53 protein-coding genes (2 of these 53 cut by a window edge) are annotated in these 57,671 nt (G+C 38.1%); 40 read left to right on the plus strand and 13 right to left on the minus strand.

Translation table 11 applies throughout. The features are described 5' to 3' along the window. Positions 1-673: the 3' end of a thiopeptide-type bacteriocin biosynthesis protein gene (locus CRO54_RS18605; RefSeq protein ID WP_097133577.1), read on the plus strand. The gene continues 2,066 nt to the left of window position 1, outside the view; 673 of the gene's 2,739 nt are visible here — the last part of the coding sequence; its start codon lies beyond the left edge, outside the window; the stop codon is at positions 671-673. Here CRO54_RS18605 and CRO54_RS18610 read toward each other — a convergent pair. Continuing rightward, a complete protein-coding gene (locus tag CRO54_RS18610; protein WP_179747349.1) occupies positions 585-1,604 on the minus strand; it encodes a sensor histidine kinase in 1,020 nt (339 codons plus the stop codon). The two genes, CRO54_RS18605 and CRO54_RS18610, sit on opposite strands and share 89 nt — an antisense overlap. 185 nt (positions 1,605-1,789) lie before the next feature. Here CRO54_RS18610 and CRO54_RS21280 point away from each other — a divergent pair, with 185 nt between their 5' ends. Continuing rightward, positions 1,790-1,951, plus strand: coding sequence for a hypothetical protein (locus CRO54_RS21280; protein WP_179747350.1), 162 nt, complete (start codon positions 1,790-1,792; stop codon positions 1,949-1,951). 20 nt (positions 1,952-1,971) lie between these two features. Here CRO54_RS21280 and CRO54_RS18615 read toward each other — a convergent pair whose 3' ends face one another. After that, complete coding sequence (locus CRO54_RS18615; protein ID WP_097133579.1) at positions 1,972-2,709, minus strand: LytR/AlgR family response regulator transcription factor; 738 nt, start codon at positions 2,707-2,709, stop codon at positions 1,972-1,974. A 450-nt stretch (positions 2,710-3,159) separates the two neighbouring features. Here CRO54_RS18615 and CRO54_RS18620 point away from each other — a divergent pair, with 450 nt between their 5' ends. Genes CRO54_RS18620 through CRO54_RS18630 form a run of 3 tightly spaced genes read left to right on the plus strand, consistent with a single transcriptional unit; the run spans position 3,160 to position 11,208 of the window. After that, positions 3,160-5,949: a T9SS type A sorting domain-containing protein gene (locus CRO54_RS18620; protein ID WP_097133580.1), complete on the plus strand. Its 2,790-nt coding sequence runs from the start codon at positions 3,160-3,162 to the stop codon at positions 5,947-5,949. Positions 5,950-5,990: 41 nt separating this feature from the next. Then, entirely contained in the window at positions 5,991-9,719 is a 3,729-nt protein-coding gene (locus CRO54_RS18625; protein WP_097133581.1) for a pectinesterase family protein, read from the plus strand. A 1-nt stretch (position 9,720) separates the two neighbouring features. Further along, positions 9,721-11,208: a pectate lyase gene (locus CRO54_RS18630; protein ID WP_097133582.1), complete on the plus strand. Its 1,488-nt coding sequence runs from the start codon at positions 9,721-9,723 to the stop codon at positions 11,206-11,208. 230 nt (positions 11,209-11,438) lie between these two features. Here the strand turns inward: CRO54_RS18630 and CRO54_RS18635 are convergent, their stop codons facing one another. From CRO54_RS18635 to CRO54_RS18645, 3 genes are all read right to left on the minus strand, one after another. Next, on the minus strand, positions 11,439-12,230 hold the full coding sequence (locus CRO54_RS18635; protein ID WP_097133583.1) for a helix-turn-helix domain-containing protein: 792 nt from the start codon (positions 12,228-12,230) through the stop codon (positions 11,439-11,441). Beyond that, positions 12,230-13,357, minus strand: a complete 1,128-nt coding sequence (locus CRO54_RS18640; RefSeq protein WP_097133584.1) for an MBL fold metallo-hydrolase — start codon at positions 13,355-13,357, stop codon at positions 12,230-12,232. Before CRO54_RS18640 ends, CRO54_RS18635 begins: the two co-directional genes overlap by 1 nt. 133 nt (positions 13,358-13,490) lie before the next feature. Next, positions 13,491-13,904 carry a hypothetical protein gene (locus CRO54_RS18645; protein WP_097133585.1) on the minus strand — a complete coding sequence of 138 codons (414 nt, stop codon included), beginning with the start codon at positions 13,902-13,904 and terminating at the stop codon, positions 13,491-13,493. 127 nt (positions 13,905-14,031) lie between these two features. Here CRO54_RS18645 and CRO54_RS18650 point away from each other — a divergent pair, with 127 nt between their 5' ends. Beyond that, positions 14,032-15,378 carry a Gfo/Idh/MocA family protein gene (locus CRO54_RS18650; RefSeq protein ID WP_097133586.1) on the plus strand — a complete coding sequence of 449 codons (1,347 nt, stop codon included), beginning with the start codon at positions 14,032-14,034 and terminating at the stop codon, positions 15,376-15,378. A gap of 50 nt (positions 15,379-15,428) precedes the next feature. On the opposite strand, the gene CRO54_RS18655 is transcribed toward CRO54_RS18650, so the two are convergent. Together CRO54_RS18655 and CRO54_RS18660 are read right to left on the minus strand one after the other, a co-directional pair. After that, positions 15,429-16,445 (minus strand): LacI family DNA-binding transcriptional regulator, encoded by a 1,017-nt coding sequence (locus tag CRO54_RS18655; RefSeq protein ID WP_097133587.1) that lies wholly within the window; start codon positions 16,443-16,445, stop codon positions 15,429-15,431. A 95-nt stretch (positions 16,446-16,540) separates the two neighbouring features. Continuing rightward, complete coding sequence (locus CRO54_RS18660) at positions 16,541-16,888, minus strand: hypothetical protein (RefSeq protein ID WP_097133588.1); 348 nt, start codon at positions 16,886-16,888, stop codon at positions 16,541-16,543. Between the two features lie 181 nt (positions 16,889-17,069). Between CRO54_RS18660 and CRO54_RS18665 the strand changes: the two genes are divergently transcribed. Further along, positions 17,070-17,597: a superoxide dismutase family protein gene (locus CRO54_RS18665; protein WP_097133589.1), complete on the plus strand. Its 528-nt coding sequence runs from the start codon at positions 17,070-17,072 to the stop codon at positions 17,595-17,597. Between the two features lie 121 nt (positions 17,598-17,718). Next, positions 17,719-18,255 carry an ExbD/TolR family protein gene (locus CRO54_RS18670; RefSeq protein ID WP_097133590.1) on the plus strand — a complete coding sequence of 179 codons (537 nt, stop codon included), beginning with the start codon at positions 17,719-17,721 and terminating at the stop codon, positions 18,253-18,255. Between the two features lie 119 nt (positions 18,256-18,374). Here the strand turns inward: CRO54_RS18670 and metK are convergent, their stop codons facing one another. Next, positions 18,375-19,661: a methionine adenosyltransferase gene (gene metK, locus CRO54_RS18675; RefSeq protein ID WP_097133591.1), complete on the minus strand. Its 1,287-nt coding sequence runs from the start codon at positions 19,659-19,661 to the stop codon at positions 18,375-18,377. A gap of 225 nt (positions 19,662-19,886) precedes the next feature. On the opposite strand from metK, the gene CRO54_RS18680 reads away from it, so the two are divergent. The 30 genes from CRO54_RS18680 (at position 19,887) to CRO54_RS18830 (ending at position 48,251) form a co-directional block, all read left to right on the plus strand. After that, positions 19,887-20,771: a diacylglycerol/lipid kinase family protein gene (locus CRO54_RS18680; RefSeq protein ID WP_097133592.1), complete on the plus strand. Its 885-nt coding sequence runs from the start codon at positions 19,887-19,889 to the stop codon at positions 20,769-20,771. 28 nt (positions 20,772-20,799) lie between these two features. Then, a complete protein-coding gene (locus CRO54_RS18685) occupies positions 20,800-21,156 on the plus strand; it encodes a translation initiation factor (RefSeq protein WP_097133593.1) in 357 nt (118 codons plus the stop codon). Positions 21,157-21,291: 135 nt separating this feature from the next. Beyond that, positions 21,292-22,896: a phosphoenolpyruvate carboxykinase (ATP) gene (gene pckA, locus CRO54_RS18690; RefSeq protein WP_097133594.1), complete on the plus strand. Its 1,605-nt coding sequence runs from the start codon at positions 21,292-21,294 to the stop codon at positions 22,894-22,896. A 269-nt stretch (positions 22,897-23,165) separates the two neighbouring features. Continuing rightward, a complete protein-coding gene (locus CRO54_RS18695) occupies positions 23,166-24,050 on the plus strand; it encodes a MotA/TolQ/ExbB proton channel family protein (RefSeq protein ID WP_097133595.1) in 885 nt (294 codons plus the stop codon). 85 nt (positions 24,051-24,135) lie between these two features. Beyond that, on the plus strand, positions 24,136-24,741 hold the full coding sequence (locus tag CRO54_RS18700) for an ExbD/TolR family protein (protein WP_097133596.1): 606 nt from the start codon (positions 24,136-24,138) through the stop codon (positions 24,739-24,741). 25 nt (positions 24,742-24,766) lie between these two features. After that, positions 24,767-25,309, plus strand: a complete 543-nt coding sequence (locus CRO54_RS18705) for an ExbD/TolR family protein (RefSeq protein WP_097133597.1) — start codon at positions 24,767-24,769, stop codon at positions 25,307-25,309. A 29-nt stretch (positions 25,310-25,338) separates the two neighbouring features. Next, positions 25,339-26,154: an energy transducer TonB gene (locus tag CRO54_RS18710; protein WP_097133598.1), complete on the plus strand. Its 816-nt coding sequence runs from the start codon at positions 25,339-25,341 to the stop codon at positions 26,152-26,154. Positions 26,155-26,408: 254 nt separating this feature from the next. Next, a complete protein-coding gene (locus CRO54_RS18720; protein WP_097133600.1) occupies positions 26,409-27,320 on the plus strand; it encodes a PstS family phosphate ABC transporter substrate-binding protein in 912 nt (303 codons plus the stop codon). Between the two features lie 90 nt (positions 27,321-27,410). Further along, a complete protein-coding gene (locus CRO54_RS18725) occupies positions 27,411-29,111 on the plus strand; it encodes a tetratricopeptide repeat protein (RefSeq protein WP_097133601.1) in 1,701 nt (566 codons plus the stop codon). A gap of 83 nt (positions 29,112-29,194) precedes the next feature. Further along, positions 29,195-29,566: an NADH-quinone oxidoreductase subunit A gene (locus tag CRO54_RS18730; RefSeq protein ID WP_097133602.1), complete on the plus strand. Its 372-nt coding sequence runs from the start codon at positions 29,195-29,197 to the stop codon at positions 29,564-29,566. Between the two features lie 123 nt (positions 29,567-29,689). After that, positions 29,690-30,232, plus strand: coding sequence for an NADH-quinone oxidoreductase subunit B (locus CRO54_RS18735; RefSeq protein ID WP_097133603.1), 543 nt, complete (start codon positions 29,690-29,692; stop codon positions 30,230-30,232). Then, positions 30,232-30,732, plus strand: a complete 501-nt coding sequence (locus CRO54_RS18740) for an NADH-quinone oxidoreductase subunit C (RefSeq protein WP_097133604.1) — start codon at positions 30,232-30,234, stop codon at positions 30,730-30,732. The genes CRO54_RS18735 and CRO54_RS18740 overlap by 1 nt, the downstream gene beginning before the upstream one ends. A gap of 2 nt (positions 30,733-30,734) precedes the next feature. Continuing rightward, positions 30,735-31,949: an NADH-quinone oxidoreductase subunit D gene (locus tag CRO54_RS18745; protein WP_097133605.1), complete on the plus strand. Its 1,215-nt coding sequence runs from the start codon at positions 30,735-30,737 to the stop codon at positions 31,947-31,949. Continuing rightward, positions 31,942-32,454, plus strand: a complete 513-nt coding sequence (locus CRO54_RS18750) for an NADH-quinone oxidoreductase subunit NuoE family protein (RefSeq protein WP_097133606.1) — start codon at positions 31,942-31,944, stop codon at positions 32,452-32,454. Before CRO54_RS18745 ends, CRO54_RS18750 begins: the two co-directional genes overlap by 8 nt. After that, a complete protein-coding gene (gene nuoF, locus CRO54_RS18755) occupies positions 32,454-33,821 on the plus strand; it encodes an NADH-quinone oxidoreductase subunit NuoF (RefSeq protein ID WP_097133607.1) in 1,368 nt (455 codons plus the stop codon). The genes CRO54_RS18750 and nuoF overlap by 1 nt, the downstream gene beginning before the upstream one ends. 111 nt (positions 33,822-33,932) lie before the next feature. Next, positions 33,933-34,943 (plus strand): NADH-quinone oxidoreductase subunit G, encoded by a 1,011-nt coding sequence (locus CRO54_RS18760; RefSeq protein WP_097133608.1) that lies wholly within the window; start codon positions 33,933-33,935, stop codon positions 34,941-34,943. Beyond that, positions 34,943-35,977 (plus strand): NADH-quinone oxidoreductase subunit NuoH, encoded by a 1,035-nt coding sequence (gene nuoH / locus CRO54_RS18765; RefSeq protein WP_097133609.1) that lies wholly within the window; start codon positions 34,943-34,945, stop codon positions 35,975-35,977. Before CRO54_RS18760 ends, nuoH begins: the two co-directional genes overlap by 1 nt. 5 nt (positions 35,978-35,982) lie before the next feature. Beyond that, a complete protein-coding gene (locus CRO54_RS18770) occupies positions 35,983-36,483 on the plus strand; it encodes a NuoI/complex I 23 kDa subunit family protein (protein ID WP_097133610.1) in 501 nt (166 codons plus the stop codon). Positions 36,484-36,594: 111 nt separating this feature from the next. Then, positions 36,595-37,101 carry an NADH-quinone oxidoreductase subunit J family protein gene (locus tag CRO54_RS18775; RefSeq protein WP_097133611.1) on the plus strand — a complete coding sequence of 169 codons (507 nt, stop codon included), beginning with the start codon at positions 36,595-36,597 and terminating at the stop codon, positions 37,099-37,101. Next, entirely contained in the window at positions 37,094-37,423 is a 330-nt protein-coding gene (gene nuoK / locus CRO54_RS18780; protein ID WP_097133612.1) for an NADH-quinone oxidoreductase subunit NuoK, read from the plus strand. Before CRO54_RS18775 ends, nuoK begins: the two co-directional genes overlap by 8 nt. An 18-nt stretch (positions 37,424-37,441) precedes the next feature. Beyond that, positions 37,442-39,340, plus strand: coding sequence for an NADH-quinone oxidoreductase subunit L (gene nuoL, locus CRO54_RS18785; protein WP_097133803.1), 1,899 nt, complete (start codon positions 37,442-37,444; stop codon positions 39,338-39,340). A 20-nt stretch (positions 39,341-39,360) separates the two neighbouring features. Beyond that, positions 39,361-40,827, plus strand: coding sequence for a complex I subunit 4 family protein (locus CRO54_RS18790; RefSeq protein WP_097133613.1), 1,467 nt, complete (start codon positions 39,361-39,363; stop codon positions 40,825-40,827). A gap of 2 nt (positions 40,828-40,829) precedes the next feature. Next, positions 40,830-42,203 carry an NADH-quinone oxidoreductase subunit N gene (locus CRO54_RS18795; protein ID WP_097133614.1) on the plus strand — a complete coding sequence of 458 codons (1,374 nt, stop codon included), beginning with the start codon at positions 40,830-40,832 and terminating at the stop codon, positions 42,201-42,203. A 133-nt stretch (positions 42,204-42,336) separates the two neighbouring features. Beyond that, positions 42,337-43,488, plus strand: a complete 1,152-nt coding sequence (locus CRO54_RS18800; RefSeq protein WP_097133615.1) for an ATP-binding protein — start codon at positions 42,337-42,339, stop codon at positions 43,486-43,488. 79 nt (positions 43,489-43,567) lie between these two features. After that, entirely contained in the window at positions 43,568-44,227 is a 660-nt protein-coding gene (locus CRO54_RS18805) for a DedA family protein (RefSeq protein ID WP_097133616.1), read from the plus strand. An 8-nt stretch (positions 44,228-44,235) separates the two neighbouring features. Next, positions 44,236-44,778 carry an inorganic diphosphatase gene (locus tag CRO54_RS18810; RefSeq protein ID WP_097133617.1) on the plus strand — a complete coding sequence of 181 codons (543 nt, stop codon included), beginning with the start codon at positions 44,236-44,238 and terminating at the stop codon, positions 44,776-44,778. A 6-nt stretch (positions 44,779-44,784) separates the two neighbouring features. Then, positions 44,785-46,200: a hemolysin family protein gene (locus tag CRO54_RS18815; RefSeq protein WP_097133618.1), complete on the plus strand. Its 1,416-nt coding sequence runs from the start codon at positions 44,785-44,787 to the stop codon at positions 46,198-46,200. A gap of 117 nt (positions 46,201-46,317) precedes the next feature. Continuing rightward, entirely contained in the window at positions 46,318-47,025 is a 708-nt protein-coding gene (locus tag CRO54_RS18820; RefSeq protein WP_097133619.1) for a 16S rRNA (uracil(1498)-N(3))-methyltransferase, read from the plus strand. Continuing rightward, positions 47,025-47,747: a DUF4159 domain-containing protein gene (locus CRO54_RS18825; protein WP_097133620.1), complete on the plus strand. Its 723-nt coding sequence runs from the start codon at positions 47,025-47,027 to the stop codon at positions 47,745-47,747. Before CRO54_RS18820 ends, CRO54_RS18825 begins: the two co-directional genes overlap by 1 nt. A gap of 3 nt (positions 47,748-47,750) precedes the next feature. Continuing rightward, positions 47,751-48,251 carry a biotin/lipoyl-containing protein gene (locus CRO54_RS18830; protein WP_097133621.1) on the plus strand — a complete coding sequence of 167 codons (501 nt, stop codon included), beginning with the start codon at positions 47,751-47,753 and terminating at the stop codon, positions 48,249-48,251. A 125-nt stretch (positions 48,252-48,376) separates the two neighbouring features. On the opposite strand, the gene CRO54_RS18835 is transcribed toward CRO54_RS18830, so the two are convergent. From CRO54_RS18835 to CRO54_RS18850, 4 genes are all read right to left on the minus strand, one after another. Next, a complete protein-coding gene (locus tag CRO54_RS18835; RefSeq protein ID WP_097133622.1) occupies positions 48,377-49,444 on the minus strand; it encodes a branched-chain amino acid aminotransferase in 1,068 nt (355 codons plus the stop codon). 202 nt (positions 49,445-49,646) lie between these two features. Further along, complete coding sequence (locus CRO54_RS18840; RefSeq protein ID WP_097133623.1) at positions 49,647-50,612, minus strand: tryptophan 2,3-dioxygenase family protein; 966 nt, start codon at positions 50,610-50,612, stop codon at positions 49,647-49,649. A gap of 331 nt (positions 50,613-50,943) precedes the next feature. Continuing rightward, entirely contained in the window at positions 50,944-52,242 is a 1,299-nt protein-coding gene (locus CRO54_RS18845; protein WP_097133624.1) for an HAD-IB family phosphatase, read from the minus strand. A gap of 125 nt (positions 52,243-52,367) precedes the next feature. Further along, positions 52,368-53,330, minus strand: coding sequence for an NAD-dependent epimerase/dehydratase family protein (locus CRO54_RS18850; protein WP_097133625.1), 963 nt, complete (start codon positions 53,328-53,330; stop codon positions 52,368-52,370). Positions 53,331-53,423: 93 nt separating this feature from the next. Between CRO54_RS18850 and CRO54_RS18855 the strand changes: the two genes are divergently transcribed. Next, entirely contained in the window at positions 53,424-54,605 is a 1,182-nt protein-coding gene (locus CRO54_RS18855) for a formimidoylglutamase (RefSeq protein ID WP_097133626.1), read from the plus strand. A gap of 108 nt (positions 54,606-54,713) precedes the next feature. Beyond that, a complete protein-coding gene (locus tag CRO54_RS18860; RefSeq protein WP_097133627.1) occupies positions 54,714-55,859 on the plus strand; it encodes a TlpA disulfide reductase family protein in 1,146 nt (381 codons plus the stop codon). 410 nt (positions 55,860-56,269) lie between these two features. On the opposite strand, the gene CRO54_RS18865 is transcribed toward CRO54_RS18860, so the two are convergent. After that, on the minus strand, positions 56,270-57,671 hold the 3' portion of the coding sequence (locus CRO54_RS18865) for an SUMF1/EgtB/PvdO family nonheme iron enzyme (RefSeq protein ID WP_097133628.1). 173 nt of this gene lie beyond the right edge of the window; 1,402 of the gene's 1,575 nt are visible here — the last part of the coding sequence; its start codon lies off the right edge, out of view — the gene reads right to left on this strand; the stop codon is at positions 56,270-56,272.

The following is a 57,671-nucleotide window of genomic DNA, read 5'->3' on the forward strand; positions in this document are numbered from 1 at the left end:
AAACTGGTTCTATATTCTTTACAGTGATCCAGATAAGCATATCCGCTTGCGTATAAAATGGCATGCAGATGCCAGTGCTAAGATAAAATGGCAAGTACTGAATGAAATAGGTGGATGGCTTGGTAGCTACGGAATTAGAAATACGGTGATGAAGCCTTACGAGCCGGAGTGGCAGCGCTATGGTACAGCTACCATGATGGCAACCGAGCATTTCTTCGAATTGGACAGCGTACAGGCCACAGCAGTTATGGATATGGATGAAGAAGAGCGATTGAAGGTTTGCTATGGCTGGATTTGGGGGATGATAGGACATGTATTGAAGGATCATCTCAAACAAAAGTTATTCTTGGAAAAGATGGCCTCGATGTTTGCTCATGAAATGGGATGGAGTAAAGTGGAGTTTAAAATCCTCAATCAGTATTGGCGAAACATGGAGATTCCTGCTATTGATGCTTTTCCTAAAGCCAATATGTTGCAAGTATGGGAAGAAATTTGCCTCATTACGTCTGCTGAAGATCAGGAACAACGTTTAGCAGATTTTATCCATATGCATGTAAACAGGAGATTTCCAACCCACGCTAGAGTTAGGGAAGCGCAATTGTATCAGTATTTACTGCTGCATTTGAAACGGGTTTCAAAACGAGCTGAATTGGCACTCGTAGCTGTACGCTAAAACCTCCGTTGTCATCTGGGCCGTAAGCAAATGAGTGTGAATCTCCGTAGGCGTTATAAAGCCTTGTCGCCAAGTTTTGTAGGCCAGTTTTAGTAGATATGGCCGGTTTGTGATCGCTGATTTTGTTCCAAGTGGAAATCTGTAGCTGGTCATCTTCCAGCATTAACTGCATCTGGGCATCGGCTTGGCTGAGGTCGCCGTGTTTGAAACAATTTTCGGCCAAAGTGAGTAACACAAGGGGAACAAATTGTAAGTTGCACACTGCTAGTTCATAATCCAGTAGCAGTGTGCCCTCGTTTTTCTTTAGGGAGTATAGGTAGATGATATCTTCTACTTGCTCCAGCTCTTCGCCTAACTTTACCTTGTCATCCACGTGCTCAACATCAAAAGCAAACCTCATGACGTTAGCTAGCCTAGTTACGGCCTCACTAATCTGCGGTGCCGATTTCAATGATTGAAAATGGATATAGTTGAGAATGTTGAATAAAAAATGCGGGTTGATTTGTGCCTTTAAAAAGGCATTCTGCATCATGTCCAGCTCTCTTTGGGTTTGTTGTTGCTTGATGATAGCTTTTAACTGCTGTGTTTCGAGCTCTTGAGCATGCTTGCGCTGTGCAATGAAGCTATATAGGTAATAATATCCAGTAGAAAAACCCATGAAGAAAAGCCCTCTATAACCATTGCGTAGAAAGCTTGGCCAAGTCATGCCATATAGGGGTTTGATTGGTTTTTGGAGAAGATGCGTTAGGAAAATCTCTCCTAGCCAATGCGCAAGAATGTAGATGAGTAAGAAAATGATGCAGAACAACGGTATCCATAGCCACTGCAATTTCTTCTTTCCAATCCATGGTAATACTTTGTTAGATTGAAAGTAAAACAGAGCGATGGTGATGGCATAATGAACAACATAGTTGATAACTGGAGCACTCATCTCGTACAATATGTTGGTGATGATGGTTTCCCAACTGATGAACAGTGACCATACCAGGGCATGGAGCCTAAAACTTTTTTTAGCTATCATTTTTAACATTCCACATCGGTAAATAGGGATTTCAAATAACAGATTTTTCTTTGGATGCTACAAGAGCTAATTTCAAATAATAAGCCGTAAGCATTATGGAAAAAACAAGAGTAAAATTGGAAATTAAAAAAGTGGGTACTTTTAAGAAGGCCCACGTTAAAGTTGCTGCTCTCGACACAGGCGATCCCACGTCTACATTAACCTCTACAAAGACAACTATTGGTGACTTTAATTTTGGTCACCTTCGTCATCTTTAACAACATGGATGGGAAAGTTACTAACGTTTCTTTCCCATTTTTATGACTCTCTCGTCCAAGAATGACTGGAAGGTTGGTCGGTACATTTCGCCTACAGTAATCTTGGCTCCACTGGCCATTACCAAAGTATTACCTTCAACATATTCTATAAAGTGTTTATTGATGATAAAGCTTCTTTGCACTTGGATGAAATCTGGTTGCCCATTTAGTTTTTTAGCCAGCTCGCTCAAGGTCATGTAGGTAATCACTTGACGATCTAATGCCTGGAGCTCCACATAATTGTTCTTGCTTTCAATGACGACAAGCTCTTTTAGTTTTACTTTGATGAGCTTAGAGCCCTGTTTGGCCTTAACGAAAATAAAATCCTCTTCGCTTCCCATTTCCATCGCGTTTTTTTCTGTTTCTAGCTCTTCTGGAAAAAGGCGGTGTAATGTAGCCAACATTTTGGCAAGTGAAAATGGCTTTAACAAATAGGCATCAGCATGGCTTTCAAAAGCATCAAATGCATATTTGGTATGCGCAGTGGTAAACACCAATTTACCCACTTGGCCACGGATAGAATTAGCCAGCTCAATACCATTCACTTTTGGCATATCTACATCCAATAATAATAAATTAACCTTGTTTTTAAGCAGAAAAGCCATCGCATCTACAGGGTTAGTAAAGGTGGCTTTCACTTCCATACCAGGAAAACTTTCCATGTAAGATACAAGGCCTGCTACCGCATTGGGGTCATCATCTACAATTACACAAGTCATATTCACAAGAATTACATTTACGGTTTAAGCACTGTTGAAATTAGGTATTACGTCGGTTTCTAGCGTAGATGCTTGGTAAATATAAGCACAAATTGGGTTTTATGGTCTTTATTGATAATGAATGTATGATTTGTCCCCTTATACCAGCTTTAAATGAGTCCCTTTTTAAAAAAGCTCCTAATTTAATAGTGTAGATTTTAGCGCTGATAAAAAAAGAGGCTAATCATTTAAATAGTAAATTGTCGAGTTTGTGCAACCGATAGCATTAGGCGTTGATTAACGCAATCGTTCCCGTGAACGATTGCATAGATTTTTATGGCATGATGATACTCAAGGAAGGAGTAAAGCTATTAATATTGATTTAACCAAATATTATCAGACCCCTCATTCGGGATAGTTCATGTGAAAAGCAGAGCGGTCGAATAGTGTTTATTTTAAACCTCGACTTGTATGAACTTTTTGTACCGCATCAGCTTTGCGTTATTTTTCGCAGTATTTATTGTTTTTCCTTCTAATGCACAACAACTTGCATTTCCAACTGCACAAGGGTTTGGGAAATTTGCAACTGGTGGTAGAGGTGGAAAAGTATATACCGTTACTAATTTAAATGATGCTGGCGCAGGAAGTTTTAGAGAGGCTTTTAACGCTTATCCCGGTGAACCGTTAACCATTGTTTTCGCTGTAGGTGGAACAATAGAACTACAATCTCAAATCAAAGTAAACAGATCGAACTTTACCATCGCTGGTCAAACGGCTCCAGGTGATGGAATTTGTTTAAAGGGCCACTCTTTTATCATCAACGGGGCTAGAGCGGCCAATCTAGGCGGAAACCACGGTAATATCATTATAAGGTATTTACGTTCTAGACCGGGTAGTACACTTCCTACTGGCGTTTACGGATTTGATTTGGAGAACTGCCATAATGTAATTGTAGATCATTGTTCGTTTAGCTGGGCAAACGAAGAATGTGCCGCTATGTACGATATGGAGAACGTAACTGTGCAATACAGCATGGTTAGTGAAGGTCTATTTAATGCAGGGCATGCCAAAGGAAATAGAGGTTATGGTGGTGTTTGGGGCGGGCAATACGTTTCCTATCATCATAATTTATTTGCACACTTAAATGCTCGTTCGACTAGGTTTAACGGTGCAAGGGCTCATGACGTAAATGCATTGGTTGATTACCGTAACAACGTAATTTATAACGCTGGAACAAGAAATGCAGCTGCAGGTGGCGCAGTGAATATCGAAAACTCATTCTCTCGTATCAACTTGGTCAATAATTATTATAAACCAGGACCTGCAACGCCATCAGATTACCTTTTTATAGAAGCGGATTATGAAGCAGCTGAAGCAAAAGGGGTGGGCGAATTCCATGTGAGCGGTAATGTGATGCATGGAAATTCAGCCAAGACGAATGATAATTGGAGTGCAGTAAGTTTGACGAAAATTCCCGCTAATTTACAGGCAGATGCACAATCATCAGTGCCTTTTGTAGTGGCACAGTCCATTATGACGCAAAGTGCTGACGATGCCTATTTAGACGTACTGAAAAATGCTGGTGCAAACTTGCCTGTTAGAGATGCTGTAGATAGAAGGGTAGTTAGTGAGACATCTACCGGTACAGCTAGTACAGTAGGTATTACTTCTGGTAAAAGAGGCATTATAGATTTGCCTAATGAAGTGGGAGGATGGCCGGCCTATAATTCGGGAACTGCTTTAGTTGATACTGATGGCGACGGTATGCCAGATACTTGGGAGCAAAACAATGGTTTGAATGCTAATGACGCAGCAGATGGAAATACGGTAAATGATCAAGGATATACGATGTTAGAGGTTTACCTCAATGGCATTTCAGCCTCTGTTGCTAGTACTTATGAACTGATGGGTTTTGCTGCAACTTTAAACTCGGGCAGTACTACTACGGCAACTTTAAATTGGGTAATAAATAACGATGTTGACCTACAGAATTTCATCATAGAGCGTAGTGCAGATGGACAAAATTTCAATACAATTACTACTGTAAACAGTCAAAAAGGTGCTGGCTTAAACAATTATACTTATACAGATAATAATCCTTTGGCTTTTACTTCTTACTACAGGTTGAAATTAGTGGCAACAAATAACCAAGTTAACTATAGTGACAACAAAATAATTAGTAATCCAATTGCACAAGCCTATTGGATGGAACCATTTACGAATACAACGGTAACTAGTATTGCCAAACCTGCTACGATAGAAAACTCTATACAGGATAATGGCACTTGGATTTTATATGGGGCACAAAGAGAAGAAAAGAGCGTAAGTGATGTAGATGCGAATAATCAATGGACAAATGGGGTATCAAATCCTAGTTTAAAAATTTTGAATAGGAATGCAGGTACTACAACTGATTACACGTTAACAGAAGATCCTTATGTGATTACACCAATTTTTAACCAGGGGATATCGAAAATTACTTTTTACGAAAACCAGCGAGCTAGCATCAATGCCAATAGCATTAAAATTTATACGTCTACCAATGGTGGGCAAACTTGGAGTACCACTGCTATTTCCAGTGCGGCCAAATCTTTAAAGTTTGATTTAATTACAGTGCCAATTGAAGGTGCAAATATCAACAGGTTAAAGATTACCAAGCCTGCTGGTGTTACGATGAATATTGATAACCTCACTATTTATGCTCCAGTTGGTACCACGCTTCCGCTTGATTTTGTTTCTTTTAGCGCTACGCTCAAGAAATCCTTAAATCATAAAACTGTTTTACTTTGGAAGACTGCTAATGAGGTTAATACTGCCTATTTCGAGATATTACGAAGCATTAACGGTAAAGATTTTTCAAGAATAGGTGGTTTATCTGCAGTCAATCAACCAGGTACTCACATTTATGAGTTTGAAGATGAGAAATTATTGACTGGGGTAAGTTACTATCGTATAAAACAAGTTGATTTGGACGGAAAATATACTTACAGTGAGATCAGGTCTGTGAACAATCGTTTAGAAGGCCAGCTTAATTTTTATCCAAATCCAGTTACAAAAGAGCTTACTTTAAATCATCCAGCGGCAGGTGTTGGAACTTCCTTAAACCTTTATGATATTTCCGGACGCTTGGTTGCCACCAAAACTGTAGCAGCGGACTTAACCCAGTCAAAAGTGTCGCTACAACATCTTCCTCAAGGAATTTATCTTTTAAAGTACAAAACTACAACTGAAGTGATCTCCCTAAAGGTGATTAAGCAGTAAGAATAACCTAACCAAATCATCAACTAAAAACCACTAAGCGTATGAACAAAAACTTTACTCTATTTATTTGCGCCCTGCTGTTTTTTGTACAGCAAAGCTGGGCACAAGAGAAACTGCTTTACTCTACGGAGTTTAATGCGGCAAGCAGTAATGCACAAAGCAATTGGGCTGCGGTAGCAGCCACCTCATCAGAACAAACAGTAACTAAAACCACCGATTTTTCTGCTGAAAGTTTAACTTTTAAATTTTTTCAGATAGCTGTTAGTCCTACTGCTGTAGATGCGGCTAGGTTTAAATATGCACCTGCGGCTGCTGATGCAGGTGGTGTGCAGGTAACTGCTGGCTGGGCGCAGGCTCAGAAAAATTTGGGTTCTTATATAGAACTATCCGCCTTAAATTCAATTACCAAGGTTGTTTTTACCCATGGTGCAACGGGAGGTAGCAGGGGCTACAAACTTTGGAAAAAAGTTGGTAGTGGTGCATGGACAGAAGTTTCTACTTCATTTGCTGTTCCTAGTTCGGGGCAACAGGTTACGGTTAATATCAACGAAACCAACGTAGCACTAAAGTTTACTAACTTAAACGACCCGCAAAATGCTTATCTGTTTGATTTGAAAATTTATGGAAATTATACTTCTACAGTTACCCAATATCCTTTAACTACAACGTTAAGCAATGCCGCTGCTGGAACTATTGCTCGTTCGCCAAATGCTACAGATTATGATGCAGGTACCGATGTAAGCCTAACCGCCACCTCAAATTTCGGCTATCGTTTCGTGAAATGGGTGGATGCTGCCAACGGCGATGCTGATTTATCGACAGCAAACCCTTATACGGTAACCATGAATGCTTCAAAATCCGTTAAAGCAGTTTATGAAGCCAAAAATACCTACACTTTTACGGTAACTAAAGAAGGTTCTACTTGGGGCGAAGTGAAGTTGACACCAGAGCCGACCAATGGAAAATATGAAGAAGGCACTGAAGTTACCATGGATATCATCTCTAACCCTGTAACTACCTTTAGCAGATGGGAAGATAATACCACAGCTGCACAACGAACCATTTTAGTAAACGGAAACAAAGCCTTTACCGCAACTTTCGATGAAATTCCTTTTATTGTTGGATGGAACTTTAAGGACCAGAATATTAAGACTGCTAAAATTGGAGATTATTATGCTGAAAGTTCCAATACGGGTACCATTTCTGTTTTTGAACCAAGTGGTACAGCAGTGAACTGGCTGTCTAATGCAGGAACTTTTTCTCCAAGCTATCCTAACATCAGGTTTTGGACCGCAGGAGCAGATTTTGCGACTAAACGTCGTTATCTGCAAGCACAAATTTCTACTACAGGTTATAAAAATATCCAAGTCAGATCTTTAGTGAGCGCAAACTATCAGGCCTACAAAGTGATGACTTTGCAATACTCTACCGATGGAACAAGCTTCACAGAAGCGGGTCGAGTGGATATCACAGAGGTGTACAATAGTGCTTGGAAAGATTTTAGTGTTACGCTTCCAGTAGGAGCTGAAAACCAAACCCGTATTTACTTGCGTTGGGTAGCCGACGCAACGAGTGGCTTGCTAGGCACAAGTACTGATAACGATGGTAGTGCATTCACTAATATCTACGTTTATGCAGATAAGGAAGTGGTGAATGATACTGCTGCGCCTCTACTGGTTTCTACCACACCTGCAAATGCATCTAGTACCGCAACCATTAATGGCTCTGTAGTGCTTACCTTTAATGAACGTGTAAAACTTGGAACTGGTAGTATCACCTTAGGTTCAAAAACTTTAGCAGGTACTTTTGGTTCAAAAACGGTAACTTTTCCTTACGAGAAATTAAGTTATAACACTAGTTATACTGTTACTGTTCCGAATGGTGCATTAACAGATATGTCGGGCAATGCTTATGCGGGGACTAGTTTTACCTTCACCACCGCTAACAGAGCGGAACCAACTAAAAAACTTTACGATGCCATTGTGGCAAAAGATGGCTCTGGAAATTATACTTCGGTAATTGATGCCATTGCAGCAGCGCCTGCAAGCCGTACCATACCGTGGATAATTTTTGTGAAAAATGGAACTTACACAGGCCATCATGATATTCCTGCAAACAAACCGTTTATTCACTTAATTGGCCAAAATCGTAATGGAGTGATCATTACCGACAATCGCTTATCTGGTGATGATGAAAAAGGAACAATGGTTTATCATGTGAGTTTAGGAGCAACGATGGTGGTTAATTCGCCAAACGTGTATTTCGAGAACATCACTTTCGAAAATTCTATAGGATATAATGACTTAACTGGTCCGCAGGCATTGGCTTTATACACGATTGCTGATAAATTTGCCATGAATAACTGCTACCTGAGATCTTATCAAGATACTTATTTAACAAGCTATAACAGCCTATCAGCCAGACATTATGTTCGCAAGTCGAAAATTGAAGGAGCAGTTGATTTTGTTTATGGCGCTGGAGATGTTTTTTTTGAAAGTGATACACTTGCCATCAATAGATCTACTGGCGGATATATTGTAGCACCAAGCCATCAATCGGGTACGGCTTACGGTTATGTGTTTAGTAATAACGTAATTACCAGAGCGAACAAGGTATCAAATACAGGCACTAACCCTGCCACCAATGTAGATGGTAATAGCATCAATGTCACTACCTATCTTGGTCGCCCTTGGCAAAATGCAGCTAAAACGGTGTTCATTAATACAAAGCTTGCTGCAAACCTTAGTGTTTACCCAGAGGGATGGGCAGCATGGAATAATGCACCAGCCATATTTGCAGATTATGGAACGGTAAACAGTAACGGACAAGCAGTAGATATTTCACAGCGTAGGTCTTCATACCCTGTTGGAGGAAATAATATTGCAGCACAAAGTAGCCTAACCGATAATGAGGCTGCGAACTATACCTACGAAAATGTGATTTTGCGTAGTGGCGATTCTTGGGATCCGCGTTTGATTGCCGAAGCGCCAGAACAGCCTGGTAATCTAAGTGTAAATAGCAGTTTTAAATTAACTTGGGATGCGGTAAGTTACACTCGTTTGTATGTAATAACTCGTAACAACGCAGTTATTGGCTTTAGCTTAACTAACGAATATACCGATGCTACGGCAACTGCTGGCACTAATTACATTTACAAAGTGCAAGCGGCAAGCGAGTACGGTGCATTGAGTACAGCTGCTGAATTAAATCAGGTGTTGCCAATTACAGGTTTAACTTTTAATGCTAAAAAGGTTGGAAATACTGCGGCGTTAAATTGGAGCACCTTATCTGAAAAGAATACTTCACATTTTGATATTGAAAGAAGTAGCGATGGAAAAGCATTTGAGAGAATTGGAAAAAGAGATGCAGTTGGAGAAAGTAGTTCTTTAAAAAGCTATCAGTTTGCCGATGTTAATCCATTAAGTGGTTATAACTATTACCGCGTTAAAGCGGTAGATAAAGATGGACAATTTAGTGAAAGTACTGTTTTATCTTTAAAATTCGATTTACAAAGTACAGCATTCAACATCTATCCAAACCCAACAGCGAATCATGAGTTTAGCATCGATTTACTTTTAGCAAAAGCTGATGAGGTAACGGTAAAAATCATTTCGTTAGATGGACGTGTTTTACAAACCGAAACTGGAAACTGGTTGCAAGGTAAGTCTGCCAAAAAGATAACGCTTAACAGCAACATTCCATCTGGCATTTATCTAGTTAATATCAGCGGAAATGGCTTAAATGAAGTTTCAAAAATAGTGGTGAAATAAGATGGTAATTAGGTTTTGTAGAGTAATTGGACTTTGTTTACTTGCAGGCTTGCTGGTTTTTTGTAAAAAGAAATCGGTTAAAGAAGATGTAGGAATTGATCCAAAAGATAAACCAGTATTGCTGACTGAACAAGCTTTGGCTTTTCCTGGAGCCGAAGGTTTTGGCAAAGATGTTACGGGTGGAAGAGGAGGTAGGGTAATTAAAGTAACCAATTTAAACGATGCCGGTGCTGGAAGCTTAAGAGCCGCGGTTGAAGCTGCTGGAAAGCGAATTGTAATCTTTGAAATTAGCGGTACCATAGAGCTACAAAGTAAGCTGTCCATCATCAATAACGATATAACCATCGCTGGGCAAACTGCTCCTGGCGATGGTATTACACTAAAAAACCATCCGGTTGTTGTACAGGGCAGTAATGTCATTATCCGATTCATGCGTTTTAGGATGGGCGATGAAGGAGGAGTTGAGGCCGATGCCATTGGAGCTTTCGAAACTAGGGACATCATTGTAGATCATTGTTCTATGAGTTGGTCGGTGGATGAATGTGTGTCATTCTATAATAACGATAACTTTACTTTGCAGTGGAGCATCATTTCTGAAAGTTTGAGAAACTCAGCCCATGCTAAAGGTGCGCATGGTTACGGTGGTATTTGGGGCGGAAAAAATGCTTCCTTCCATCACAACTTAATTGCCAACCACGATAGTAGAAATCCGCGTTTTGGAGAAAGGGCAAACAGTGCGTATGCGCTTACTGATTTGGTAGATTACCGAAACAACGTGGTTTACAACTGGGGCGGAAATAGTTCGTATGGCGGTGAAGCAATGAATATCAACATCGTTAACAATTACTATAAGCCTGGGCCAGCCACTAAAAGCGGCGTAATGGATAGAATTTATTCACCCGATAAGAATAAGGAAGCCACTTCTGCAGTTTTTGATAAATGGGGTAAGTTTTTTATTAGTGGTAACGTAGTTGATGGGCGAACAAACCCAACTGCCGACAATTGGACTTATGGGGTATATAACCAAATCCATTCTCAATACGGAACTGTTTCGCAGCTGGATAAAGAAGCCATGCGTTTGAATACTGCTCATCCTATTAACAACAATGTGGTAACGCATACTGCTGAGGTAGCTTATGAAAAAGTATTGGCAATTGGCGGTGCTAGTTTTAAAAGGGATGCCGTTGACGAAAGAATCATTACCCACGTGAAGAATAAAACCTTTACGGCACATGGTTCAAGCGGAGATGCTTTGAGTAGGTTTGGGATTATTGACCGACCTGCTGATGTAGGTGGATGGCCAGTGTTAAATACACTGCCACCGCTAAAAGATACCGACGGAGATGGTATGCCCGATGAATGGGAAATCAGCAAGAAACTTGATCCAAATAAGGCCAATGCAAACGGCAGAGATTTAAGCACAGCTTATGATAATATCGAAGTTTACATCAACGAGCTAGTTAAAAGTATTGCAGATAAACAAAAATAGATAAGCGTTAAGATTAAACACCCCGAATTTTTTAGGTTCGGGGTGTTTTTGTTTTTCACGAACCTTACATCTTCCGTCATGCCCAACTCGATTGGGTATCGTAATGCGATAAACAGGTTTTCTTGTAAAGCAGACCCTAAAATAAATTTGCTTCGCAGCTACTGCGTGGTTAGCGTGCAGTGGTTTGTCTCCCGAAGTTAATTTGGGACTAGTTTTACCAGCCCAATTAACTACTCTACCAATCTTGTAGGTGCATAACCAAACAGCTTCTTGAAGGCAAAAGAAAAATGCGATAAATCTTCAAAACCTAAATCAAGATAGATTTCCTTTGGTCGTTGTTTTTTCTTCTCAATAAGAAAGTGAGCCTCTTTCAATCTTTTTTTTACCAACCACCGATTGGGCGTTTCCGAAAAAATCTTCATGAAATCTCTCTTGAAAGAAGAAAGACTGCGGCCTGTTAAATAGGCAAAACGTTCCATACCCACGTTAAATTTATAATTGTGGTTCATGAAAAATTCGAGGTCTATTTTTTCGGGTATGCCAAAATCAAAAAGTATGTTCACTAAATCTGGATTGGTTTGTAATAGAATTAGTAACAATTCTTCCTTTTTAACCTGTTCAAAAGCACCATCTATTTTATGTGCACCGTTGTAATAGGGCATCAGTGAACTTACAAAATTTGGCACCATTTCAGTTCTGGTTAGCTCGTAAAATGCACCTTTGGCAACATTTCCATCTCTTTTAATATCATGTTTTTGCTGAAACTTCTTTAAAAATTCTTCATCAAATACCACGACTACTTTTTCGAAAGCACCGTTGTCTTCTTGTTTGGTATATCTTGCCAAATGGTTCTTCCTCACCAAGCAATATTCACCACTTTTTAAGGTGTATTTCTTATCGCCATCATAGCCAGAAACATCGCCTTTGGCTAAAAACATGAAAATATGCTCTGGTATAAAATGCTCGGGAGAAATTTCTGGACCGATGTAGCACGAAGTGATTTCTATTCCTTTAACTTCCATTATTTAACTCCTTTCCACCATTGTGTAAATACTTGCTGCTCATCATTGAGGTTCACCACTTCGCCAATCATAGGGGTTACCATCGGGATTTCGCCATTGTTTATTTTAGTAACATCATTTAGCGGTTCATCCCATTGGTGCATGGCTAGCATAAACTTAGAAGAGTGTACAGGAAAAAAACGTTTTGCTTTCAAGTCTTTCGCTGCCTTTACCGTTTCTTCTGGAAGTGTATGGATAGCTTGCCAAGCCACGTTGTACTGTCCGTTTTCTAAAATTGCTAAGTCGATTGGACCAAATTGATTACCAATTTCTTTGAAGTGCGTATCGTAGCCGCTATCGCCACCAATGAAGATTTTAGCTTTAGGAGTTTCCAGTAGGTAAGAAGTCCACAAAGTGTTGTTGCGTTTAAAACCACGACCAGAGAAATGCCTGCCCGGAACTGTGTTTAAAGTGAAGCCGTTGCCTAAATCTACTTTTTGGTTCCAATCTTTTTCGATTAAATTTTGTGGAGAATATCCCCAATATTCAAAATGCTCGCCTACACCTAAACCGCAAATTACTTTGCCGACTTTGTTTTTTAGGGCGATGATGGTTTCATAATCTAAATGGTCGTAGTGGTCATGGCTAATCAATAAATAATCGATATGAGGCAAATCGGCTACGCTGTAAATATCAGCACCTTTAAAAGATTTGGTAGTGCCAGGAATAGGCGAGGCATTGCCACTAAATACAGGGTCAACTAAAAAGCGCTTGCCTTCAATTTGCATGAAGTAAGAAGAATGCCCAAACCAAACTAGCACATTTGAATCGGCAGATAGGTTCAGTAAATCCGTTTTAACCGATGGAAGACTGTCTACAGGTTTGCGTCGCGGATGGTTTTTGAATAGCATATCGAACATAATGCCCAACATAGAGTATCCTTCCGTTAAATCCGGAGTATAATGGAAGTTCTGAAATTTACCGTCTTTATAGTTCGGAGATTGTGCTAAAAGTGCTAGACGTTGGCCGCTTGGTGCTTTTCCAAATTTTGGTAAACGCATGTAGAAGTAGGTAGAAATAGCCAATATCAAGGCTAAGCTTAGGAAGAATATCATAGTGTATTTAAATATCTTAAAGGTTTTTTTCATCGGTGGATGATTAAATTTACTCCACAAAAGTCTGCATAAAAATTGAATGTTGCTTTGTTAAAAAGCTCAATTTTGTTTTGTTGAAAAGTTCAGGCTGTTTGTTATTTCAGTAAAATAGAAATGAGATTGTAATTTATCGGTATTTGCGAAAGAAGATAGGTGCCAATATATCCCAAAACCACCTATTGGTATCCACCTTAGATTCGCCACAGTCTATCACTCCACTTCTAAAAGCAGCAAACTTCGCAAACTTCTGAACTGGGGAGATATTGATATTTTTCTTCATCCAAAGCGCAATCTTATAAGCCACTATATGCCCCCAAATTTCTGCAACAAACGAGGCATTGCTTATTTTCAGCTCTTTTTGATAGCTATCTTTGTATTCGGTTTTGATTTTTTGAACCAATTCTTCGCTGTGCTGGTATAGAAAGCTTAAATCTTCGCTTTGCGTATAAGGAGTAAAATCGATACTAACCACCCTGTTGCTGAACTGAACATTGATTGGAAATTGGGCAACTATATAGGTGCGTGTAAACGTTTTACTCATTCGTATTTTTTTTATAGATAAATATCAAACGTTTGCGTTACAAATATGTGTGATCTAATTCTACTTCGTCTACCATTTTTTATAATTTAACCGCAAGAATATCACAACCAAAAATAAACCTAATTAAATGGAAAGAAGAGATTTTATAAAAACTGGAGCTATTGCATCTGCAGGTTTTACCATTTTGCCTTCCGGTTTTTTATTTGCAAAAGAGGTTGCCAAAGTGCGTTTGGGCTATATTGGCGTTGGTGCAAGAGGCATGAACCATATCAAAGAAGGGCTTTTGAGAGAAGACGTAGAGATTGTGGCTATTTGCGATACCCAAGAAAGTTCTCTTAAAATATGTAGAGAAGCCATTGCAAAGGCGGGCAAAGCTGCGGCAAAGGAATATACAGGTTCGTTAGATGCGTACAAGGCAATGGTAGATCGGAAAGACATCGATGCGGTAATTATCTCTACACCTTGGCAATTTCACCACGAGCAATCCATTTATAGCATGAATGCAGGTAAATATGTTGGTTGCGAGGTGATTGCTGGATTAACCGTAAAGGAGCATTGGGACATTGTAAGGACATCAGAAAAAACTGGAATGCCGTACATGACCTTAGAAAATGTTTGTTACCGTAGGGATGTGCTTGCCGCTTTAAATATGGTAAGGCAAGGCGTTTTTGGCGAACTGCTACACCTCGAAGGCGGTTATCAGCATGATTTGAGAGAAGTGCTATTTAATAATGGCAAGCAATATTACGGTGGTGGAGTAGAATTTGGACCCAACGCTTTAAGCGAAGCGCAATGGCGTACGCAATTCAATATCGATGTAGACGGAGATTTGTATCCCACCCACGGTGTTGGACCAATTATGCAGTGTGTGGATATCAACAGAGGAAACCGATTTACGAACTTGGTGTCGTTTAGTTCGAAGGCTAAAGGTTTGGCAAATTATGTAGAAAAGAAATCGCCAGGGCATCCAAACGCTAAAATTAATTATAAAAATGGCGATATCACCACCACGCTGTTAAACTGTGCTAACGGAGAAACGGTGATGTTAACGCATGATACGCATTTGCCTCGCCCATATTCCCTAGGTTTCCGTATTCAGGGAACAGATGGTTTGTGGATGGACGTAAATAAGTCGGTACACATTGAAGGTGTTTCTAAACCACACGCTTGGGATAAGGCCGAAGATTGGTTTAAAAAATATGACCATCCACTTTGGAAAAAATATGAAAGCAATGCACTTGGTGCTGGTCACGGTGGTATGGATTGGTTTGTGTTCAATGCTTTCATTGTAGCTGTAAGAGATAAAAAACAAACCCCAATAGATGTTTACGATTCGGTAACCATGAGTGTAATCACACCTTTGTCTACTAAATCGCTCAAGGAAGGAAATAAACCTCAAGAGTTTCCAGATTTTACACAAGGGAAGTGGAAAGACAGAAAAAATACTTTTGCACTAGACGATAGTGGATATTAGCAAAAATGGCCATCCAGTTAAGGGTGGCCATTTTTTTCCGCTCAAAACTATTATTTGCTAGCATGTTCTATCAATTCGGAATCTATGGTAATCTTGTAAAATGCCTGCTCATGATCATCATCATTTTTAATAATATCTAACAATGTATCTATTGCTTTTTGCCCCTGTACAGCTGGAAATTGTTCTACCGAAGCTAGAGGTGGAAAGGCCATATATTCAGTAATTGGAGAGTTAGCGAAACTCACAAATTCTATTTCTTCATTTACTTTCAAGCCTAATTGATGGGCATGCTTTATGGCAAAGGCAGATACATAATCATTGAAAGAAACAATAGCTGTAGGTCTTCGTCTATGATTCAATAGTATATCCACTGCAGTGATTGTGCCCTCTTTGGTTAAATCGCAATTGATAACCAAACTTGGATCAAATTTTAAACGGTTTTTCTGTAAGGCTTTAATATAACCCTCTTTTCGCTGCCCACTGGCAATTAGTGAGGTTGGTCCGTTAATTAAGCCAATATTTCTATGACCACGTTTCAACAAGAAGTTTACGGCTTCAATGCTTCCTGTTTCTATGTTACAAGCCACATAGTGGATGTTTTTAATGGGCGGAACTCTATCGAAATACACCACTGGAACTCCATATTTCTTCAGTTGCTCAAAATGCTCAAAATTTGATGTGTTTTTTGCAACGGAAACCAACAAGCCATCAATTCGGTGAGATTTTAATTTTTCTACCAAGAGCTTTTCACGCTCCTCATCATCATGAGATTGCACCAATAAAACTGTATAGTTTTTCTTATATGCAATATCTTCTATGGCACTAATAGCAGTTGCAAAGAAGTTTTCAGCAATTTCTGGTAAAATTACACCAATCGTAAATGTTTTACCTTGCTGAAAAAAAATTGCTTTCTGATTAGGCTGGTAGCCCAACTCATCGGCAGTTTCTCTTACTCTCTGCTGCGTAGCTACGCTAATGCTTGGATGTTGGTGTAAAGCCCTAGAAACCGTCGAAAAAGACAAGTCTAATTTCTTTGCGATTTCCTTAATAGTTACCGGTTTTTTCATAAAGATGTTGAGATGGTTACAACAAATATATGCTTTTGGTCGGTAAAATAATTATCAAGTGTTTGCGTAGCTGTTAAGCCTAAACAAGAGCTATTTTAACGAAATAGCTCTTGTTCATCTCTATCTACCGTATTTATTTTTTTAAGGAAATCCGCAAATGCTGGTCCATCGTTATCAGAATAAGCACCGTACGAGTCTAGGATATAGCCGATGTTTTTATCGCTATCCTCTACCATATACAAAACAGAACTATCCCCTGGATCTGACATTCCCTCAAACCTGTAAGTTTTAACAATGTTCAGGTCTTCTGGCGTATATATTTTATCAAGAGTTTTCGACTGCATTTTGCCGTGGTCAGTCATTTTCAACTCATTATCTATTCCCTTTTTTCTCAACTTCTCTAAAATCTGACTAAGGGTATTCATTTCAATTGGCTGTTCCATAACATTTAGTTTTTAATCTATATCTAAAACAAGCGCAGCGAAGAATGGTTTTGCATTTTCTTCTTAAAAACTTTGCCAATCACTCAAAACTAAAAGCATAAATTGATTGTTCTGCTATCGCTTGCTTAATCGCAAACCTATCTATCATGTTTAATTAAGTAAATACCTTAAAATCAGAAATATGAAACATTACATTTTATACTTAGTATTAGGAATTTCGTTAACTTTTGCCTCTTGTGCAAATAAAGAAAGAGAAGTAGCCGACGCTGTTTTGAACTCAACAGCAACGAATCAACCTATTGGCTCGGCAAAATTTACTCAACTGGCAGATGGAAAAATAAAGATGGATTTAGAGATTAATATGCCAGAACGTGCAGATAGTACAGTTGCAGTACATTTTCATGAACATGGAGATTGCGGTAACATGGGCGAAAATACCCACGGGCATTGGAATCCGACGGTGGAGTCGCATGGTAAATGGGAATCGGATAGTTATCATTCTGGTGATATAGGTAACATTCCGCTAGATAGTAAAGGCCACGCCAAGATTTCTGTAAGCACTTTCAGATGGAGTATCGCAGAAGGGGATGCTAAAAATATAATCGGTAGAGGCATTATTGTACATGGCGGAACGGATGATTACGTAACTCAACCAACTGGTAATTCGGGGCCTAGAGTTGGGTGCGGCGTTATCGCTGCGGTAAAATAGATTTTGGTTAGACTTACGAAGTTTCGCAAACTTCGTAAGTCTTTTAACAGTACTAAAAAATCGAAGAAGTTTTTATGGAAATCTGACGTTAGCCATCATCATCCTTGAAACTAAATGAAAGATGGCAACACTTAATGTTCCTCAAAACGGCAAGGCCGCAAAAGGAAGCTCACGAAAACCTATTCCAGGAGTTGATTTAACCGCTATGGTAGATTTGGCTTTTCTCCTGATTACCTTCTTTATGCTTACCACTTCTTTAAGCAAAATGAACGCAATGGATATTGCTAAACCGGTACCTATAAATGAACTGGTTGACTTAGAACCTTGGCCAGCTTCCAGAACCTTAACTGTTTTGCTAGGTAAGGATAATAAAGCTGCATATTATTTGGGCGAAGCCACTAAGAATTCAATGCAGGTTGTAAGTCTTTCAGAAATTAGAAAAGCTTTATTGGCAAGCAAGAAAGCGGTTGCTGAAATCCATCAAGCCTCAAAAGACCAAGAAATGTATGTGATTATTAAACCTACAAGTACATCTGTTTACAGCAACTTTGTAGATATGATAGATGAGATGGGCATCAACAAAATAGATACTTATGCAATAGACGATAAATATTTACTCGATGCAGAAAAAAGCTTTATGAAAGCTAAAGGCATTTAGTAAATAAGCCACATAAGAACATAGATTGTTTGTGTACTAGAAATGAAATAGCCACAGATGCACAGATGAAATTGATCTGTGTATCTGTGGCTAAAAGAGATCCACTAGGATTAAAAAAATTATAAACCGAAAGCAGCTTTTACTTGGTCAACGTAATCTAATTTCTCCCAAGTAAATAACTCAACAGTAACTGTTTTTTCTTCACCATTTGGCGATTTGAAAGTTTTAGTCACCGTTTCCGACTGGCGTCCCATGTGCCCGTAAGCTGCAGTTTCGCTATAAATTGGATTTCTTAATTTCAAACGTTGCTCAATAAAGTAAGGACGCATGTCGAAAATGCCTTCTACTTTTTTGCTAATTTCTCCGTCAGTTAAATCAACTTTTGAAGTGCCGTAAGTCACTACATTAATAGAAGTTGGTTTTGCTACACCAATAGCATAAGAAACTTGAACCAAAACTTCATCTGCTAAGCCAGCAGCAACTAAATTTTTTGCAATATGGCGTGTGGCATAAGCAGCACTTCTATCTACTTTACTCGGATCTTTTCCAGAGAATGCACCGCCACCGTGGGCACCTTTACCACCGTAAGTATCTACAATGATTTTTCTGCCTGTTAAACCAGTATCACCGTGTGGACCGCCTATCACAAACACGCCAGTTGGGTTAATGTGATAAGTGATATTATCATTAAATAAATGTGCGTATTGTGGGTATTTAGCTTTAACTCTTGGAATTAAAATAGATACTAAATCACTTTTAATTTTAACCAACATCTCGTCGTTTGCTGCATCTTTATCCGCTCTCGAATCAGATTTAGCCTTCACAAAGTCATCATGTTGAGTAGAAATTACAATTGCGTCAATTCTCTGTGGCTGGTTATCATCAGCATATTCTAAGGTAACTTGAGATTTCGCATCTGGACGTAGATAAGTAATATCAGCATTCTCTCTTCTCAAAACTGCTAATTCTCTTAATAAAGCGTGAGATAAATCAAGCGCCAATGGCATATAATTTTCAGTCTCGTTAGTTGCATAACCGAACATCATACCTTGGTCGCCAGCACCTTGCTCTTCTTTATTAGTTCTATCTACACCTTGGTTAATGTCTTGAGATTGCTCATGGATCGCAGAAAGTACACCACAAGAATTAGCCTCAAACATATATTCACTTTTAGTGTAACCAATTTTCTTGATTACATCTCTAGCAATTTGCTGTACATCTAAGTAAGTTTTAGATTTTACTTCGCCCGCTAAAATCACCTGACCTGTAGTTACCAAGGTCTCACAAGCTACTTTAGACTCTGGGTCAAACGCTAGGAAATTATCGATTAATGCATCCGAAATTTGGTCAGCAATTTTGTCTGGATGACCTTCAGATACAGATTCTGATGTAAATAAATACGACATTTTAATTTTTTATTAAAATAAACAAAACAATAAAAGTTAAAATGGCAAAGACCCCTTAAAGGTTGTAAATAGAAGTGTAGAAATACATTAGCACTTTTTTTTACGTGGTTGCAATCAGTACCGATACAATCGGAATTAGCAAATCAATCCACTTTAACGCCGCAAAACTAACACAATAAATTTTAATACTCAAAAATTATCGATTATTTTGTGCGCTAATTATTTATGTCGGTAAACAAGTCAAATATCCTCTTCATCATTAACCCAATTTCTGGCGGAAAAAAGAAATCGAGTTTGCCTTCTTTGATAGACCAACATCTTGATAAGGATAAGTTTGCACCGATATATGCTTTTACAGAATACGTAGGTCATGCTTCAGAATTGGCCGAAGAGGCTGAAAGGAAAAATTACGACATCATTGTTGCTGTTGGTGGCGATGGAACTATCAACGAGGTAGCCAGCAAGTTGGTTCATAGCGATAAAATTTTGGCAATTATTCCCTTTGGTTCTGGCAATGGATTGGCTAGGTTTCTAAATATTCCGCTCAGCTCTAAAAAAGCTATCGAATTAATTAACTCAGGTAAACCTCAGGTAATAGATACTGCGGAACTTAATGGAAAGAAGTTTTTCAATATGGCTGGTATGGGTTTCGATGCTCATTTGAGCTCAGTTTTTGCAGGAAATAAAAAAAGAGGCCTAAAAAGTTATGTAGAGCTGGGTTTTAAAGAAATTACCACCTATAAAGCGCAGCCTTATCATATAGAAATAGATGGGGTTAGTTATGATAAAGACGCATTTGCCATCAGTATTGCCAACTCTTCTCAATACGGAAATAATGTGTACATCTCTCCAAAGTCTTCTTTAACAGATGGTTATTTGGATGTTTGTATCATCCATCCAATTTCCTTAGTAAAATTGCCGATGTTGGCTTTTCAGATGATTACCGCAAAAACACACCAATCTAGTTTGGTGAAAATCATTAGAGGAAAACACATCAAAATACAAAGACAGGCACCAGATGCAGTCCATTTAGATGGCGAACCTTTGCAATTGGGCGAGCAATTAGAAATAAAAATCGTTCCGGCATCGTTAAAGATCATAAGCAATTAATCCGTAACTGACTCTTAACACCTATAAAATGAGCAAGCAAAAGAAAAATACATTTAGCGATTTTAGTGGAGTGATGTTTTCTACAGACCCTGATTTTGTATACGAAAACAATGAAGCACAGGAGCAGGAAACTTTACCAAATGCACAGCAAGATTTACGAGTAATGTTGGATAGGAAAAATCGCGGAGGAAAAACCGTAACGCTAATTACAGGTTTTCTCGGTACCGATGCTGATTTGGAAAAGCTAACCAAAACATTGAAAACAAAATGTGGCGTAGGAGGAAGCGCTAAAGATGGAGAGATTATACTTCAGGGAGATTTTAAAGAAAAGGCTTTTTTGTTTCTCCAAAAAGAAGGCTATAAAGTGAAGAAGTCTGGAGGCTAATTTTTTATTTTAAAACGCTGTTTGTTAGTCGTTTAATTCTTAGTGTAATTGCCACAATAAGTAAAAATTTTCTTTAAAGTTGTAGTTTTTTGGATAAATATCTCCTTAGCTTTGGGCCATATTTAAACCAAAAATATGACCAAATATAGTATCCAAAAACCTCAGTTAGATTATCTAGGGTTGGCTGCGCTGCAATTTAAATATCAGCTCAGCATCCCCGAGTTAGTTGAAGAAGCCATTAAGAACGGAGAAGGTACATTAGCCGATTCTGGTGCGCTAGCCATCGACACCGGGAAATTCAAAGGCCGTTCTCCCAAAGACAGATTTATTGTTGCCGATGATGTGACCAACGAAACCGTTTGGTGGGGAGATATCAATATTAAAATCAGTCCGCAACATTTTGATACAATTTATCAAAAAATGCTGTCCTTTCTCGACAATAAAGAAGTTTATGTGAGGGATGCTTATGCTTGTGCTAATAAAAACTATAGTACAGGTATCAGGGTAATTACAGAGCATGCTTTCCAAAATATATTTGCTAATAACCTATTTTTAAGGTACGATAATGAAGAATTGCCTGCTCAACCAGAATGGACAATTATAGCTATCCCGTCTTTTTTAGCAAATCCAGAAACAGATGGAACTAGGCAGGAGAACTTTTCAATCTTAAATTTCTCTAAAAAAATAATTCTAATAGGAGGTACAGCCTACACTGGAGAAATTAAAAAAGGTATTTTCTCGGTGCTCAACTTTATTTTGCCAAAGGAAAAGAACACTTTATCGATGCATTGCTCTGCTAATGTAGGCAAGGATGGAGATTCTGCAGTGTTCTTTGGCTTGTCTGGTACGGGAAAAACTACCTTGTCTGCCGATCCAAATAGAGCTTTGGTAGGTGATGATGAACATGGTTGGGGCGAAGGAACTATTTTTAATTTTGAAGGTGGTTGCTATGCAAAATGTGTGGACTTAACTGCCGATAAAGAACCGCAAATATTTAATGCCATCAAATTTGGCTCGTTATTAGAAAACATTAATTATTTCTCAGGAACAAGAAATGTAGACTTTGCAAATATTGAAAAGACGGAAAATACCCGAGTAGCTTACCCGTTAAATTACATAGATAATGCGATGGAGCCATCGGTAGCACCAGTTCCAAAAAATATTTTCTTCTTAACGGCAGATGCTTTTGGAGTACTCCCACCAATCTCTAAATTAACTACTGGGCAAGCCATGTTCCATTTTATTTCTGGGTATACGGCAAAAGTTGCGGGTACAGAAACTGGTGTAACAGAGCCTCAGCTTACTTTTTCTGCTTGCTTTGGTAAGGCATTTTTACCGCTACATCCAACGGTTTATGCTAAATTGCTTGGCGAAAAGATGAAAAAGCACCAAGTAAATGTATGGTTGGTAAATACGGGTTGGAGTGGAGGGCCTTATGGTGTGGGTAATCGAATGAAATTATCTCATACCAGGGCCATGATTACAGCTGCACTTAATGGCGAGTTAGAAAATACAGCGTTTACTGAACATCCTATCTTCGGTTTGGCAATGCCAGTAGGGTGTCCTAACGTGCCCTCAGAGGTTTTAAACCCTAGAAATACATGGACTGACGGAAATGAATACGATTTAAAAGCTAATGAGCTAGCTCAGGCATTTTTAAATAACTTTAAGGATTTTGAAGAATTTGCAGACGAAGAACTGAAAAAAGGGATGCCAAAACTTACTCAGATTACAGTTTAACACTTTTTTTTCCTTCAAAAATTTGCATTTGATTAAATTTTTAGTTTTAATTGCGTAAAGATTGCCTCAACGGCAATCTTTTTATTTTAATAATACTTTCGTTGTGTTAAGTAACGAATTGATTGTGTAATGAATATTTAATTTGTAATTTAAATCAAAATTATAAATTTGCTTCCGCAACAATTCGGTCTAGGCCACGTTGAGTGTATTAACTTATATTTATTTAAGAATTTTAAAAAACAAGTACTAAAACTAAAAATTAAAAAAAAATGGCAAACGCACCAAAACCTACACCAGCTAAAAAAGAGAGCAGCGCAACGGCGTCTAACTTATTTGCTACATTAGTTATTCCAATCTGTATTCTTATTGGCGTAGCGCTATTTATCTTTGTATTAGGTAAACCATCTAACTTTAACGTTCCAGAAGAAGTTGCTAAAGCGAACAGTTCTCTATCTTTAGCTTTTTATAATGATGATACCCATGCATATCTTCCTCACCCAGGAAACTACGGTGGTATGGCTTTCAAAGGCGGTTTTATTGTTCCTATCCTAATGGGGATGCTTTTAATGGTATTCGTGTTCTCTATTGAGCGTTTTATTGTTATTGGTAAAGCTACAGGTAAAGGTAGTTTAGAATCTTTCATCAAAAAAATCCAATCTTTATTAAGCACTGGTAATATCCAAGCTGCAGTTGCAGAGTGTGATAAACAACAAGGTTCTGTAGCTAACGTAATTAAATCAGGTCTTAAAAAATATAGCGAAGTAGAAGCTGATTCAAACTTAGACGTAGAGCAATCAGTAGTAGCTATCCAAAAAGATATTGAAGAAGCTACAGCTTTAGAAATGCCAATGTTAGAGCAAAACTTAACTATCATCGCTACTTTAGTATCAGTTGGTACGTTAATGGGTCTATTAGGTACGGTAACAGGTATGATCAAGGCCTTCGGTGGTTTAGCTAACTCAGGTGCTCCAGATCAAGCAGCGTTAGCAACAGGTATCTCTGAGGCACTTATCAATACTGCAACTGGTATCGGTACTTCTACTTTAGCGATTATCATGTATAACATCCTTACTTCTAAAATTGATAAATTAACTTATGCTATTGATGAGGCTGGTTTCAGTATCATCCAAACGTATGCAAGTACACACAAATAAAAATTATTTTTATTTTCTTTTGCCGGCTTTATGGAAAACCGGAACAAATAGCATCATTAGTTAAAATATTAATAATTTTTAGATTATGGGTAGAGCAAAAGTTCCTAGAAAGAGTACCTCGATTGATATGACCGCCATGTGCGACGTATCGTTCCTGCTACTTACTTTCTTTATCTTAACAGCGACCGCTCGTCAGCCAGATCCTCTAGAGATTACTACACCTTCTTCATCGGTGCAGTTTAAAATGCCTGATAAAGACATCTCTATTTTGAGTATCGGTAAGGGAAAGGTTTTCTTAGAGATTATCGGTCAAGATGTAAAGAAAGCAACCCTTCAAAGAATGGGTAACATTTACGGTCAAACGTTTACCGAAGAGGAGGCTAAAAAATTCGCAGTAGTTTCTGCTTTTGGCGTGCCAATTGGTAACATGAAACAGTTTTTAGCTATGAATGGAGAGCAACGCACAAAGTCGGGCATCCAGTCTGGTATTCCAAATGATTCAACAACAAATAATGAGTTGTTCAATTGGGTTAAAGAAGCTCGTTTCGCAACGTCTGAACTACACGGGATAGATATGCGTTTGAGTATTAAAGGTAATGCCGACGAAGAGTATCCTACTGTAAGAAAAGTGATTGACTTGCTTCAAAAGCAAAAAATTAACAAATTTAGTTTAATTACATCGTCTGAGTAAGGACGGTAAAAAATAGAATTAAGCCATGGCAGAATTAGACACCTCCAGCGGAGGCGGCAAGGGCGGGAAAGTTAGAAGTAAGAAGCAGTCTACTAAGGTCGATTTGACCGCGATGGTGGATTTAGCCTTCCTTTTGATTACCTTCTTTATGCTAACCACGTCTTTGTCAAAACCTCAGGCAATGGATATTGCAAAGCCTGATAAGGATGCAAAAGACGAGAACAGACTAGAGCTTAGAGAATCTCAAACGATGACTATCCTTTTAGGAAAAAATGATAGGATTGCTTGGTATATGGGAGAGGCTGGTAAAACACCTCCAACAATCGAAGGCTTTAACGATATCAGAGCTTCGTTGTTGAAAAATAAAGAGCAGGTGAAAAAATCATCAGGCAGAGATATTGTAATTATTGTTAAGCCTACTGATGGCGCTAAGTATAAAAACTTTGTAGACATCATGGACGAAATCAATATTACTAAAACAAATATCAATGCTCCTGCTGTTGATGACGATCCTACGCATCTTTTAGCTAGCGAGAGAGATTTTATGAAGTCTAAAGGACTTTTGTAAGTAGTAGATAACCAATAAAAAATTAAGCAATGTCTAAAATAGATTTATTTAATAAGGAATGGATTGACGTTGTATTTGCTAAGAAGAATAAAGCTTACGGAGCATACGAGCTTCGTCAGACCAACGCTTCGAATACAGCTAAATCATTGTTTATTGCTTCGGCAATTTTCATCTTCCTTTTCCTAACACCAAGGCTTTATGCTTTGTTGAAAGGCATGGCTCCAGAAGAGCCAGTGGAAGAAGTTAAGGAAGTAATAATGCAACCACCTCCGCCGATTAACCCAGAGGTGAAAACTCCGCCACCGGTAGAGCCACCTCCACCGAAGCAGGATCAAGTTAAGTTCCCTCCTCCGATTGTAAAACCGGATAATGAGGTACGTGACGAAAAACCACCAACCGTAGAGGATTTGAAAAAAGCAGATCCTGGACAAAAAACTATGGAAGGTGATCCAACTGCAGATGTAGTACAAATTACAGCAGCTGGTGAAGGTCCGAAACAAGCTGTTGTTGTTGAAGATAACACAGTTTATAGCTTTGTAAGTATGGAGAACCCTCCAACCTTCCCAGGTGGTATGGACAAGTTTTACAAATACATCGGTGATAACTTGAAATACCCACCAATGGCAGCAGAAAATAACATTCAAGGTAAAGTGTTTATCTCATTTACTGTAGAAAAAGATGGTTCTGTTACTGACGTAAAAGTGGATAGAAAACTAGGGTACGGTACAGATGAAGAGGCTGTTAGAGTAGTAAAAGGCAGTAGAAGATGGAATCCAGGTATGCAAAACGGTAAACCTGTGAGAGTAAAATACAACATGCCTATCGCATTTACTTTGCAGCAATAATTTAGTATAGTAATAAGAATGCTAAATTCAGATAATTTCAAACAGAAATCGCCTCAACAGCGGTTTCTGTTTATTTTAGGGGTTACGATGATTGTACTTTTTTGTACACTCGCTGCCATAGTTGTTTTTTGGGGAGAATTAATCAATTTAGATCCTCAAAAGTTCCCTCAAAAATATCGCATAGCTTTTGGTGTAGTTTTGATAATCTATGCTGCTATCAGATTTTTTAGAATATTAAGAGATAACAAATCAGAATGAGAATAACACTAAGTTTAGTGCTTACGCTGTTTTTTGCGTTTGCTATTCTTTCTTGTAAGAGAAAGACAGACAAAGACACGGTTAGTGACACAAGAACTTCTGGAAAGACAACTATATTGGTCGATGAAACTTACGCTCGTATTTTAGACGATCAAATAGAGGTTTTCAAATCTGATTATCCTTCGGCTACTGTCAACACAATTGCTGGTAATGAAAATGAAATCATGCCTCGATTTAGAAAAGGAGAAGTTAAGATGCTTGTTCTTTCTAGGATGTTGAAGCCTACCGAAGACCAGTATTACAAGCAAAAACAAATTCGTATTCATACAGATAGGTTTGCTATTGATGGATTAGCCTTGATTGCAAATAATGCAGAAGTGGATAGCACTATTACAGTACAGGAAGCTTACGACATTATGAGGGGAGATGCTAAGAATGGAAAGAAGTTGGTTTTTGATAACGCATATTCGAGCACTATAAGATATTTTATAGACTCTGCGGGTATAAAAGAATTGCCCAAAGTTGGAGTTTATACGCTAAAAACAACAGATGATGTCATCAAGTACGTAGCTGACAATAAAGGTTACGTTGGTGTGATTGGCGTAAACTGGTTGTTAAAGAATGTTAAAAAAGCAAATCCTCTTTTGTCTCAAGTGAAAACACTTGCAGTTAAAAATCTTCCTAATAAAAAGGGTGGAGATGCCTTTTATAGGCCTACACAAGAGAATTTAATCAACGGAAAATATCCATTTCTAAGAAATGTTTACATAATTAACGCAGAAGGTACAAATGGTTTAGGCACGGGTTTTGCAACTTGGTTAGCAAGCCCTCGCGGACAATTGATCGTACTGAAATCGGGTCTAGGACCTCATAAGGTAGCAGACAGGGAATTTAATTTTAAAAACTAACAACAAATAATAATTTATTCAACTTAGAGAAATAGAGAACACTGTATATCCATGCAGTTAACAGTTATTTCAAATTAACAAATGGAGACAATGAAAATGATTAAGAAGAACATAGCCTTGGCCACAGGCTTATTATTGATGGGTAGCACTGCCTCATTTGCTCAAAGTTTAGCTGATGCTAAAAAAGCTATTGATGCTGAACAATTTCAAAAAGCTACATCAATGCTTAAGACTTTGGTAGCTAACCAACCTAAAGAGGGAGATAATTATTTCAACTTAGGAAAGGTTTATTTATTAACTGAGGATATTGATTCTGCTAGAGCGGCATTTACTAACGGAACAACAGCAGCTCCAAAAAACGCTTTGAACTTTGTTGGTTTAGGTCAGGCAGATTTAATTGAAAATAATGCAACTAATGCTAAGACTAATTTTGATAAAGCATTGCAATTAGGTGCTAAGAACTATCAAACTTACTTGGCTATTGGTAGAGCTTACATTGATCAAAAAAATGTAGACTATGCACAAGCACTACCTAATTTGCAAAAATCTGATGAGTTAGATGCTAAAGATAAAGATCCAGAAACTTTCTTGGCATTAGCAGATTTTTATGCTCAGCAAAGAAAAAATACGGAGGCTTACCCAATGTATTTGAGAGCATTAGATATCAATCCTAATTTGTACCGAGCTAACGTTCAAATTGGCAAAATGTACAAAGACGCGTTTGCATTTGCTGAAGCAGAAACAGAAATTAAGAAAGTTATCGAAGCAGATCCTAACTACGGGCCAGCTTATAGAGAGCTAGCGGAAGCTCAAATGCAATGGTCATTTGCAGATCCAAAAAATGGAGCAGCAAAAAAAGCAGAAGCATTAGCGAACATGAAAAAGTACTTAGATTTAACAGATAAGTCTTTCGATTCTCGTTTGCGTTATGCTCAATTCTTAGTTTATGCAGGTGATTTTGCTACACTAGAAAGCGAAGTAGCTACTTTGAATGCGCCAGACCCTAAAAATCCTAAAACTTTCGTAGTTGCAAGGATGAGAGGTTACTCTGCAATTGAGAACAAGAACTATGAGCAAGGTATTAAATTTATGAACGAGCTTTTTGGTAGAACGCAAGATGCTTCGCGTATCATCGGATCAGATTACCTATACTTAGGTAAAGCTCAGTTGGCAACAGGACAAGATAGTTTGGCGGTGATCAACATTACTAAAGGTGTAGAGTTAGATTCAACTAAGGTAGAAGAGTTAGCTGCAGTAGGGTTGAAATATTTTACTGATAAAAACTTTCCTAAAGCAGCTCAAGTTTATAATAAGGTTGTTAAGTTAAATTCTAAAAATCCTTCTTTAGCGATGGCTTACTACTATTTAGGTACATCTAACTATGTTAGTTCTAAAGGTCAGGATATGGAGTTGTTAAAATCGGCAGATTCAGCTTTCGTTAAGCTTTTAGAATTAGCTCCTGAATATGAGGCAGCTCAATTGTACAGAGCTCGTACTTATAGGTTAATGGATGATGCTAAAGAACCTAAAGGTATCGCTGTTCCTCAATTTGAGAAATATATTCAAATGGTAACTGTTGATAAACCAGAAAAGGCAGCAACACCAGCTAACCAAAAAGGATTAGTTGAAGCTTACAATTATATTGGTGCCTTATTATCAGCAACTGATAAGGAAAAAGCTAAAGAATATTTCAATAAAACACTAGCTATTGATCCTCAAAATGCATTAGCTACTGATAACTTGAAATTTTTAGCTGGTCCAGCACCAAAGAAAGCTCCTATTAAGAAGTAATCTTTATAAATAATAACGAAAAGGCAGGGTTTGTAATCCTGCCTTTTTATTTTAATTTTGCCCTCAACTCTATTATAATTGTTATGCAAGCACAAAGTACAGCACAAGATTTTATTCCTATTATATTTCAGGTTATTGTTGCACTAGGTTTCGTAGTGGTCACTTTATTTGCAACACATCTTTTGGGACCTAAAAGGAAAACAAAAGATAAGCTTACTTCTTTCGAATCTGGTGTTGAAGTAATAGGTAATGCTCGTCAGCCTTTTTCTATTAAATATTTCTTAGTAGCCATATTATTCGTGCTTTTTGACGTAGAGGTCATCTTTATGTATCCTTGGGCGGTTAACTTTAGAGAGCTAGGTTGGAACGGGATTATTGAGATGTTCATCTTCATGGGCACACTCTTGCTGGGCTTCATTTATGTGTTAAAAAAGAAAGCATTGGATTGGCATTAGAATGCTTTGAGCTAATTATTTAGATTGTTTCTAAATGATGATAGATTGACCTAGATCAGGCTAATTATCGTATTTTTGCTGCTTGTCCTAGTTATATTTGGGCAAGCATTTTTGTTTATAAGCATGAGTGAAATCAAAATAGTTGAGGCGCCTCCAGGCATAGAAGGGAATGGTTTTTTTGCCACTTCTCTAGACAAGGCAATTGGTTTGGCCCGTTCACATTCGTTGTGGCCTTTGCCTTTTGCAACATCTTGTTGTGGTATCGAGTTTATGGCTACTATGGGATCTCATTATGATTTCGGACGTTTCGGTTCCGAAAGGTTGAGTTTCTCTCCTCGTCAGGCAGACGTTTTAATGGTAATGGGAACTATTGCGAAGAAAATGGGTCCGGTATTGAAGCAGGTTTATCTTCAGATGGCAGAACCTCGTTGGGTAATGGCGGTTGGTGCTTGTGCATCTAGTGGAGGTATTTTTGATACTTATTCGGTGTTGCAGGGCATTGATGAGATTATTCCTGTGGATGTTTACGTTCCAGGTTGCCCGCCAAGACCTGAAGCTATTTTAGATGGCTTTCAACGTATCCAAGATCTAGTGAAAAATGAATCGGGTAGAAGAAGACATTCTCCTGAATATAAAGAACTGTTAGCGAGTTACGGAATACAATAATGGCTAAAGCAACAAATACAGAGTTGGTTGATCTGCTAGGCGAAAAATTCGGCGAGCAACTTTTTGATGTTTCAGAGCCGTATGGCTTGTTAACTTTCTCTACAAATAAAGATAAAGTTATTGATGTACTTTCTTTTCTAAAAGAGAACGGAAAGATCAACTTCAACTTCTTGACCGACATCACGGCGGTGCACTACCCAGAGAAAGAGAAAATTGCGGTGGTTTATCATTTACATAGTATGGTAAGTGGTATTAGGGTAAGGTTGAAAGTCTTTCTGCACGAGAATGATCCAAGATTAGCTTCGGCAACTGTTTTATGGAACGGTGCAAACTGGATGGAAAGAGAAACTTATGATTTCTTCGGGGTTAAATTCGAAGGACATCCAGACTTGAGAAGAATATTAAATGTGGATGATTTACCCGTTCATCCAATGTTGAAACAATATCCGTTAGAAGACCCTAATAGGGTAGATAAAAAGGATGAATACTTTGGTAGATAATTATGACTCACAATCAACCAGTATATACAGATAATGATCCGCAAGATGGATTGGTAACCTTAAACTTAGGGCCTACGCACCCAGCAACACATGGTGTATTCCAAAATATTTTGCAAATGGATGGCGAGCGAATCGTAAGTGGTGTATCTACTATTGGATATATTCACAGAGCTTTCGAGAAAATTGCCGAGCACCGTCCGTTCTATCAAATTACACCATTAACCGATCGTTTAAACTATTGTTCGTCGCCTATTAATAATATGGGCTGGCACATGACGGTAGAGAAGCTTTTAAATATTCAAATCCCGAAAAGGGTAGATTATTTAAGGGTGATCATTATGGAGCTTTCTCGTATTGCAGATCATATTATCTGTAATACCATTATTGCCCAAGATACAGGTGCAACTACAACTTTTCTTTACCTTTTCCAATATAGAGAGCACATCTATGAGATTTTTGAAGAAATCTGTGGCGCTCGTTTAACAACTAACATTGGTCGTATTGGCGGTTTAGAAAGAGATTTTAACGAAGTAGCTTTTGCCAAAATCAATAAGTTCTTAAAAGAGTTCCCTGTTGCATTAAAAGAATTTGAAAGTTTACTTAACCGTAATAGAATTTTCATCGATCGTACCAAAGGTGTGGCAGAAGTAACAGCTGAAAATGCATTGAGTTACAGTTGGACCGGTCCTTTATTACGTGCTACGGGAATTGATTACGATGTTCGTGTGAGCGAGCCATATTCTTCTTATCAAGATTTCGATTTTGAAATTCCTGTAGGAACTAGTGGTGACGTTTTTGATCGTTATTTAGTGCGTAACGAAGAAATGTGGCAAAGCGTTCGCATTATTGAGCAAGCAATCGAAAAATTAAAATCAGAGCCAAAAGGTATTTTTCATGCTGATGTGCCAGATTTTTACTTGCCAGGAAAAGAAGAAGTTTATAACAATATGGAAGCATTGATCTATCACTTTAAAATTGTGATGGGCGAAATCGATGCTCCTAAAGCAGAAGTTTACCACGCTGTTGAAGGTGGTAATGGTGAGCTTGGTTTCTATTTAATTAATGATGGAGGAAGAAGTCCTTATCGTTTGCACTTTAGAAGACCTAGTTTTATTAACTACCAGATGTACGCGAAAATGAGTGAGGGCATGTTGTTATCAGATGCCATCATTAACATGAGTAGTTTGAACATTATTGCAGGAGAATTAGATGCTTAAAGTAGAAGAAACACAGCCTGTAGAATTTTCATCAGCTTTGCTAGCTAAGTTTGATGAGATTGTAAAACGCTATCCAGAAGGAAAGCAAAAATCAGCTTTGCTACCATTATTACACTTGGTGCAGGCAGAGTTTGGATGGACAAGTGTACCAGCAATGGATAAAGTTGCGGAATATTTGAACATTCAGCCTATTGAAGTATATGAAGTAGCGAGTTTTTACACTATGTACTTTTTGCAGCCTAAGGGAAAATATGTTTTGGAGGTTTGCCGTACTGGACCTTGTTGTTTAGTAGGTGCCGAAAAAATTATGGACCATATCGAAAAGAAACTAGGTGTAAAGGAAGGTGAAGTAACCGAGGATGGCTTGTTTAGCTGGAGAGGTGTAGAATGCTTAGCTGCATGTGGTTTTGGTCCGGTTTTACAAATTGGTCCAGAGTATACTTTCTACGAAAATTTAACCGAGCAATCGGTAGATCAATTAATTGACGATTTACGCAAAAAATAATGGCTCGTAAACTATTATTAGAACATATCAATGTACCTGGCATCAATACGCTGGCGGTTTATCGTGAAAAAGGCGGTTATCGTGCTGTTGAGAAGGCATTGAAAACCTTAACTCCAGAAGAGATTGTAGAGGAGGTGAAGAAATCTGGATTGAGAGGTCGTGGTGGTGCAGGTTTTCCTACGGGGATGAAATGGAGCTTTTTGGCCAAACCAGAAGGTGTACCTCGTTACTTAGTTTGTAACGGTGACGAATCTGAACCGGGTACTTTTAAGGATAGATATTTAATGACGCACATTCCTCATGCTTTAATTGAGGGAATGATTGTTTCCAGCTTTGCTTTGGGTGCAAATACATCTTATATCTACGTGAGAGGTGAGATGATGCCTCAAATCAGGATATTGGAAAGAGCAATTGAAGAAGCAAAAGCTGCTGGTTGGTTAGGTAAAAATATTTTGGGAACGGGATATGACCTAGAGCTTTACGTTCAACCAGGTGGCGGTGCTTATATCTGCGGTGAAGAAACGGCTTTACTAGAATCATTGGAAGGTAAAAGAGGAAATCCTCGTATTAAACCACCATTTCCAGCTATTGCAGGTTTGTACGGTTGCCCAACAGTGGTTAACAATGTAGAATCTATTGCGGCTGTAGTGCCAATTATTAACGATGGTGGCGATGAGTATGCTAAAATCGGGATTGGAAGAAGTACAGGAACAAAATTAATATCAGCCTCTGGTAACTTGGTAAAACCAGGAGTTTATGAAATAGAATTAGGCTTACCAGTAGAAGAATTTATCTATTCTGATGAATACTGTGGTGGTATTGCCAATGGCAAAAGACTGAAGGCAACTGTAGCTGGAGGTTCATCGGTACCAGTTTTACCTGCTAATTTAACCTTAAAATATGCTAACGGCGACCCTCGTTTGATGAGTTATGAGTCGTTATCTGAAGGTGGTTTTGCTACAGGAACAATGATGGGGTCGGGTGGTTTCATCGCATTTGATGAAGACCAATGTATGGTAAGAAACACTTGGAATTTTGCTCGTTTCTATCACCACGAAAGTTGTGGACAATGTTCGCCTTGTAGAGAAGGAACGGGTTGGATGGAGAAAATCTTGCACAAATTAGAGCATGGACACGGTACTTCTGCAGATATTGATTTGCTTTGGGACGTTCAGCGTAAAATAGAAGGTAATACCATTTGTCCATTGGGTGATGCAGCAGCTTGGCCAGTAGCAAGTGCCATCAGACATTTTAGAGATGAGTTTGAATGGCATGTGAAAGAACCAATGAAGAGCCAAAGCACCAATTATGGTTTAGCGAATTATGCTAATCCGATTGAGAAAGTGGTTGTAGCGGAAGAAAAGTAATCTATACGTCTCCCGATTGGTCGGGACCTAAGCGATAGACGAATAAATAAAATGAGATTGCTTCGTGCCTCGCAATGACGGCAAGAAGTATAAAAATAGAAATCATCGATTATGAGTGATTTAGTTAAAGTAACCATAGACGGAATAACAGTAGAGGTAGAAAATGGCACCACCATTTTAAATGCTGCCCGCCAAATTGGAGGAGACATTGTGCCTCCTGCAATGTGCTATTATTCTAAATTGAAAGGTAGTGGAGGTAAATGTCGTACCTGCATTGTGAAAGTCAGCAAAGGTTCTGAAAAAGACCCTCGACCGATGCCAAAATTGGTAGCTTCTTGCCGTACTACAGTAATGGATGGCATGGAAGTGCTTAATATTACTTCTCCAGAGGTATTGGAAGCTCGTGCTGGTGTGGTAGAGATTTTGTTAATCAACCACCCGTTAGATTGCCCTGTTTGTGACCAAGCTGGTGAGTGTGATTTACAAAACTTAGGTTACGAGCACGGTCTACAAAAAACAAGATACGAATTTGAACGCCGTACGTTTGATAGAATAGATATTGGCGATAAAATCCAGTTACACATGAACCGTTGCATTTTGTGCTATCGTTGTGTGTTCACTGCTGATCAGATCACGAATAAACGTGTTCACGGTATCTTAAATCGTGGGGATCACTCGGAAATCTCAACTTATATCCAAACAGCTGTTGATAACGATTTCTCAGGAAACGTAATTGATGTTTGTCCGGTTGGTGCTTTAACTGATAGAACTTTCCGTTTCAAAAATCGTGTTTGGTTTACAAAGCCAGTTGATGCGCATAGAAACTGTTCACATGAGAAATGCAATGGTAAAGTAACGTTGTGGTACAAAGGAGAAGATGTTTTACGTGTAACCGCTAGAAAAGATCAATTTGGAGAAGTAGAAGACTTTATTTGTAACGAATGTCGTTTCGATAAAAAGAAAACTGCTGATTGGACTTTGGAGCACCCAACACATATTTCAGAGACTTCAGTGATTGCATCTAACCACTACGAGACATTCAAACCACTTCCAGTAATTAAGGAAAACTTAACCTTACAAGAAGCTAATCAACGCGAACTAGAAAGAAGCTTTAAAATCTAATGGAAATCGATTTCGTCATAGAGAAATTTATACTGGTTACAGCAATATTTGCAATTAGTTTAGTAATTGCAATGTATTCTACTTACGCAGAGCGTAAGGTTGCCGCTTTTTTACAAGATAGGCTTGGTCCAGATAGAGCTGGTCCCTTTGGTCTTTTACAGCCATTGGCCGATGGAGTAAAAATGTTCATGAAAGAGGAAATTATTCCTGCCAATGCTAATAAATGGTTATTTATGATTGGTCCTGGTTTAGCGATGCTTTGTGCTTGTATTGGTACAGCGGTTATTCCTTGGGGTCAGGATATGATGGTTGGAGATAGATTGGTTAAATTGCAAGTAACCGATATCAACGTTGGTTTACTTTATATTTTCGGTGTAATCTCTCTAGGTGTTTACGGCGTAATGATTGGCGGTTGGGCATCTAACAACAAATATTCATTGTTGAGTTCTATTCGTGCTGCTTCCCAAAACATCAGCTATGAAATTGGAATGGGACTTTCTATCATCGCTTTGCTATTGGTTACCAATTCACTTAGTTTAAGAGAAATTGTAGCCCAACAACATGGTTGGCAGTGGAACGTACTTTATCAGCCTTTAGGTTTTATCATTTTTATGGTATGTGCTTTTGCGGAAACTAACCGTGCACCATTCGATTTACCTGAGTGTGAGGCCGAGCTAAATGGCGGTTATACGATCGAGTATTCATCAATGAAATTAGGTTTCTACCTTTTCGCTGAGTACATCAATATGTTTGTGTCTTCAACTATAATGGCAGCATTATACTTTGGAGGCTATAACTATCCAGGAATGGATTACATGGCTACTTTATTAGGTCCAACTTGGGCACCTCTATTTGGTACTTTAATCTTCTTCCTAAAAATATTTGCGTTTATCTTCTTCTTCATGTGGGTTCGTTGGACTATCCCTCGTTTCCGTTATGATCAGTTGATGAACTTAGGATGGAAAGGTTTAATTCCTTTAGCTATCGCAAATATCATTATCACGGGTATTGTTATTGCTATTTTAAAATTTTAAGAGACATGGAATCATTAAGCAATAAGAAAAAAGTATTGGTTTCAAAGCCGCTTAATTTTGCCGAGAGAATTTATCTTCCAGCTATTGCGAGTGGAATGAAAACCACGATTGGCCACTTTTTCAAAAAACCTGCTACTATTAAATATCCAGAGCAGGAGCGTGAATTCTCTATCAACTGGAGGGGAATGCATTCTTTAAAAAGAGATGAGCAAGGAAGGGAGCGTTGCACCGCTTGTGGTTTGTGCGCTTTGTCTTGTCCGGCAGAAGCAATTACTATGATTGCCGCTGAGCGTAAGAACGAAGAGAAACACTTGTACCGCGAGGAGAAATATGCATCGGTTTATGAAATTAACATGTTGCGTTGCATTTTCTGCGGTTTGTGTGAAGAAGCTTGTCCGAAAGAAGCCATCTACTTAGATGGGCCAATTGTACCGGCAGATTATTTACGTAAAGATTTTATTTACGGTAAAGATAAATTGGTAGAAGCTCCTTTGGAGGTAAAATAAATTAAAAGGATCGTCTTCCGATTAATCGGGACCTAAAGCGATAACGAAACCAAGTAAGATTGCTTCGTGCCTCGCAATGACGGCAAAATTGAAACAACTAAATAAAAATTAATGGGTACATCAGTATTCTATTTTGTAGCAACATTAAGCGTATTCTTTGCGCTGATGGTGGTTTTTGCGAAAAATCCAATCCATAGTGTGCTATACTTAATCCTAACGTTTTTTACGTTTACCGTTCATTACATCTTATTGAACGCACAATTCTTAGCGGTAGTTAACTTCATTGTTTATATGGGAGCCATTATGGTGCTTTTCCTTTTCGTACTGATGTTACTGAACCTCAACAAGGAAAATGAACCTAATAAATCAATGGTTTTAAGGATAATTGGCATCATTGCTGGCGGATGTTTGGCCATAACGTTAATTGGTTCGTTAAGGTCGGTAGCAATTTCTGATCCTCTGGTATTGAAAAACCCAGGTTTAGGATTGGTAGAAAACTTAGGTAAAGAGCTATTTGGTCAGTTTATGTTACCATTCGAATTATCGTCATTACTATTGTTAAGTGCGATGGTTGGTGCGGTACTTTTAACCAAAAAGGAGGAAAAAACTAATGGGTAGTATCTTCGAAAATATGCAAGGCGTTCCATTGAACCATTATATTTGGTTCTGTGCATTGATTTTCACTATCGGAGTGATAGGCGTGTTGATCCGTAGAAATGCAATCATCATTTTCATGTCTGTAGAGTTGATGTTAAATGCAGTAAACTTGCTTTTGGCAGCTTTCTCAGTACATCACAATGATCCATCAGGACAAGTGTTCGTATTTTTTATTATGGCTTTGGCCGCTGCAGAAGTAGCCATTGGTTTAAGTATCATCGTGATGGTCTACCGTAACACACAATCAATAGATATTAATGTATTAAATCGCCTTAAGTGGTAATTCTAATAAAATAAAATGATTACAAGTTTACTTTGGTTAATTCCAGTTCTTCCGCTTTTAGGCTTCGTGATTAACGGTTTAGGCCGTAATACATTGAGCAAAGGTGCTGTTGGTTTTATCGGCAGCGGAGTGGTTTTAGCTTCATTTATCCTTAGCGTTTGTTTCTTTTTTGAGCTAAGTTCTAGCGTAGAGAAACAATTTACCGTTAATTTCTTCGATTGGATTAGTGTTGGAGATTTGAAAATTCCCTTGTCATTTTTATATGACCCTTTGAGTGCCATTATGCTCTTAGTGATTACAGGAATTGGCTTTTTAATCCATATCTACTCTACTGCCTACATGCATGAAGATGCTGGCTTCGGCAAGTTTTTCGCCTACTTAAACCTATTTATCTTCTTCATGTTGATTTTGGTTTTAGGTTCAAACTACATCGTGATGTTTATTGGATGGGAAGGCGTAGGTTTATGTTCTTACCTATTAATCGGTTTCTGGTTTACCAATAGTAGTTATGCAAGTGCGGCTAAAAAGGCATTTATCGTTAACCGTATTGGCGATTTAGGTTTCCTTTTAGGCGTGTTCTTAATGTTCCAAGTTTTCGGAAGTTTAGAGTTTGCAAAAGTATTCCCTCAAGCAGCTAATATGTTGCCAGGCAACAATACAATTACCATCATCGCGATATTATTATTCATAGGTGCTTGTGGTAAATCTGCACAGTTGCCTTTATTTACTTGGTTGCCAGATGCGATGGCTGGACCTACTCCTGTTTCAGCCTTAATCCACGCAGCAACGATGGTAACTGCAGGTATTTATATGATCGCTCGTTCTAGCGTAGTGTTCGACTTGGCGCCAATTGCACAAAATATCATCGCTATTGTAGGCGCAGCTACAGCCCTGGTTGCAGCTTTAATCGCCCTAACACAAACAGACATTAAAAAAGTATTGGCTTATTCAACCGTATCTCAATTGGGATATATGTTTTTAGGCTTAGGCGTTGGTGCTTATACAGGTTCATTCTTCCACGTGTTAACCCACGCTTTCTTTAAAGCATTGCTTTTCTTGGGTGCTGGAGCGGTAATCCACTCTTTACACCACGAGCAAGATATGCGCCACATGGGTGGATTGAAAGCTAAACTGAAAACTACTTTCGTAACCATGATGATAGGTACTATTGCCATTGCGGGTTTACCTCCATTTTCTGGTTTCTTTTCTAAGGATGAAATTTTAGCACATGCTTATCAATACAGTCCGGTACTTTGGGGTGTAGGTGTATTGACAGCATTTTTAACTGCTTTCTATATGTTCCGTATGATGTTCTTGACTTTTTACGGAAAATTCAGAGGTTCTCACCATACAGAAGAACACATTCACGAGTCGCCGAAATCAATGACTATCCCATTGGTGGTATTGGCAATCTTAGCTGCTGTTGGTGGTTTGTTAAACATTCCTCATGTATTTGGAGGCAATGAGTGGTTGGCACATTGGTTAACAGGAGCGAAGGTTACTCAAAATCATTTAGAGTTAAGCCACAGTACAGAGTTTACCTTAATGGGAGTTTCTGTATTAGCTGCTATCGTAGCGATACTTTTAGCTTACAGCAAATACGTTAAAAAGGCAGATATCCCAGTTGCTGACGAAGCGCCTAGAACTGCTTTAGAAAAATTATCATACAACAAATTCTACTTAGATGAAATTTACGATGCCATCATTAGAAAACCGCTAGATGCATTTTCTAACTTCTTCTATAAAATTATCGATAATAAAGTGATAGATGGCTTGGTAAACGGCTTAGGCTGGACTGCCAATGAAGGCAGCAAGAGCTTACGTTTATTGCAATCGGGTAATGTGGGTTACTACATCATCATGATGGTTGTTGGTATTGTGGCATTATTGCTTTACACTTATTTGTCTATCGCTTAAAACTAGTTCAAATATTATAAATGGAACTTTTAATACTCATATTTTTACCCTTAGTTGGCGCAATTGCCACCGCTTTATTTGCCAAGCAAAACACAGCTAAGGTAGCCGCATTAGCATTTTCACTTTTCTCGTTGGCTGTTGCCATCGGCATATTGTGTAAATTCACTCCAGATGCAAGCACGCAGTTTGTCGTTAATTTCCCTTGGATTGAGCAATTAGGCATTAACTTCCATGCAGGTATCGATGGAATTAGCATGATTACGGTTTTATTAACGAATGTGTTAACACCGTTGATTATCCTTGCTAGTTTTAAACACGAATATAAAAATGCCAATGCTTTTTATGCTTTGGTTTTATTTATGCAAACTGGTTTATTGTTGGTGTTTACAGCTTTAGACGCTTTCTTGTTCTACATTGGATGGGAAGCTGCTTTAATTCCAATTTACTTTATCTGTGCTACTTGGGGAGGTAAAGACCGTATCAAAGTAAACATGAAGTTCTTTGTGTACACCATTGCAGGTTCTTTATTCATGCTTTTGGGTATCATTTATTTGTATCTGCAAAATCCAGCTAACAATTTTGAGCTAGCTGAATTTTATAAACTAGAATTAGATGCCACGCAACAGGGTTGGATTTTCTGGGCTTTCTTTATCGCTTTTGCTATCAAGATGCCAATTTTCCCATTCCACACTTGGCAGCCAGATACCTATACCACAGCACCAACTCCTGGAACGATGTTGTTATCGGGTATTATGTTAAAGATGGGTATTTATGGTGTGATCAGATGGTTATTGCCAATTGTACCTCAGGGTGTTCAAGATTGGACTTGCTTAGTGATGATTTTAGCTATCATTGGTGTGGTTTACGCAGCGATTATCGCTTTCATGCAGAAAGATGCCAAACGTTTGGTTGCTTATTCTTCTATTAGTCACGTGGGTTTAATTGCTGCAGGTATTTTCACGTTAAGTCACCAAGGTTTGCAAGGAAGTATGATTCAAATGTTGAGTCACGGTATCAATGTGATTGGGTTGTTCTTTGTATTGGATATTATCAATTCACGTTTAGCAACTAATAAAGTTGATGAATTAGGAGGTTTAGCAAAAGTAGCACCTCAATTGGCCATCACTTTCTTAATCATCCTTTTAGGAACGGTAGCTTTACCAGGTACTAACGGATTTATCGGTGAGTTTTTATTGTTGATGAGTGTTTACAACTACAACGCTTGGTTAGGTGCTGTAGCAGGTTTAACCATTATTTTTGGAGCAGTTTATATGTTCCGTAGCTACCAAAAAATTATGCTAGGCGAAACGAATGCGCTTACTTCTAGCTTTAAAGATATCAACGGAACGGAGAAAGTAGTATTGTACACTATTTGTGCTCTGATTATTGTTATTGGGGTTTATCCAAAACCATTAATGCAAATTTCAGATGCCTCGGTACAACACTTATTGGAACAGATTAATCAAAAATTAACAGGGATTAACTAAGCATGAATATTATTATAACCATTGCCGTAACGGCTTTAGTAGTTCTTTATACTGGTTTATTTAAAGCTAAAAAGGCTTTATTGCCTATCACCTTGCTTGGTCTTTTGGTTGCTTTAGGTTTTACCATCTGTTCTTGGGACCAACCAACGGTACATTTCGGAATGATGCAAATCGACAATTTTGCATTGGCTTTCGGAGGTCTTTCTATCATCGGAACGTTATTCATTTTCCTTTTAACACAACGTTATTTTGCAGAAAATAGCCAAAACATAGCCGAATATTTCACTTTGATACTTTTCGCTCTATGTGGAATTATCATCATGGTTTCTTATAAAAACTTATCGATGTTATTTATCGGTATCGAAATCATGTCAGTATGTTTATATATCTTGGCTGGTATCAGAAAGCTAAACTTTGCCTCTAACGAAGCTTCTTTGAAGTACTTTTTGATGGGTGCTTTTTCAACAGGATTCTTATTATTTGGTATCGCGTTAATCTACGGAGCTACTGGTTCATTTGATATCGATGTTATTCAAAATGTACTGGTAAACAATGTTACTAATGTATCGCCTTTATTCTATCCAGGTATTATTTTAATGATGGTTGGTTTGTGCTTTAAAGTTGGTGCAGCTCCTTTCCACTTCTGGACACCAGACGTATACGAAGGCGCTCCTTCTTTGATTACCGCCTTCATGTCAACAGTAGTTAAGACTGCAGGTTTTGCAGCTTTCTTAAGATTGTTCGCAGGTGCTTTCGAGCCGTTGCATGATTTCTGGATGCCAGCTTTAATGGTCATCGTCATCATCACACTTTGTGTAGGAAATATCACTGCGCTATACCAAAAGAACTTCAAGAGAATGCTGGCTTATTCTAGTATTTCTCACGCAGGTTACTTATTATTTTCTTTAATCGTATTAACTGCTAATTCAGCAAGTAACGTTTTGGTTTATGCAGCTGCTTATACTTTTGCAAGTATTGTTGCTTTTGCAGTATTGATCAATGTAAAACAGAAAACAGGTAGCGATGATATCGAAAGCTTCAACGGCTTGGCTAAACGTAACCCCTTAGCTGCATTAGCATTAACTATTGCTATGCTTTCGTTGGCAGGTATTCCGTTAACGGCAGGTTTCATTGGTAAATATGTGATGTTCTTAAATGTTATGGAGAACTATCAGATTATTCTAGTAGTTATTGCTATTTTAAATGCGCTGGTTGGCTTCTATTACTATTTCCGAGTAATCATTGCTATTTATTTTAAAGAAGGCAAGGAAGTTGAGTTAGATACGCCTATTCAATACAAAGTGGTACTGGTTGTGTCAACAATAGTCATCTTAGTTCTAGGTATTTATCCTTCGCTTATTTTAAATCTGATATAAGACATACTTATAAACAAAGAAGCGGAGATGTTCAAGAGAATGTCTCCGCTTCTTGCTTTTTAGTGGACTGGAGTGATTTTTTACAATTTGGGAATTTAATTGCCAAATTGTAAAAAATGATTATATTTGATGTATGATAGAAAGGAAAATAGCTGAAAAGCTCAAAGATATAGCTCAGAAATTTCCGGTAATTACTATAACAGGGCCAAGACAATCGGGCAAGACTACACTTTGTAGGCAAGTATTTGCAGACTATCGCTATGTAACACTCGAAAATCCTGATACACGTTCATATGCTGAAAACGATCCACGTGGTTTCTTAGAAGAATACAACGAGAAAGTAATTATAGACGAAGCGCAAAACGTTCCAGCATTATTTTCTTATATTCAAGGAATTGTTGATGAAAGTAAGCAAGTTGGACAATATATACTCTCAGGCTCTCAAAATTTTTTACTTTTAGAGAAGATAAGTCAATCACTTGCTGGAAGGACTTATATTTTTCACTTGTTACCATTTGCACAAAGTGAACTTTTAGCCCCATACGAGCAGGATATGCTACAAAGCATCTATAATGGAGGTTACCCAGCTATTTACGATAGGCAAATAGCTCCTCTTGATTATTTTCCTTCCTATATTCAAACTTATATTGAGCGTGATGTAAGAAGTATTTTACAGATAAAAAACCTTAATTCATTTAGTACCTTTTTGAAGGTTTGTGCGGGTAGGACCGGTCAGTTATTCAACGCTTCAGATATAGGAAATGAGATAGGCATTGACCATAAAACCGTACAAAGTTGGCTCTCTATACTCGAAGCCAGTTTTATTTTATTTCGTTTGAATCCGTGGCACGTGAATTTTAATAAGCGTATTGTAAAGACACCAAAGCTATATTTCTACGATACCGGATTAGCTTGTTATTTACTTGGAATACGTAAAGCTGAGGAACTAAATGTACATTTTGCAAAAGGATCATTATTTGAAAACTATGTAATTACAGAATATATCAAAAATCGTGGAAATAAAGGTGACAATGCCCCTCCATATTTTTGGCGGGATAATACCGGGAATGAGATAGACTTGTTAGTTGATTTAGGGGATCGTATAAAACTTATGGAAATTAAAGCGGGTAAAACTATTAAAGATGATTTTTTTAAGAGTTTGACATTCTTTGAAAAAATACAAACTGGCTATCATTTATCTAAATATATCGTATACGGTGGAGATAGTTATAGAAGGCAGTACAATACGCAGGTTTTGCCATGGAATAGGCTAGATGATTTCTAACTCTATTAAAAGCTAAAAATCGTCCCAGGTAAGATAACCATATAGAATATTATTTGTAGTTTTACGAATAATTGTAACTATGGAGCAATTTTGGAACCATCTGCAGCATCTTATTGATCCTGAAAAACTCCTTAGGGAAGGCGGTTTCTATTTGGTTGTTTTCGTTATTTTCGCCGAGACAGGTCTCTTCTTCGGGTTTTTCTTACCAGGAGATTATCTTTTGTTTTTAGCAGGAATGTTCGTAGCAACGGGTAAGTTAGACGTAAATATTTATGTATTAGTTTTCTCGCTAATTGTTGCAGCTATCTCTGGAAATTTCACGGGATATTGGTTCGGTAGAAAGACAGGACCAGTACTGCATACCAGAAAAGACACCTTCTTCTTCAAGAAAAAATTCCTTAAAACCGCAGAAGATTATTACCGTAAGCAAGGTGCTTTTGCTTTAATTATGGGCAGATTTGTGCCGATAGTTAGAACATTTGCGCCAATAGTAGCTGGTTTAATTAAAATGGATTTCAAAAAGTTTGTACTCTATAATATTTCGGGTGCACTTTTATGGATTTGTTCCTTAACTTTGCTGGGTTATTTTTTGGGGAAAAGTTTTTCAAAACAGATTGAAGAGTACTTAGGTTATATCATATTTGGATTTATTGCGATAACAACAATTCCATTAGTAATTACCTTTGTGAAAAATAAAATATCAAAGAATACAGACAATTTAGAAGACAAAGAGATTTAAAGAAAAAGATGATTAAAGACGAAACCCATCCGTGGCACAGCGTATCTCCGGGCAGTAATTTGCCAGAAACAGTAAATGCAATTATCGAAATCCCTAAAGGATCAAAAGCAAAATACGAAATAGATAAAGATTCTAGCTTAATCAAGTTAGACAGAGTATTGTTCTCATCAGTAATGTATCCAGCTAACTATGGCTTTATTCCACAAACTTATTGTGATGATAAAGATCCTTTAGATATTTTGGTTTTATGTTCTGTAGATGTTTACCCAATGACAATTATTGAAGCCAAAGTTGTAGGTGTGATGCACATGATTGACAATGGCGAGCAGGATGATAAAATTATTGCGGTAGCGAAAAATGACCCATCTGTTAATTATATTAACGATTTGGGCGAACTGCCTCCACATACAATGAAAGAGATCGTTAAATTCTTTCAAGATTATAAAGATTTAGAAAATAAACAGGTAACTATCGAGCATCTACTAGGTGTAAGATATGCCCATAAAGTAATCAATGAAAGTATTGAGCTTTATAACACAACATTTAGATAACCTTTAATGATTTACTCCGTCAGTACGCCAATAATTGCATTTGTTAGTGCATATCTTCCAAGTCCGGTTTTAGCTGTAATAGCTACGCCCGAAACCGAAAGTGGATCTATAGGGTGGCGCCTAATATTTGCATTATTTTTAGTGTTTTTAAACGGATTTTTTGTGGCGGCCGAATTTGCAATTGTGAAGGTTCGGGCGTCACAGATTGAAATTAAAGCCAAATCTGGTAGCAGAGTTGGAAAAATGGCAAAAAATATCCTACACCATTTAGATGGATATTTGGCAGCTACACAATTAGGTATTACTTTAGCTTCTCTTGGATTAGGTGTGGTCGGAGAAAAGGTAATGCATGAAATCATTCATGATTCATTAGCGAATTTTGGCGTTGCCGAGGCGTTAATTACCACCATATCTACCATTTTGGCGTTTTCTATCATCACCGTTATGCACATTGTATTTGGTGAGTTAGCGCCTAAATCATTAGCGATACAACGTCCGGTTGCTACTACGTTGTTTGTATCTTTCCCATTGCAAGGTTTTTATATCTTATTTAGACCGGCTATTTGGCTATTAAATGGCTTAGCCATGATTATTTTAAAGCCATTTGGTATTGATACCAGTGCCGGTCATGAATCATTACACAGTAACGAGGAGTTACAATACTTATTAGACCAAGGTAAGGAAAGTGGTGCTTTAGAAGATAATGAGCACGAGTTGATTAAAAATGTGTTTGATTTCAATGAGCGTGTGGTGAAGAATATCATGGTTCCCCGCACTAAAATCTCAGGTATTGAATTGAATACTTCGAAAGATGATGTAGTAGAAAAAATCATCTCTGAAGGTTATTCTCGTATGCCTGTTTACGATGAAATCATTGATAAAATCATCGGTATCATTCACGCAAAGGATGTGCTTCCATTATTGGCCAGCCAAAAAGAATGGTCACTGTCAGATATCATCAGAAAACCTTATTTCGTTCCTGAAACTAAAAAAATTAACGATTTGTTAAGTGAGCTACAACAAAAGCGCATCCAAATTGCCATTGTTTTAGACGAGTTTGGCGGAACAGCTGGGATGGTTACGCTAGAAGATATCGTAGAAGAGATTGTTGGCGAGATTCAAGATGAGTACGATGAAGAGAAACCAATTGTTGAGAAGGTAACAGATACAGAATTTATCGTTAATGCTTACGCTACGGTATATGATGTTAATGAGCACTTGCCTCACGATTTGCCTGAAGACGAAGATTTTGATACTGTTGGTGGTTTAGTTTCTCACGCTTTTGGAAAAATTCCTGAAGTAGGAGAGAGCGAAGAGTGCTATGGTTATCTGTTCACTATTCTTAAAAAGACAGAGCAAAATATCGAAACTGTAAAGCTAGAAATTGTCATAAATAAAAGTGACATGGTAGATTTACATTAAGCTAGGTTAACTGTCAAATCGTTTAACTGTTAATTGTCGAGACGAATAGAAATCTAATTGTTCTAGTGGTTTTTGGCTATGTATTTTACTTTTTAATTTTGACTTTTAACTTCAAGGATGCATTTATTCTACACACCAGATATTAACGCCAATACTTATACTTTAAGCGAAGAGGAAAGCAACCACTGCAATAAAGTGTTGCGCCTAAAGCAGGGGGATAGGGTTAATTTAATTGATGGTGTAGGTGGATTGTACACGGCGGAAATCGCTGAAGCAACTAAAAGAGCTGTACATTTAAATATCATCGATAAGCAAAGCGAATTTGGTAAGCGTAACCATTACTTACATATTGCTATTGCGCCTACAAAAAATATCGACAGGCTGGAGTGGTTCTTGGAAAAAGCAACCGAGATAGGGATTGATGAAATTACACCCATTATTTGCGACCGTTCTGAACGTAAAATCATAAAGCAAGACAGGTTAGAGAAAGTAATCACCTCTGCCGTTAAACAGTCGCTAACTGCCTATCACCCTAAAATTAATACTGCAATTTCTCTTAAGGATTTCATTAAGCAGAGCGAAGCTGATGATAAATTAATTGCACATTGTATTGATGAAGATGATAGAGAAGCCATTGCAGGGATCGTTAAGCCTCATCAAAAATATCTTATCCTTATTGGCCCAGAGGGCGATTTTACTCCCAAAGAAATTGAACTTGCTTTGCAAAGCGGATTTAAACCAGTAACTTTAGGCAACACCCGCCTACGTACAGAAACTGCTGGTTTGGCGGCTTGTTTTGAAGTTAATTTTTTAAATAGGGGTTAATGAAGTGGTCAGTTTTCAGTAATCAGTTTCCAGTTTTAAAACCATTTAAAGGTTCACTTAGGTGTGCTGCTCAATTTTTACTTTTCACTTTTACCTTTTTACTTATTACGGCCTTTACCTTTCCTCCAACTTACAAAATAGGCAAACTTAAATATGCTGGTGGCGGCGATTGGTATGCGAATAGAACTGCTTTGCCCAATCTTGTAGCCTTTTGCAATAAAAACATCGCTACTAACTTTGCTGCCGAAGAAGGAATTGTAGAAGTGGGAAGCGCAGAACTATACAATTACCCATTTGTGTATATGACTGGGCATGGGAACGTGACATTTAATGCTCAAGAAGTCGCGAATTTGAGAAAATATCTGATTGGCGGTGGTTTTCTTCATATCGATGATAATTATGGCTTAGATAAGTTTATTCGCCCCCAAATGAAGAAAGTATTTCCGGAGCTGGAGTTTGTGGAGTTGCCAGCTAATCATAAAATCTACCATCAAAAGTTTAAATTTTCAAATGGGCTTCCGAAAATCCATGAACACGATAATAAACGTCCGCAAGGTTTTGCTCTGATATATAAAGGACGTGTGGTTTGCTATTATTCTTATGAATGCGATTTAGGCAATGGTTGGGAGGATTATGGCACTTATCCTTCGGACACCCAAGAAAGTAGGAATAATGCGCTAAAAATGGGTGCAAATTTGATTCAGTACGCTTTAACCAATTAACTTATGAACAAAGTAACTGTAAATAGTCAATTTCATTTTGATGTTGACGTTGTAAACGAAGTTTTGCAAGTGAATAGCCAAAGTGTTGATTTAGATGTATTGAGCCTAAATGAAAAGTCAAGTCATATTTTGCATAAAAGCAAATCTTACAATGTTGAAGTGGTAGAATTTGACAAAGCCGAAAAGCTGGCTAAGATCAAGGTGAATGGCACTGAGTATCAAGTCCAGGTTACTACTCAATTAGACTTATTGTTAAAGCAGTTGGGTTTAGATAACTTGAATGCCAACAAAATAGCCCAAATTAAAGCGCCTATGCCTGGTTTGGTTTTAAATATACTGGTTAAGGAAGGAGACGAAGTGAAGAAAGGCGATAGCTTGGTGGTTTTAGAAGCAATGAAAATGGAGAACATTATCAAATCTCCAGCTGACGCTATAATAAAGAAAATAGAGGTAAAGCAGGGGGATAAGATAGAGAAAAATACAGTGCTGATACAGTTTGGTTAACGAGCAATTTTGTAAAAGTGACTTACTTTATGATAAAAATTAACTGCTATTTCCAAGTAATGTGAAAAAACAATAAAGCCCCGAAATTAAATTTCGGGGCTTTATTGTTTTTATGCTGAATGTGATTAAGAAATCACCCAGTTCCAGCCAAAAGTATCTGGAGCTAAACCATATTTTATATCGTTTAACTTTTTAGCAATACCATTTGAGATATTTCTTGAAGCCACATCAGTTAAGGTATAAGTTTTGCCTTCGTAACCTATTTCACCGATATGCGTAACCGTAGCAGCAGTACCAGCAGCAAATGCTTCTGTTAATTTACCGTTTTCAATGCCTTCGATGATTTCCTTAACAGATAACCTTCTTTCTTCCACTTCAACGCCATCAGCTTTTGCTAATTGGATGATAGTATCTCTAGTTACACCGTCTAAAACCGTAGTTCTAACCGCAGGAGTTACTAATTTGCCATCAATTACAAACATTAAGTTTGCAGTTCCAGCTTCTTCAATAAACTCATGTGTTTGGGCATCAGTCCAAATTAACTGGTCGAAACCTTCTTTTCTAGCCACCTCAAATGGATATAACGAACGAGCGTAATTTCCTGCTGTTTTAGCATAACCCACACCGCCATCATCAGCTCTAGTGAATTCAGTTTCTACTTTAACTCTTAAAGCTTTGTTGTAGTATTTGCCAGTTGGCGTAGTTAAAATCGCAAATGTATAGCTGTCCGATGGTCTTACACCTAAGTAAGGGTCGGTAGCATACATTACTGGTCTAATATAAAGTGCGTAATCTTCTTGGTTAGGTACCCATTTTTCATCAACGTTAATTAACGCAGCCATACCTTGCATGAAGATTTCCTCTGGAACTTCGGCCATGGCCATTCTCGATGCCGATTTATTAAACCGCAGGAAGTTTTTGTCAGCTCTGAAGATGCTGATTTTACCGTCAGGTAGTCTGTAGGCTTTAATGCCTTCAAAAATAGCTTGTCCGTAATGCAGCGCAGAAATTGCTGGGCTCATCGGGATTGGGCCATAAGGAACTACTCTAGGATTTTTCCATACACCATCCTCATAGTCACACAAAAACATGTGGTCGGTAAACACTTTACCGAATGGTAACTCTGAAAAATCAGTAACTGTAAGGCGAGTTTGCTCAACCTTGGTTACTTTGATGTCTATTGTTTCGGTCATTTTATAGAAGTTATTAAGGAAGCCCTAGCGCTGCCGTCATTTCGACTGGAGTGAAACGGAATGGAGAAATCTTTTGATATAATTTAAAGGTTTCTCGGCTACACTACGTTTCGCTCGAAATGACGGCCGTTTGAGCGACCTCGTTATTTAATTTGCTGCAAAAGTACTAAAAATCATTGTTTTTTAGCTTCTTACAACGAAATTAATGTTTGCTTTTGAGTGTCTGCAACACACTAAGTACCCATCCTTTGCCCCACTCTTCCATCTGTTCTTCAGTCCATAAGAAAGGGTAGAAAATTCGTTTTTGAAAACGCGGAGGCAAATATTTCTGCCAATTGGTTCCACCTGTTGCGGCAATGTCTACAGGATCTTTTTCTAGGTAACGCACAGCGGATTTGTAATGCGATAGAGGCCATTCTACGTTCACGTACAAATCTAACTTACGCAATTCTTCGGCTAGCAAAGTTATATCCTCGCCTTTAGCTTCCAACTGTTTGTAAAGCGATGCGAAATTGCTGTGTTCTCTTTCTTTGGCCAGCGCCAAAAACTGAGTCGCATATTTGCTGATGAATTGTTTTAAGGTTAGCGTTTGTTTGCCGCTAGAAAGTTCTGTAGCGCCGAATTTCCAATAAATGTGCTCGAATTTTTCTTCGATAGAGGCATTGGACAATTCTTCTCTTTTGCTCTTATCTACCAGTTGGGTAAAATCTGTTGCTGATATTTCTATCATACGGTATTGCCCACTTTGAAAACCACTAGCTGGCAACAACGACATACGGAATTTCAAGAATTGTTCCTTTTCCATGCCATTCACCATTACTTCGAAGGAGGTAGTTAAGGCATTGAAATAAGCATTAATTCTTTTTACTCGTTCGGTGAAGAATTTTGCAGTTAGATTTTCGTGTTGGGCGATTTGCTTGCATTCATGTAACGAAAGCTTAAAATATAGCTCCGTAATCTGATGATACATGATGAAAATTTCCTCATCTGGAAACGGGGTTTTCGGACTTTGTAAACTCAGCAAAGTATCCAAATGAATATAATCCCAATAAGTGAGGAAATCTGCGTATAAAAGGCCATCTAGGTAAGAGACCATATCTTGTCCCATGGCTTCGTATTTTTCTTGAAGCAGGGAGATTTTTTCTTTGATTTGTGGAGTTAGTTCCATGTTGTTTTGTCTTTAAGTGTTTAATAACCTTCTTAGCTCAGACAATATGCATCTGCAACTATATGTCCCCTTTGGAGAGTTTGTTCCGAGTATTCGGAAGGAAGGGGGAGGAATTATTTCAGTGTTAAAAAGACAATAACTAGCTGGGCCTATCTATGATAAGCGTAAAATTGGAAATCCGTATCCACGATGATAAAATCATTTATAAGTTTTTAGCCGTTTTGTCATTCTGAGCGCAGCGAAGCATCTATAAGTTCTTGCGATAAAGAAACAGATTCTTCGCTGCGCTCAGAATGACAGGGTGCTTAATCCTGCAAAATTTTAATTAAACCTAATACAAAACCCTAAACTTAATGGTATGCTCAATCTTTTTTAACGATTTAAACAATTGCTTGTCGTACTCCGCATTAATATCCGTAATGGCGTAACCAATAGTAGAGTTCGTCATTAAAAACTGCCCAACAATATTAATATTATGTTTGGCAAATATGGTGTTGATTTGCGCCATAATACCTGGAACGTTTTTGTGAATATGAATTAAACGATGCGATTTTTCGATGGCTGGCAATTGCAAATTAGGGAAGTTGCTACTTAAATAAGTTGTACCCTTATTCATGAAATCTGCTACACGTTTCGGAATGAACAGTGAATTACGAGGATTTGATTTTGGATCGTCGAAAACCACAATACCCATTTCGTTGCAGGTTTGGAAAGAAAACTTATTTCTAGCGCTACCCAAATAACCAATAGTTTTCAGTTTTACTGCTCTTCTCAGTTTCTCTTCCTCAATTTTTTCGCCATTTGCTAAAAACAACATGCCCACATCTGCCACATATTTTTCTTCAAATTCTGTTTTATGGCGAATAGAAAACCCATCCTTTTTAAGGAACGCAATGGTTTCTTCAGGTACATCTCCGACTACCAAGCACAAAATCCTGTTCTTGGGATAAGATATTGATTGAGGCAAATTGTTAACGTACAAAAATTCATCGAAACTTGGCGTAACGTGGTCAGCTTTGGTAACAATACTTTCTCTAGCAATGTTTTCGGTAAAAGCGAAGAACTTTTTAATCAAACCACTTTCACGCAACTGGTAATCTGAATAACCATCGCCAATGCCATATAAATCGCCTTGTAATTGCAATTGGTGCATCAATTTTACTTTGCCACCTTCTTCACTTAATGGATTGGTATGGTCGTAATCTATAATTTTGCCATCGCCTGTGGTTACAAAAGTGTTGGCGTAAATGTTCTCTTTTTTAATGTGGTACTGACTAACCACTGGTGTGATAAACTCCTTAAATCCGCCAGAAACGATTAAAACCTCATCGGCATGTTTTTTAAAGAATTCCGCATTGCGGGAAAAAGATTTAGATACTTTTTTCTTTAAATGTTTGATGAGTATTTGTAGGTGCTCTTCTGTTGCATCTAATAATTTTACCCTTTGCGCTAAACTTTCTGAAAATGACATTTTGCCCTCCATCGCTAAATTGGTATAGTCTTCAATTTTTTGATAGATAGCTTCACGCTCTGGATGTTTCGCTAGAGAAATTCTCGCTAATTCATCTAATGCTTCTACTTGGGTAAAAGTGCTATCAAAATCAATGATGTAAAAGTTTTGCTGTTTCATTTTCTGTTTTCGTTCTAATTTTTCCCGCAGATTTCGCTGACTGTTATTTTAGCTTATTTCAGCAGATTTTTATTATCTGCATTAATCTGCACATTTTTATCGGGGCCCATCAGCGGGATAATCATTTATTTAAGTGCATGGCAAACTTCAGCTATGCTTTGGTTTAGGGGTTTAAATCTAAAGTTGAGGGTATCTGTAATCTTTTGGTTCGTGTAATAACTGAGGTTGAAACTGCTACGAGCGGCATCTTTGGTGAGTGCTGCTGGCTTTCCTGTAAATAGAGATGCGAACTTGGCGGCTCTCCAGGCAATGCCAAGCATCCATGGTTTAGCTTCTTTGCTTGGTGCTTTAATGCCGAAACCTTTAGCAATTTGGGCGAAGAAATCTTTGTAGTGTAGGTTATCGGCGCTTAAGGTATAACGCTCATCGGTAATGCCGCTTTCCATCAGTAAAATCATGCATTTGGCAACGTCTTCTACATCTACAATGCCTGTAGCACCGTCAGTGTAGAATTTCAATCCTTCTTTAACCAGTTTGAAGATGGCCCCACTACCAGTGAAGCCTGCATTTTTTCCAATAATTACCGCCGGATTTACAATCACTGCATCCAATCCCTCTGCAATACCACGCCACACTTCCATTTCTCCCTGATATTTAGAGATGGCATAGTTGTGTGCTTTAGGGTCGTAATCCCAGAAATGTTTTTCAGAAATTAATTCATCCTTTTTTGGGAAACCTAATGCGGCAATAGAACTTACGTGCAGCAATCGAGCATTGTTTTCTATGCAAAGGGCTACAATATTGGCCGTTCCTTCTATGTTGATTTTTAGAAGTTTGGCTTTGTCTTTTGGGTCGAATGATACGGTTGCAGCACAATGGTAAACTTTGGTGATGCCTTCAAAGGCGTCGGCTAAGTCTTCAGGTTCGTTTATATCTGCAATATGCCAAGAAACTAACATGTTATTTTCTAGCAAAGCCGGAATTTTAGAGCTGCTTCGCCTAATGGCCCGGACCTGTATATTTTGGTCCGTAAGCTGCTTTACCAATTCTGCTCCTAAAAAACCTGTAGCACCTGTAACGAGTATCATTCTATTTTTGATGATTTAAGCACAAAAAATAAAAATGCGCTTAATATATGCGCCCAAAAATAGATATTTGAGGTCAGAAATTTAAATAGCTTTATGACTTTATCAGATTTTTTTTCTCCGATAGATATAGAAAAATTCACACCTAGGAATGGTTTTTTAACGAGCCAATTGGGGATGAAGGTAGAGTTTTATACCGATACATTCCCTGATTTGGAAGAAGAGAAGTACGATTTGGCTATTGTTGGCGTAAAAGATGATAGGGGAGCGGTGAATAACAATGGCTGTTCTTTAGCTCCAGATTATTTTCGTGAGCAGTTTTATTTGCTGAACGAAGGGCAATTTCCAACTAAAATTATCGATTTAGGAAATATCATTGCTGGTCAGGAGGTTTCTGATACTTATTTTGCGCTAAAAACTGTGGTTGCCGAATTGGTTAAATTGGATATTGTGCCTATCATTATTGGTGGTGGACAAGATTTAACCTATGCGCAATACATGGGCTACGAAAGTTTGGAGCAAAAAGTTGATTTATTGGTAGTTGATAATCGCTTTGATTTAGAACAGGACGAAACGGAAGGGGTTGCGACCACTTCTCAAAGTTATTTAACCAAGATTTTCTTTCATCAACCAAACTACCTTTTCAATTTTAGCAACATGGGTTATCAAACCTATTTCGTTAATCAGGATAGTTTGCGAGTAATGGATAAATTGTATTTTGATGTGCACCGGTTGGGTGAATTTGTTTCCGATCTATCGGTTTCCGAGCCTGTAATCCGCAATGCGAATATGGTAAGTTTCGATATGGGAGCCATTCGTTCTAGCGATGCTCCTGGCAATACTAACATGGTGCCAAACGGTTTTTACGGAGAAGATGCTTGCAGGATTTCACGCTACGCAGGAATGAGCGACAAGCTTACTTCCATTGGTTTTTACGAATTTAATCCGGCTTTTGATAAGGGCGGACAAACTGCCATGCTACTTTCACAAATGGTATGGTATTTTGTGGATGGTTATTACAGCCGTAAGAAAGATTTTCCGTTGACACCAAAATCGCAGTACATTATCTACAGAGCTAGTGTAAATGACGGCGCTACAGAAGTGAATTTTGTAAAAAGCAAAAAATCTGATAGATGGTGGATGCAGGTGCCTTATCCTGCAAATGGATCCAAAAATGAACGCTTTCATTTAGTGCCTTGCAGATACGATGATTATAGCACTGCTGTTAAAGGAGAGATGCCTGATTTATGGTGGCGAACGTATCAAAAACTAACCTGATAGTTACATAAGTTGTACGAGATAATCGTATATTTGATTTACAACTTATATCACTAAACTATGAAGCTCTTAAGGCGGCTTCACTTATCTAAACATTTTAATAAAAAGATGAAAAAAATAATTCTTTCGGCCGTGTTGCTAGCTCCGTTGGCATTAATGGCACAATTAGATTTTACCGTGAAAGGTAAAGTTGGAAGTTTGAATGCTCCAGCTAAGGCATATTTAGCTTATAGCAACAAGATAGCAGACTCTGCGGATATAAAAGATGGCGCTTTTGAATTTAAAGGGAATGTCCCAGTAATTACACAAGCAAGCATTAGAATAAAACATGATAATGCTGCCGTAGATCCTAAGAAAAGAGTACCAGCTGATGCATTTCCTTTCTACTTAGAGGCAGGAGTAATAAATGTTACCGCTTCAGATTCGATAAAATATGCAAAAGTAACTGGCTCAAAGGTTAACGAGGATAATGCAAAACTGAAGGCATTATTAAAAGCTACCGATGATAAAATAGCAATACTGATGAAAGAATATGGTAGCTATACACCAGAGCAGAAGAAAGACGATGTCTTCATGAAGCCTTTCATGGAAAAATATGATGCGACTAATGCTGAGAAAGATCCTATCTACAAGAAATTTGCTCAAGAAAACCGAAATTCTTACATCGGTCTAGTAGCTTTCAGATCTGGTATGGGATACAATTTTGATCCTAAACCTATTGATGAAGATTTCAAAAAGTTCTCTCCTGAACTTAGGGCTACGCCTTACGGAAAGGCCATAGAAGGTGCTATAGAAGGTGCTAAGAAAACTCAAGTAGGCGTTGTTGTTGCTGATTTTACACAGAATAATCCTGATGGTAAGCCTGTTAAGTTATCAGATTTTAAAGGGAAGTATGTGCTGGTTGATTTTTGGGCTTCATGGTGTGGTCCATGCAGAAACGAAAATCCGAATGTGGTAGCAGCCTTTAATAAATTTAAAGATAAAAATTTCACGGTTTTAGGTGTTTCTTTAGATGGAGGCAATACAAGAACAACTAAAGAAGCTTGGTTAAAAGCTGTAGAGGATGATAAATTAGCTTGGACACACGTCTCTGATTTGAAAGGATGGGATAATGAGGTTTCAAAAAGTTTTGGCATACAAGGCATTCCTTTTAATTTCCTGTTAGATCCAAATGGTAAGATTGTAGCTAAAGATTTAAGAGGCGAAGCATTGCATACTAAACTTGCAGAGATTCTGGATAAGAAAACTAAATAGAATTTTAAAATCATAAACAAGAAAGCCCCGAAGCACTGTTTCGGGGCTTTTATTGTATTAAAGAGTTTGCAGTCCTAGTAATTATAATTAGAAGCAATGTATAGGGTTAATTTCTAAAAGCGAATAATGTAAGTTATCGTCAGTTCACATAATATCTGAAATAACTTAGTCAGACTGAAGAAGGTTGATCTCTTTGTCTTAAATTACAATCCTTAATGATGATTAGATTTACTTTAAAGGCTGATTCGATTGTGCTAGTGCTAGTCTTATTTTGGATTAACTGAGTATGGCTGCTGAATTAATCTCCCGATTTACAGTGTCTTTATAACGGATTTTAAAGTCAAAATATCGCTGCAAAAGAAAAGGCTTTACAAACTTGTAAAGCCTTTTCTTAATATATTTATCAAGTCTTACTTAACTTTAAAAGGTTTAGCTGGTTTGTTCTTGAATTGCGCTTTTCCAGCAGATCTAACTTCTGAAGAACCTAACATGGTCATCGCACAACGGAAACCAATGTCTGCAGCAGATTCGTCTTCTTGCAGGTATCTTCTTGCAGCAGGATTTAACCATATTGCTTGGTCATTCCAAGAACCGCCTTTGTATACTCTTGATCTATCGTTATAAAGAGTCAGAACTTCTCCATTAGCTAACGCTGTTTGTGCGTCTCTGTATCCTCTTTGGTCAGCTTTGTAAGAACTATCTACATAGTTTGATTGTAACTGTGCCCAAGTTTGTTTTACGCCAGTTACGGCAGGTTTCATCATAGGGCGGCCTTTACCATCTAACTTGATTGAATTTGATTGAGGATCTCTCTCTTTATCTGTATATTCATTACCTCTAAATGGGTTTAAACCTTCAGTAGCCTCGTAAGTATTAGGACGGTACACGTCTTGAACCCATTCGCTTACATTTCCAGCCATATTATACAGGCCAAAATCATTAGGTGTAAAACTGCGTACCGACGAAGTGATACTTCCTTTATCATTTAATGAACCTCCAACACCCATGTAATCTCCTTTTCCTCTCTTAAAGTTGGCTAAAATCATACCTCTGGTAGACTTTTTAGAAGAAGTGATGCCTAGGCCATTCCAAGGATAAACCCTTTTCTCGTTGATATTGGAATATTGCGTATTACCTATTAAGCCTAATGCAGCATATTCCCATTCTGCTTCAGTTGGTAGACGGTAAGGTTGAAGAATTTCTCCGTCTTCCAATCTTACATTTCTTCTAGGTGCAGATTTTCCTTTTCCAGCTGCAGCATCTGCGCTTAAATCTAAAGGTGCATTTTTTCCTAAATCTTTATTTTGCCCATTTAAGTATGCTTCTGTGTTATATATCGTATCAGATCTTTTAACTGGGGCACCACCCTTAGCAGTCGGTTTATTCAAATCTTTAAAAGGAGTCATAATTCCTTTTTCTCTTAAGACAAACTCATTTACTCGGTCTGTACGCCAAACGCAGTACTCTGCTGCTTGCTGCCAGTTCACGCCTACAACTGGATAGTCTCCATAAGCTGGATGTCTTAAATAGTTGTTTACGTAAGGTTCGTTATAAGATAGAGGTCTTCTCCAAACTAAGGTATCTGGAAGTGCCTCATAATAGTATTGCGCTAATTCCTCTTTTCCTCTAAAAGTGGTTCTAATCCAGTGCAAATATTCCAACCAGTTGGTGTTCGAAACCTCGGTTTCATCCATGTAGAAAGAACTTAAGGTAACTTGTCGTTTGTAGTTGTACATACCCAAATCTTGTCCAGGTATTTCAACACCACTACCCCCCATAACAAATTCACCACCTTCAATTTCTATTAAACCT

It is taken from the genome of Pedobacter xixiisoli (assembly GCF_900215335.1).
Lineage (GTDB): Bacteria > Bacteroidota > Bacteroidia > Sphingobacteriales > Sphingobacteriaceae > Pedobacter > Pedobacter xixiisoli.

Bases quoted from the DNA above. Each gene is read 5' to 3' on its own strand.
- CRO54_RS18630 (WP_097133582.1), top strand. From the start codon at position 9,721: ATGGTAATTAGGTTTTGTAGAGTAATTGGACTTTGTTTACTTGCAGGC.
- CRO54_RS18635 (WP_097133583.1), bottom strand. From the start codon at position 12,230: ATGGAAGTTAAAGGAATAGAAATCACTTCGTGCTACATCGGTCCAGAA.
- CRO54_RS18625 (WP_097133581.1), top strand. From the start codon at position 5,991: ATGAACAAAAACTTTACTCTATTTATTTGCGCCCTGCTGTTTTTTGTA.
- CRO54_RS18830 (WP_097133621.1), top strand. From the start codon at position 47,751: ATGAACAAAGTAACTGTAAATAGTCAATTTCATTTTGATGTTGACGTT.
- CRO54_RS18645 (WP_097133585.1), bottom strand. From the start codon at position 13,904: ATGAGTAAAACGTTTACACGCACCTATATAGTTGCCCAATTTCCAATC.
- CRO54_RS18720 (WP_097133600.1), top strand. From the start codon at position 26,409: ATGAGAATAACACTAAGTTTAGTGCTTACGCTGTTTTTTGCGTTTGCT.
- CRO54_RS18770 (WP_097133610.1), top strand. From the start codon at position 35,983: ATGGAATCATTAAGCAATAAGAAAAAAGTATTGGTTTCAAAGCCGCTT.
- CRO54_RS18620 (WP_097133580.1), top strand. From the start codon at position 3,160: ATGAACTTTTTGTACCGCATCAGCTTTGCGTTATTTTTCGCAGTATTT.
- CRO54_RS18705 (WP_097133597.1), top strand. From the start codon at position 24,767: ATGGCAGAATTAGACACCTCCAGCGGAGGCGGCAAGGGCGGGAAAGTT.
- CRO54_RS18735 (WP_097133603.1), top strand. From the start codon at position 29,690: ATGAGTGAAATCAAAATAGTTGAGGCGCCTCCAGGCATAGAAGGGAAT.
- CRO54_RS18725 (WP_097133601.1), top strand. From the start codon at position 27,411: ATGAAAATGATTAAGAAGAACATAGCCTTGGCCACAGGCTTATTATTG.
- nuoF (WP_097133607.1), top strand. From the start codon at position 32,454: ATGGCTCGTAAACTATTATTAGAACATATCAATGTACCTGGCATCAAT.
- CRO54_RS18835 (WP_097133622.1), bottom strand. From the start codon at position 49,444: ATGACCGAAACAATAGACATCAAAGTAACCAAGGTTGAGCAAACTCGC.
- metK (WP_097133591.1), bottom strand. From the start codon at position 19,661: ATGTCGTATTTATTTACATCAGAATCTGTATCTGAAGGTCATCCAGAC.
- CRO54_RS18800 (WP_097133615.1), top strand. From the start codon at position 42,337: ATGATAGAAAGGAAAATAGCTGAAAAGCTCAAAGATATAGCTCAGAAA.
- CRO54_RS18860 (WP_097133627.1), top strand. From the start codon at position 54,714: ATGAAAAAAATAATTCTTTCGGCCGTGTTGCTAGCTCCGTTGGCATTA.
- CRO54_RS18655 (WP_097133587.1), bottom strand. From the start codon at position 16,445: ATGAAAAAACCGGTAACTATTAAGGAAATCGCAAAGAAATTAGACTTG.
- CRO54_RS18610 (WP_179747349.1), bottom strand. From the start codon at position 1,604: ATGAGTGCTCCAGTTATCAACTATGTTGTTCATTATGCCATCACCATC.
- CRO54_RS18640 (WP_097133584.1), bottom strand. From the start codon at position 13,357: ATGAAAAAAACCTTTAAGATATTTAAATACACTATGATATTCTTCCTA.
- CRO54_RS18845 (WP_097133624.1), bottom strand. From the start codon at position 52,242: ATGAAACAGCAAAACTTTTACATCATTGATTTTGATAGCACTTTTACC.
- CRO54_RS18660 (WP_097133588.1), bottom strand. From the start codon at position 16,888: ATGGAACAGCCAATTGAAATGAATACCCTTAGTCAGATTTTAGAGAAG.
- CRO54_RS18760 (WP_097133608.1), top strand. From the start codon at position 33,933: ATGAGTGATTTAGTTAAAGTAACCATAGACGGAATAACAGTAGAGGTA.
- CRO54_RS18650 (WP_097133586.1), top strand. From the start codon at position 14,032: ATGGAAAGAAGAGATTTTATAAAAACTGGAGCTATTGCATCTGCAGGT.
- CRO54_RS18685 (WP_097133593.1), top strand. From the start codon at position 20,800: ATGAGCAAGCAAAAGAAAAATACATTTAGCGATTTTAGTGGAGTGATG.
- CRO54_RS18775 (WP_097133611.1), top strand. From the start codon at position 36,595: ATGGGTACATCAGTATTCTATTTTGTAGCAACATTAAGCGTATTCTTT.
- pckA (WP_097133594.1), top strand. From the start codon at position 21,292: ATGACCAAATATAGTATCCAAAAACCTCAGTTAGATTATCTAGGGTTG.
- CRO54_RS18855 (WP_097133626.1), top strand. From the start codon at position 53,424: ATGACTTTATCAGATTTTTTTTCTCCGATAGATATAGAAAAATTCACA.
- CRO54_RS18795 (WP_097133614.1), top strand. From the start codon at position 40,830: ATGAATATTATTATAACCATTGCCGTAACGGCTTTAGTAGTTCTTTAT.
- CRO54_RS18815 (WP_097133618.1), top strand. From the start codon at position 44,785: ATGATTTACTCCGTCAGTACGCCAATAATTGCATTTGTTAGTGCATAT.
- CRO54_RS18745 (WP_097133605.1), top strand. From the start codon at position 30,735: ATGACTCACAATCAACCAGTATATACAGATAATGATCCGCAAGATGGA.
- CRO54_RS18740 (WP_097133604.1), top strand. From the start codon at position 30,232: ATGGCTAAAGCAACAAATACAGAGTTGGTTGATCTGCTAGGCGAAAAA.
- CRO54_RS18810 (WP_097133617.1), top strand. From the start codon at position 44,236: ATGATTAAAGACGAAACCCATCCGTGGCACAGCGTATCTCCGGGCAGT.
- CRO54_RS18790 (WP_097133613.1), top strand. From the start codon at position 39,361: ATGGAACTTTTAATACTCATATTTTTACCCTTAGTTGGCGCAATTGCC.
- CRO54_RS18700 (WP_097133596.1), top strand. From the start codon at position 24,136: ATGGGTAGAGCAAAAGTTCCTAGAAAGAGTACCTCGATTGATATGACC.
- CRO54_RS18695 (WP_097133595.1), top strand. From the start codon at position 23,166: ATGGCAAACGCACCAAAACCTACACCAGCTAAAAAAGAGAGCAGCGCA.
- CRO54_RS18670 (WP_097133590.1), top strand. From the start codon at position 17,719: ATGGCAACACTTAATGTTCCTCAAAACGGCAAGGCCGCAAAAGGAAGC.
- CRO54_RS18840 (WP_097133623.1), bottom strand. From the start codon at position 50,612: ATGGAACTAACTCCACAAATCAAAGAAAAAATCTCCCTGCTTCAAGAA.
- CRO54_RS18805 (WP_097133616.1), top strand. From the start codon at position 43,568: ATGGAGCAATTTTGGAACCATCTGCAGCATCTTATTGATCCTGAAAAA.
- nuoH (WP_097133609.1), top strand. From the start codon at position 34,943: ATGGAAATCGATTTCGTCATAGAGAAATTTATACTGGTTACAGCAATA.
- CRO54_RS18825 (WP_097133620.1), top strand. From the start codon at position 47,025: ATGAAGTGGTCAGTTTTCAGTAATCAGTTTCCAGTTTTAAAACCATTT.
- CRO54_RS18615 (WP_097133579.1), bottom strand. From the start codon at position 2,709: ATGACTTGTGTAATTGTAGATGATGACCCCAATGCGGTAGCAGGCCTT.
- nuoK (WP_097133612.1), top strand. From the start codon at position 37,094: ATGGGTAGTATCTTCGAAAATATGCAAGGCGTTCCATTGAACCATTAT.
- CRO54_RS18665 (WP_097133589.1), top strand. From the start codon at position 17,070: ATGAAACATTACATTTTATACTTAGTATTAGGAATTTCGTTAACTTTT.
- CRO54_RS18680 (WP_097133592.1), top strand. From the start codon at position 19,887: ATGTCGGTAAACAAGTCAAATATCCTCTTCATCATTAACCCAATTTCT.
- CRO54_RS18820 (WP_097133619.1), top strand. From the start codon at position 46,318: ATGCATTTATTCTACACACCAGATATTAACGCCAATACTTATACTTTA.
- CRO54_RS18750 (WP_097133606.1), top strand. From the start codon at position 31,942: ATGCTTAAAGTAGAAGAAACACAGCCTGTAGAATTTTCATCAGCTTTG.
- CRO54_RS18730 (WP_097133602.1), top strand. From the start codon at position 29,195: ATGCAAGCACAAAGTACAGCACAAGATTTTATTCCTATTATATTTCAG.
- CRO54_RS21280 (WP_179747350.1), top strand. From the start codon at position 1,790: ATGGAAAAAACAAGAGTAAAATTGGAAATTAAAAAAGTGGGTACTTTT.
- CRO54_RS18850 (WP_097133625.1), bottom strand. From the start codon at position 53,330: ATGATACTCGTTACAGGTGCTACAGGTTTTTTAGGAGCAGAATTGGTA.
- CRO54_RS18710 (WP_097133598.1), top strand. From the start codon at position 25,339: ATGTCTAAAATAGATTTATTTAATAAGGAATGGATTGACGTTGTATTT.